Source organism: Ectothiorhodospira shaposhnikovii, from assembly GCF_016584105.1.
In the GTDB taxonomy this organism is placed as follows: domain Bacteria; phylum Pseudomonadota; class Gammaproteobacteria; order Ectothiorhodospirales; family Ectothiorhodospiraceae; genus Ectothiorhodospira; species Ectothiorhodospira shaposhnikovii.
The window spans coordinates 1-50,920 of record NZ_NRSM01000027.1 but is presented as its reverse complement, the minus strand read 5'-3'; the positions used below and the strand labels follow the sequence as shown (position 1 = coordinate 50,920).

Genomic DNA, 50,920 nt, shown 5'->3' with positions numbered 1-50,920 from the left:
CGGTGAGACCCGTAACTGGACGCCGGTGGGTCCGGTGTGGCTCAACCCTGAAATTCAAAATGATCCTCGTGCTTCATTAGAGGCTGCATGACCCGGGTTCCAACCACCTTGACAGCCGCCGCGGTCCAGGTAAGGAAAGCGGACCCCGAGAAAGGGAACGTGACCTGACGGCCACCGGGGAGTCGGATCACCTCATACTACTCCGAGACGGTAGAGCCGATCACATGGGGAAGGGGGTGACAGTCATACACAGTCCGCAAAGGCCACTCGCGCCGGACACTGTCGGGCCGGAGAACGACGAGCCAACCTTCCTGCGGGCGATATCCATCAAGGCGGGCACTGCGAAAGCCCACCGATTCCAAAACCTTTATGGCCTTCTGAATGAATCACTACTGCACCATGCATGGCGCACCCTGAATCAAAGGGGAGCCCCGGGCGTGGACAAGGTGACCATGGCCGAATATGGCAAGAACCTGAGTGAAAACATCAGACAACTGGTAGAACGCCTGAAACGTAACGAGTATCGAAGCCGGTTGATCCGGCGCCGGTACATTCCGAAGGGGAACGGCAAGGAACGACCGCTGGGAATTCCGGTGGTGGAAGACCGACTGCTTCAGGCGGCAGCACGCCTGTTGCTGGAGGCTATCTACGAAATGGATTTTCTCTCCACCAGCTATGGCTACCGGCCGAAGCGTGGTGCACAGCAGGCGGCCAAGGATCTCACCTATGAGCTGCAGTTTGGACGTCACGGTTATGTTGTCGAAGCCGACATTAAAGGCTTCTTCGACAACATTGACCATGACTGGCTGCTACGGATGCTGGCGGAGCGGATTGACGATAAACCGTTCGTTGGTCTCATTGCCAGCTGGCTGAAGGCCGGAATCCTGGAGCGAGATGGATCTGTACTCCATCCGCACACGGGAACCCCACAGGGCGGTGTGATCTCGCCGATACTGGCGAACATCTATTTGCACTATGTGCTGGATGTGTGGTTTGAGAAGCGGATCAAGCCGCGCTGTGCCGGACAGGCGTACATCATCCGCTTTGCGGATGATTGTGTGCCGCGAAGGCGCACTAGAGGACGACAGTCCTCCGTGCAGCTGTGCTGCACAAGAGATGAGGGAAGGCCCCTCGGAGTCGCTGTGCAGGCGGGGGCTCCAAACCACCCACTGCTGCTGCCTTTAAGAGAGGTGGTGGTGAGCGAGCTGGGAAAAGGCGGGGCAAGACCCTGTCAGGTATGGACCGTGGAGTCGAACGCGAGTGAACCGCTGATGAGGTGTCGAAAGCGTAGGGACGACGTCAAAACCGGGACCAGTCGTTATCCCGGGACAAGTCTGGGGGGCGACCTGCTAACTGCCCAGGCGGCGTCCGGCATGAAGGCGGCGAGAATGCGGTCCAGGCTCTTGTGCGGAACCCGGGAACCTGTCACCCCGATGTCAAGGGAGAAACGCAAGAGGAAGCCCCTCAAGCGTGAGAGTACCGATGCGGGGTACAGGGGCGGAGTCACCCGTAGTAGTGATGAACGTCCTGTAATGGGGCGGGAGCGAAGGGGTGGCCCTATCCAGCCTGGGACGTGGGAGCAACCAGCGATGGGAGGACTCTCATGAACCAGGCAAAGCCGTTTCCCATTACCAAACGTCAGGTGTGGGAAGCCTACAAACGAGTGAAGGCAAACCAGGGAGGGGCGGGTGTTGATGACCAGTCGCTGAAGGAGTTCGAAGAGTGTTTGCAAGACAACCTCTACAAGCTCTGGAACCGGCTGGCATCCGGGAGCTACATGCCCCCGCCGGTCAAGCGGGTGGAGATTCCTAAGTCAGACGGTGGAGTCAGGCCGCTGGGGATCCCTACTGTCGCGGACCGGATCGCCCAGACGGTGGTCAAGCAGGCACTGGAACCGGAATTAGAAACGCATTTCCATTCCGACTCCTACGGGTACCGACCGGGCAAATCAGCCCACCAGGCTATCGGGCAGGCGCGTAAGCGCTGCTGGCGCAATGACTGGGTCGTGGACCTGGATATCAAGGGTTTCTTCGACAACATCCCGCAGGATCTGTTGATGCGGGCCGTGCGTCACCATGCCCGGGAGAACTGGGTACGGCTGTATGTCCAGAGGTGGTTGCAGGCCCCGGTGCAGTTGCCGGACGGCAGCATACAGGAGCGAACGAAGGGCACCCCGCAAGGGGGTGTGGTCAGTCCGCTGCTGGCAAATCTGTTCCTGCACTACACCTTCGACGCGTGGATGCTACGGAATTTCCCCGGCATCCCGTTCGAGCGGTACGCGGATGATGGTGTCTGCCATTGTCGGTCGAAGGCACAGGCCGAGTATCTGCGGAACGCACTTGAACGCCGCTTCGCGGAATGCGGATTGGAACTTCACCCGCAGAAGACCCGCATTGTCTACTGTAAGGACGATGATCGGCGTCAGGAGTATCCCGTGACGTCCTTCGATTTTCTGGGGTACACCTTTCGCCCGAGGCGGTCGAAGAACCGATTCGGCAAGTACTTCGTGAACTTCAGTCCGGCGGTCAGCAACAAGGCCGCTAAGGCGATTCGCCAGGAAGTCCGGGGTTGGAAACTGCCGCTACGCAGTGACAAAGCTCTGGGCGATCTGGCGGCGATGTTCAATGCCAAGATCCGTGGCTGGCTGAACTACTACGGTGCTTTCTATAAGTCGGCGTTATACCCGACCCTTCAGCACATTGACCGGAAACTCGCTTTGTGGGGCACTCGCAAGTTCAAGCGTTTGAGACGCCATCGACGGCGAGCGGCCCATTGGTTGCTGCGCGTTGTGCGTCGACAGCCCCGGCTGTTCGCACACTGGCGTCTGTTGCATGGAACGGCTGAATAGGAGGAGCCGTATGAGCGGAGACGTTCACGTACGGTTCTGTGAGCGCCTCGGGGGGTGGTTCCCCGGGGCGACTCGACTCGTGTGTGCTTTCCAGTATCGGGCGGATGCACAGCGGTTCTATCGAGCCTTGCCGAGGCGACTGGAGGCCTTTGGTCTCCAGGCGGCCCCGGAGAAGACGTGCATTCACCGCTTCAGCCGTTTTCACCCAACACGGACCCGGCGATTCACCTTCCTTGGTTTTGAATTTTACTGGGAAGCGGATAGCAAGGGGACACCGCGGGTATGGCGGCGGACCAGTCGCAAGAAGCTGCGCAGTAGCATCCGGGCCTGCAAGGACTGGCTGAAGACACACCGGCATCTTCGTCTGCCGATACTGTTGGCGACGATGAAACGCAAGGTACGGGGGCACTACAATTACTTCCGTGCCATCGGTAACATCAGCTCGCTGTGGTGTTTTCACACCGCGGCAATCCGGTTGCTCTACAAGTGGCTGAACCGTCGCAGTGAAAGGCGAAGTTTGACCTGGGAAGGTCTCAGGCGGGTGCTGGAGGCCTACGCGTTTCCGACACCGGTTGAGGCGATGCAGGGGATACGGAATCGGGGGCTTGCGTGAGGGACCGTCCTTCTGCGCGAGTGAGTATGACTGAAGAGCCCGGTGCGGGAAAACCGCACGCCGGGATCTGTGCAGGGGGCGTCGGGTAACCGGCGTTCCTACTGCGACGGCACAGGGAGATCAAAATGAGCATAGGACACCGCGTCTTCATAGTGCATTCGGATGACAGTGTTGAGCACATTTCACAGAAAGCCTTTGAAGGTTTTTTTTCGCGAAATGAGCCAAGTCTAAAAAAATTCGCTGGCAGCAATATTCATATAGCAATGGCGTTTTACACGCTGAAGGAAAGAAAGCCCGACCAAATAATTCGAATAGATAATATGCGATTGACAGTTAATACAGATGGTTCGCTAGACGAAGATCGAAGCTCTGATGCCTTGCGACTTGCAATGAATCGAGTATACCCCGCAGAAGAGCGTGCAGAGTCAATGGCACCAGTCATTGATGCCACAGCCAAGTTCGATGAAAGACGCTGGGAGCAATATAATCCCAAGCTATCGGGTCCAGCACACAAAAAAATTCTCAAAAGGCTTTTTGGCGGCAATGTCTGAAAATAGAGATCTTGGCTCTTTTCTGTGGCCATTAAGTTAAATATGCCTAACCAGTGCAGGCACGGCGACACCCATTACATTGCGCCTTCGGCTCCATTCCATAGGTGCGCATGCTGCAAGCGTTAGCGAGTAGTTGGCTCAAAACTAAATTGCAGGAGATTGCGGGTAAAGCTATGAGAAAACCAAGAATATTTATCGCGTCCTCAGCAGAGAGCCTTGATGTAGCTGACGCGTTTAATGTCAACTTCGATCACCAGGCAGAAGTGACAGTTTGGAAGCACGGGTTTGCGCTATCTCAAACGACCATCGAATCCCTCGTGCAGATGGCGGACACGGTAGATTTTGCGATATTTATTTTTACGCCCGACGACGTTGCTCGGATTCGGGAGAAGGAAAAACAGGTTACTCGGGACAATGTCGTTTACGAACTCGGTCTGTTCACCGGAACACTGGGCAAAGATAGGTGTTTCATCGTTAAGCCCAGAGATATTGACCTTCATTTGCCCACCGACCTGCTTGGACTCACAGCGGCAGATTATGATGGGAATCGGTCAGATAACAATCTGGAAGCAGCAGTGAATCATCCGAGCGTCTTGATCAAAAAACGTGTTGCTGAGCTGGGCTTAGTCTCCCAAGATCTCGATATCCAGAAAAAGATCCGACGAAAAGTTGGATATAACTACAAGGTCGGGGATACGGAACACCTCATACTTACGAAAATATTGGAGTCATATGCTCGATCACCTGAAGGGGTTGCGGCACATTTGGTATTTAATGAGATCAAGGGAATAAGTGAAGGACATCTCAGCCTCGCACTCATTAAACTGGAAAGGCTCGGTTATTTAGATAAGAGTATTGTTGAGGACGGGCAGTACGAGTACTACGGCTTCTCAATAACGGCTGATGGCATTGATTACCTTTTAGAAAATGAGGAATCGTTGCCGAAAATGGAATCGATTTCGCCCCAACCCAAGACTCCGGTAGATGACTTTGACGGCGACATTCCATTTTAGTGTCGGCGCTAATCGGATAGCCGGAGGGTTTTCTCCCCCGGCCTCCACAACACCCCGCATGCGGGTCCGCACGGGGCGTTTCCTCCGGAGTTCAAAGGGCCATGCAAACATGGTGACCTTCAACGCTGGTTACCCAACGAATCGCCAAGGCCGTTTCCCCGAATAAGAACATGAACTTTCAGTGCACAACCGCCGCATTTACCCTATCCCCTGCACCTGATGGGCTTCGTCACCTTGTGCTGACTTGCCCGCGGCTTTCGGCCGCTCTCGGAAAGACGAACCGCCGTCTTGCGCTTCTCTTCCTGCGCCGCAGGGTTCTGGCATCATCTTTTTTACGGATCAAATCATAGCGCAACGTGAAGTCATTCAATTGCCGGTTTAGTAGTTGATTTCGACCTTTTTTTCAGGCATAACATGGCTTTGTGCGGGGGAATATATAATGAGCGCTGATGGCAATATTGATTCAAAAAATAAAATCCGCACAGACAAAATTAAAAACGTACTTTGGACTGGAGGGTGGGATTCTACATTTAGAGTTCTTGACTTGGTTTTAAGGCTTGAAAAGAGGGTTCAACCATTTTATTTGATCGATAATTTGCGTAATTCCGCCGATATAGAACAAGAAACGATGGAACGCATAAGGGGTGTTATTGGAACTCGCTCACCTAAGGCGCTGTCCCTAATTGATCCGCTGAATGTCATTACCCTTAAGGATATGGATAAGGCCGATGATTTCAAGGCGGCTCTTGTGCAGTTAAGACTTCAGGGATACCTTGGAAAGCAGTACCCATTGATCGCAAGGCTTGCTCAAGAATATGAGCTCAAAGGCCTGGAATTGAGTGTGCATAGAGATGATAAGGCATATGACTTTATCAGGCCTTATGTCGAACGCATACGTGACGGTGACGATGAGTATTTTGTTCTCATGTGCGACGCTCCCGACGATGTGCGCCGCTTGTTTGGTAATCTTGTTTTTCCCGTGCTCGAACTTTCGAAATTAGATATGGAGAAAATTGCGAAGGAGCAAGGGTATAGTGATATTCTTGAAGAAACTTGGTTTTGTCACAACCCCACCCGCAAAAAGACCCCATGTGGAGTTTGTAATCCCTGCGTTTATACCATTGAAGAGGGCTTGTCTCGCAGGATTCCACTCGCGGGGCGTGTCCGTTACCGAAGAAATCAACTGTTGGATGCGATAGATGATTTTCTTCCTAAGTCACTAAGTTGGAGGTTTCGTAGATTTTCACGTTTTTTACGGTAAATCAGTCATGAGGAAATACCTCGATTTTTCCGAGGGGCACTCCACAACATCCCGCGTGCGGGTCCGTACAGGCCGTTTCACCCGGTTTAGCTACTATGTCTTCTGACTTCTACGCCAAGCGCTACCGACTGGCACGCTGTCCGGGGCACGGTAGCGGTTATCCCTACCACGCCACGCCGGAGCAATAAGCAAGACATGCGCCAGCTGATACAGGTCACGGCATGCTCTGCGGTATCGCTGCTTCTCGTGGCGCTGGCAGTCGCTTTGTTGTTTGCAGGGCTTGAGTTGCACTCGCCGACCGAGTTCTGGAGCCCGTATGGCGCATTCGGGGTCGGACTCCATGCCACTCTTTTGTTGGGGGCTGTTCCCGCCATCCTGGCGGGTGCCCCGGCTTACTGGTGGTTGTGGCGGGCGGGTCGCGCCCGATGGCTGGCCGTCGTACCTCTCGGTGCCGCCCTGGGCGCGCTCGTCGCGGTGCTGGAGTCGGCGTTACTCGGCTGGGGTGCTGGGTGCGGCATGTTCGTCGCGGGGCTTACCCATATGACGGCACGTCGCTGGCTTCCTCAAAGAGGGAGGTCCGACTGATCGGCCTTGCTCTGGCATGCCTGGATGGCCTCCACCAGCGGGTCGGCGGCGGCGGGGGGCTGGCCCCAGCCGTTCATGTGGATCAGTTGTTCCAGCGGCAGTCTGGGGCGCCAGCCGGCGGTTTCCAGTTCCGGTTTGTCGTGGAAGTGACTGACGCGACCGATGCAGAGGTAGGCCACGGGCACGATGTCCTCGGGAAGGCTGAGGACCCGTTTGATGTCTTCGGGCCGGAAAATGCTGACCCAGCCCACGCCCAGCCCTTCACTGCGGGCGGCCAGCCACAGGTTCTGCACGGCGCAGACGACACTGTAGAGATCCATGCGATGGTCGTGGGTACGGCCGATCACGACGGGGCCGGCGCGATCCCGGTCGCAGGTGATGCACAGGTTGATGGGGGCATCCAGGATGCCTTCCAGTCGCAGGCTGCGGTAGATCTGCCGACGCTCACCCTCGAACATCTCCGCCGCTTCTTCGTTGGCGAGGCTGAAGGCTTCGTGAGCCCTACGCTTCACCTCCGGATCCTTGACCACCACGAAACTCCATGGCTGCATGAAACCCACCGAGGGGGCGAAGTGGGCGGCGGTGAGGATGCGGGCCAGCATGTCGTCGGGTATCGGGTCGGGGAGGAACTGTCCCCGTACGTCCCGTCGGCAGAGGATGTTGCGGTAGATGGCCGTGCGTTCCGCCTCGCTGAAGCGATGGGTGTCGGGTATCGGTTGATCTTTTTGCATGACAGCCGGTTTTTGATGGGCGGGATGGGCAGTATAGCCCGGATTGGTCGGGGTCCTGCTGGCGGGTGGCCCCGGTCATCGGGTGATCTGACGATGCGGATTCTGATCCTGCCGGGGGCCGTCACAGTCTTCCGGGTGTTTGCGCATCACGGGCATTCATCGGCGTTCGAGTCGTTTGCAGGAATAGGCGAGGTGGTTTTCATCCTGTACTCGATGGCGCCGAACCAGCCCATCCCTTCATAGGTTTCATAGCCGGGGGTCCGGGCAAAAGCCACCATGTGGTCTTCTGTGATATCGAAACCCTTGTCCCGGTTTCCCGGGTTGAATGGATACACTTCCTTGAGCGAGGGTTCGCCCCGTGAATCGGCGATGATCCGATGCTTTGCGTCCAGCAGCATGACGCGGCAGTGGCTTCGTTCAGCTTCATCCAGGGCGACGCCGGAAACGATGGTCTGGGCCTGGGGCGTCCAGTTGAAGAAGATGGCCAGGGCCCCGATGGCCGTGCCGTATGTTTCCCCCTTGCTGCGAATCGCCGTGGCATAAGTGGCGGTTGGGGCATCATCCAGCCAGGGATTGGTTTCGATGTCGGCCACGGCGAACTGATCGCCGTGGCGGGTGGCCATGGCATTGCGAAACCAGGATGTGGAAGACACGTCACTGCCCAGGGCGTTGGGATAGGTTTCCTGGCGTCCCTGGGCGATCACCTTGCCGTTTAGGTCGATGACCCACAGGTCCAGGTAGACGGTGTAAGAACGCAAGATGGTGGCAAGACGGCTGCAGGCCAATGATTGCAGGTCCTGATCCTCGGGGTTTTCCGCCAGCGCCACCAGCGCGCTTTCAGTGGCCCACCAGCGCACATCGCAGGAGCGTTCGTACAGATTGCGGTCGATGAGTTCCACAACGTTCAGGGAAAGATCGGTGAAACGCTTGCCGCGCAATTCACTGCTCATGCGGGTACTGGCTTCCTGGATATGGGAGGCGTAGCGGCCCACATCGACGCGGAAATCCGCGGCGATCTGGTTGATGCGGTTGGAAACATTACTGATTTCCTGGGCAACCACCCCGAAGCCCGCGCCGGATACCCCGGCCCGCGCGGCCTCGATGCGGGCGTTCAGTGCCAGGATCTGGGTCTGGCGCATGATTTTTTCGATCAGGTCTACTTTGTGGCGGCTGGTTTCAGAGAGCTCATAGGCCAATTTGAGGATACTGTTGTCCTGCATGGGGGGCTTGTTCCCTCGGTGTCGTCGTTCATGGTCAGGACAGGCTGCCCGCGGGCGCCTTTCCGTTGAGGGTGCAGGATGATACTGGATCGGAACCAGCATGTGCCGTATCAATTCTTATTTCTTGATCAAGAGCCGTGCCCATTGCCGTGTCGGCAAGAGAAGGACGGTCAGGTCAACGTAAAGATCACCGATGCCCGCTTCGCCGAAGTGCTGTCCTCGGTAAATCAAATTGTTCAACTCATTTGAACAGAGGTTGGCCATACCCGAGGAGCGATCGCTTTGAGCAGCCCCCCGTAACCGATGCGTTCCTGTTCCAGCCGGACGCACTCTCCCAGCCGATTCTCCCGCAGATCCTCGAACAGGGATTGCTCCGGTGGTGTCAGTCGGGTGAGGGTGCCGGTGAAACGCTGCTGCGGATGCTCCTGTCCCCACAGGTCGCGGTGGGCCTCAAGGGTCGCCCGATCCATGAGCAGGGAACGGGTGTGGGGCAGGCGGGCGCGAAGCCGGTCCAGGATGGCAAAGCCATGGGTGTCGATGTCGCCCCAGTAGTGGATCTCCACCTCTGTCAGCCATGGGATGTCCGCCAGTCTTTCCAGGCCATAGCCCAGGCCGAAGATCACCAGGCTACCGGGGGTGTCGGGAAAGGCCAGGCCGTTGATCTCGTTCTCGGTGATGAATACCCTCGCCACCACCTCCCGGCTGTCCAGGGGCCAGGCGTTCTGATAGCCGCGCATGGCGTCGATGATGCGGTCCCGCAGACCGGCGGCACTCCTGTCGGCGTTGTCGATGTTCCGGGTCAGCCATTCCCGCATCTCCCGCTCCCGGTTGTCGCAGGATTCCACGCTCAGGGTATGCTCGCCCAGGGCCTCGTCCCGCATCGTCTCCAGACGGGGGAAGTAGGCGTCCCGGGCCTCCCGGGGGGTGGCATCGAGCAGGGTGGCACACTCGTCCCGCTGAGCCTGGGCCTGCTCCTGCCTGAGTTGTGCCTGGCTGCACTCCCGCTGGGCCTCGCCCAGGGCCTTGTCGGTGTCCTCCATGACCTGTTCCAGTTCACGCAACTGGGTCTCCAGGGCGCGCAGCATGTCCGAGTCCCGGGCGAGCTGTGCATACTCCGCCTCCAGGGCCGCCATCTCCGTGGACAGGGGGCGCCAGTCGATGTCGTGGAAGTCCCGGAAATGGGACAGCTCGACGATCAGGTCCCGCCGGGCCTCGCAGGTCTTGCGGGCCTGTTCCCAGCCGCCGATCCGATCACCCAGAGCCTGCATTTGCCGGGCCAGGGTCTGGGCCTGTGCCGCCGCTGGTCGCGGATCTCGCGCTTTTGTTCCAGCTCGACCTTGATGCGCTCCAGCCGATCGCCCCCATTCTCGGCAATGGCCTGCTTGAGTTCATCGCGCCGGGCCCGCTGTTCCCGCTGCTGGCGATGGAGCTGCTCGATGCGATGCTCCAGATGGGCCAGATCCTTGTGCAGATGGTCCAGCCTCCGGTCCAGCAGTCCGGCCTTGAGCGAGGCAAACCAGGGCCTGAGTGCCTCCCGGCAGGCGCGCAGGGCTTCGGCCTCCCGGCAGCGTTCGGCATAGGTGTCGGCGCGGGCCACCAGTGGTTCCAGATGGGCGACCTGGGCCTTGGCCTTGAGTACCGCTTCATGGGCCCGGTTGAGGTCGTCGAAATGGGTGATCAGGGCCTGAATGCGATCCTCCACCGGGAAGGCTTCGAGCATTTGACACCCTCCCCACGGCTAAAGCCGGGGGCTTCTCGCGCATCACGGTGAGGCTGCTCCAGACTTTTCAGCCATTGGATGGCCTGTTCCGTGGCCGGCGTCAGGTCGTAATGGGGCTCGTCGCCGTGTTCCGGGTAATAGCGCCGCAGCCAGCCCCGTTCATCGGCGGACCAGTCGGACAGGTAGGCGCGGGCGGCCCGGGGATAGGCATCCTCGCCCAGTTGGCCGCGCAGGTGAAACAGGAAATCTTCCAGCCGGTTTTCCAGGTCGGTGGCCGCCAGCACCCGGACATTGGGGGCGACGAAGCTGCCGTGGAGGAAGCTGATGATCATGGGAGCGTTGTCCGCCACCAGCAGCCGCCAGGCTGGATGCATCCGACGCAGGTTTTGCAGGTCGTCGTGGTTCATGTGCTACTAGATGGTGTCGCCGGGGAGGCGGAAAGGAGGGGTTGAGACGGCCGGATGTCCAGGCGCAGCATCAGCGTTAAGGGATCGAGCGTGGAGGGCTGGAAGCCGTAGTGCTCGTAGAATTGCCGCGCGTGATCGTGAAGGGCATGGACGAGTAACGCTCGCCCGCCGACGTTTTGCGCAACCACCACCGCCCGCCGTAGGGCATCCTGAAGCATGGCGCCGCCGAGCTTGTGACCCTGGGCATGGGTGTCGACGGCCAGCCGGGCCAGCACCAGGACCGGGACGGGGTCTGGCATGTTACGGCGAACCGCGCCGGTCGCCAGACGATGTGCGACCGCCCCCGCGGCCATCGCGTAGTACCCCTGAATACGGTCGTCCTGATCCACGACGACGAAGGTGCGACTGGCACCGTTTTGCTGGTTGGCCATCGCCCGGCGTTTAAGCCACTCGTCAAGCACCGGCTCCCCGCAGGAAAAGTCGCCGACGCGGTGGACCGCGGTCAGCGGCTGGGGCGCGCTGAGCGGGGTATTCATCCTTCAGTCCAAGGGGCCTTCAGCGCCATCAGCCGCTCAAGCCCCGGGTTGGGCGAGAGCGGTGCATCGAGCAGGTCAATGAAGTGCTGGAATTGATCGGCGTCGAGGTTGAAGTAGACCTGATCAAGCAGCACGGCCTGGGCCTTGTCACAGGCGGCCTCAAGCATGAAGTCCGAACGGTTTTTACCCAAGAGATGAGCAGCGCGGTCAATCAGATCGCGCTGCTCCGGCAATGCCCTAAGGTTAATGGCGGCGTTTCGCATGATTTAGCCCTGCATACACGATAGATACGCAAAGACCCTAGGTCTGTGTGTGGCTGTTGTCAATACGTGTCTGCCTTGTTACACATAGCCGCCACCCGGGCCATCCGTCAGCTGTTCGTATCCTGTTTCGGGGTACCCAGTCCTTTTCTGGCGGATTTCACCCCTTCCTGATGAACTGCCGCGTCACCTCGGCGCCTGCCCGCCGCGCCTGTCGCCAGACCCGTTTCCAGTCGCCGCCCAGGGCGGCGCGGGCGATGCGCAGGGCTCTGGCCCGGTGGGAACGATCCAGTTGGCCGAGTAATACGCCCCAGATGCGGTCCACCTGCCAGGCGGTTTCCAGGCTGTCCAGCCGTGCCGGCACGATCAGCGCCGGAGGGATGTCCAGATCCCGGGCCACGGCTTCCATCGCCCCCCGCATGGCCGCGGCCTTGGGCCGGTCCGGGTGTTCCAGGTCATAGGGCGGCGCCCATTCCCGTGCCGGCGAGAGCCGGTCCACATGGCTCAGGACCACCATCACCGGGGGCAGGATGCGGCCCGGCATCCGCTCCAGGGTCCGGCGCAGGGTGGTCAGCGCCTCCAGATCCAGGGCACGATCCGCCCGGTGTGCCGGCACCACCCAGAGAATGCAGTCGCTATCCGCCAGGGTGTCAACCAGGGCACCGAGTTGCGTCCGGTTTTCCAGTCCGGGGGTGTCGATGAGCACCAGTTCTTCCGCCCCGTCCCGTTGCAGCACGTAGCTGCCCGGCGTCCGTGTCAGGGGCAGGGCGTCCACGCCGGAAGCCCGGGTGCCCAGCAGGGCATTGACCAGACTGGACTTGCCGGCATTGGTCTGCCCGGCCACGGCCACCCGTACCGGTCCCGGGGAGGGCGCCGGCGGTGCCCCCGGTCCCCGGGCCCGGGCTTCTGCACGGGCGTCCTCGGTCCGGTCATCCACCCGCAGGCGTCCCGAGTACAACTCGATGGCGGCCCGTCCCACTTCCTCCACCCAGATCCGCGCCCCGCGCCGACGCAGATAGTCGCCGGCCTCGCCCAGCATGGCCGAAATCATCTTTTCCCGGGCCGCGGCCAGGGCCGCGGTGGCCGGGTTGACCCAGCGCACGGTGCGATACACCCGGCTCAGGTGAGCGAGCCAGCGGGCGCCGGTAAGGGCTGCGGGTTGCAGTTCCCACAGGCGCATCACCTGGCTGGCCCGGATCATGTGTGCGCCGGGGACATGATCCAGCATCACCCGCCGGAGCCGGGCGCTGACCCGTTCCGTCAGCAGTAGGGCCTCGGGCACCGTGAAGCCCCAGACCGCATGTTTCTCGTCGGGGTGGTAGTGGTGGGCCACCTGTTCGATGGTTTGCCGCGCCGTGTCCAGCATCCGTTGCTGATCAGAGAGAATGCGCGGCTCCACTTCGGCGGCCAGGCGCTGGACCGCTTCCCAGGCGGCCAGATCCCGTCCGGACCAGTCCTCATCCGGTGCCGACACCGGGGTGTCGTCGGCGATGGCGGTATCCCGACCTTGCAGGCCACGCCGCTGCAGCCACCAGCCGACGCCGTAGATCACCCCCCCCAGCACGGCGGCAATCCCCAGCCAGTGCAGCAACCAACCCTGTTGCCAGAGCCACAGGGCGCCGAAGGGGATCAGGACCAGCAGGGGCACCACCGCCAGCCCGAGGGCGGATACCAGGGCGCCCCAGCGCTCCCAGGGGCCGTCTTCCTGTTTCATGGCCTGGACTCCGCGTGAGTGGCCGCATTCCCTTTACGGGGTTGTCTGAACATCACATAGGCTTCCTTGAGGGCGCCACGAAAGGTCTCGGCCACCCCTTGCGGGGTGTCGACTCCCTGTCGGCGTTGTTCCAGATAATGGCAGGCGGCCCGGCCCAGGGCATAGGTGACCGCGCCACTGGCCACGCCGGCCGCCGTCGCGCCGGCCACCTGCCCGTACACCGGGATCAGTTTGCCCAGCTGTCGGGCGGCAAACCCGGCGCCGATGCCCAGGGCCGTGCTCATGCCCAGGGACGCCAGAAAGGCCTTGAGGGTCCGGCGGTCCCAGGGCAGGGCGTAGATGCGGGCGATGCTGTGCAGCATCTTGCCCTGCAGGGTGGGGACCGTGACCGCGCCCATCACGGGCACCAGGTCGCAGACCCCGGCGGCGGTGGCATAGCCCAGGATATGGGGGTGGATCCGGGCACGGCAGGCATCCCGGCCATGGCGGGCCAGATCCCCGAGCAGCCCGGTACGGCCCTGGATGCAGGCCGCGTCCAGGGCATCCAGCAGTTCCGGCAGCCCGTAGTCCTGGTCGGAAAACCCGTCTTCCGGCAGGGTCAGGTCCACCGGCACGGCCTGAAACAGGCCGTCGCCGGGCAGTCCGGCAAAGGCCGCGGCCTGGGCCTTGAGGGCGCGATCCAGGTCCATCAGCGCCGGGTCGTGGTGCCAGTCTCCCCAGGGCGGGTGATCCCGGTCATCCGGATAGGCGTCGTGGAGCCGGGTCTGAACCAGGATCACGGCCCAGTCCGGGTGTCTGCGGCGGATCTGTCCCAGGGCGGTCAGCAGGGCGTCCTGTTGCGGGTCCATGGCGCGGACCACGGCAATGACGCCATGGGCATGGCCTTCCACCACCGCCAGGTCCGCCGCCGGATCGTAATCCGCTTCCTCCAGACCCCGGGTATCCAGGAACCGCACCACCGGTACATCGGGGGGAAACTCGTAGATCCGGGCACTGGGGGTGCAGGGCTGGAAGGCATTGCCGATCTCGGCGGCCGGATCGCCGGTGATGGCGCGCACGATGGAGGTCTTGCCGGACTGCACCTTGCCCAGCAGCCACAGCACCGGGGCCTGTGTCCGGGCGCCGGCGGCAATCTCCTGTTCCAGGTCCGGTGCCGGATCGGGTCTGAGCACCGCGTCCATGAGTCGGCGCCAGGGCGTCATGGGGGGGCTCCCGTCCCGTGGTCTGCGTGCCGGTCCAGAAAACCCTGCAGGATCTGGCCGAAGGGGCCGGGGGCCTGGACATGGAGCCAGTGCCCCGTGTCCTTCAGGGTCATCAGTCGGGCGCGGGGAAAGCGGGCCTCGATCAGCGGACGATACGCATCGCGGATGTAGTCGGAGCGTTCACCGCGAATGAACAGGGCAGGGCCTTCGTAGGGGGCGCCGGTCTCTGGGTAGCCCACCAGGGTGGGAAGGGCCTGCCGCAGGATATCCAGGGGAATACGCCAGCGAAATCCCTTCGGTCCCCGTTCCAGGTTCATGAGCAGGAACCTGCGCACCGGGGCTTCGGGGATGGCCCGGGCCAGGGCGATATCCGCATCTTCCCGACGTGACAGGTCGGCCACGGGCAGGTGCTGCAGGCTGTCGAGGATGTGGGTGTGTTCCCGGTCATCCAGGGCGTAATCGACGGGGGCGATGTCCGCCACCACCAGGGCCCGGACCCGCTCGGGGTGGTGCTGGGCCAGGGTCATGGCCACCTTGCCGCCCATGCTGTGCCCCGTCACCAGGACCTGTTCCAGGCCTTCCCGGTCCAGCAATGCCAAAAGGTCCGCCGCCATGGCCGGGTAGTCCATCTGCAGGGCGTGGGGCGACTGCCCGTGATTGCGCAGGTCCGGCAGCAGCACCCGGTAACGTTCCGCCAGGGTCCGGGCGTGGCCCTGCCAGTTGACGCCGGCCCCGTAGAGGCCGTGCAGCAGCAGCAGGGGCGGCCCGCTGCCGAGGATCTTGTGGTGGAGTCGCATTTTCTGGTCGGTCCTGTCTGATATCCGAACACATGAAGATTTGAAGCCATCCCGGGAGCGGTTAGACTGGACCCCGTCTGTTCTCCTGGAACGAAGGAGCCATCCATCATGGACCACAATCCCGGTAACCGCATTTTCCGGCGCCGCATGACCCGGCGCGACTTCCTCTGGCTGATGTCCGCCGGCACCGCCGGGGCCGTGGTGCTGCCCTCCCTCAAGGGCTGTGCCGTGGATCCGGTCACCGGCCAGCAGCGGCTCATGCTCATGTCCGAGCAGGAGGAGATCGCCGTGGACCGGCAGCATTCCCCTCACCAGTTTTCCAATGACTATGGACTGCTGCGGGACAATCGTGTCAACAACTATGTGACCCAGGTGGGGAATTCCGTCGCCGGGGTCTCCCACCGGCCCCACATGCCGTACTCCTTTAATGTGGTCAATGCCAACTATATCAATGCCTACACCTTCCCGGGCGGCACCATGGCCTGTACCCGGGGCATCATGGTGGAGATGGAGGACGAGGCCGCCCTGGCGGCCTTGCTGGGCCATGAGACCGGCCACGTCAATGCTCGTCACACCGCCCGGCGCCAGACCACGGGCATCATCGCCGCCGTGGTCCTGGGGGGCGTGGGCATTGCCGCGGCCCAGTCCGAACAGCTGTCCGGTTACAGCAACCTGATCTATGCGGTCAGCGCCGTGGGTGCCACCGCCCTGCTGGCCCATTACAGCCGCGAGAACGAGCGGGAAGCCGATGCCCTGGGTCTGGAGTACATGTCCAAGGCGGGCCAGAACCCCCAGGGGATGGTGGATCTGATGGATATGCTGCGGGGCATGTCGGACCGTCAGCCCAATGCCCTGGAAGCCATGTTCTCCACCCATCCCATGAGCCAGGAACGGTTCGACACCGCCCAGCGGGAGGCCCGCTCGCGCTATTCCGCGGATCTCAACCGCAATGTGGGGCGGGAGCGTTACATGGACAACACCGCTTCATTGCGGCGCATCAAGCCCGCCATCAAGGAACAGCAGGCCGGCGAGTCCCGCATGGCCAGGGACCAGTACGCCCAGGCGGAACGGCATTTTGCCACCGCCCTGCGTCAGGCCCCCGGTGACTATCCGGGGTTGTTGCTCATGTCCAAGGCCAAGACCGCCCAGGGGCAGCATCGGGAGGCGGAGCGCTATCTGCAGCAGGCCCGCAGTGCCTATCCCGATGAAGGGCAGGCCATTCACCTGAGCGGCATCAACCAGCTGGCCCAGAACCGGCCGGATGCCGCCCTGAGTCATTTCCAGCGTTATGAGCGGATACTGCCGGGCAATCCCAACACGGTGTTCCTGCAGGGCGTGGCCCACGAGAACATGCAGAACCGTCAGGCGGCGGCGCAGCAGTATCAGCGCTATGTGCAGATGGCGGGGACGCAGACGGAGCAGGGCCGCTATGCCGCCCAGCGTCTGCAGAGTTGGCGTTGAAAAGGAAATCCCGCCTCTGGCTGGCCCTGATACCGGTACTGTTGGGTCTGGTGCTGGCCATCTGGCAACCCGTCTCGCTGGATGCCCTGCTGGATTTCGGCCACCAGGCCAGCGCCCATCCCCTGGTGGCGGTGGGGCTGGTGCTGGTGCAGGCCCTGTTGCTTGCCCTGGCGCTGCCCGGCACCCTCATGCTCTGGGTGGTGGCGCCCATCTACTCCCCGCTGGTGGCTGCCGGTCTGCTCACGGCCGGCAGCGTTTTGGGTGCTTTCGGTGCTTACGAGATTTCCCGGCACCTGCGCGGCCGTCGGCCACCGGATGTGGATGCCGGGCGTGTGGTCAATCTGCTCAGGGAGCGGGGGGATTTCCTTACTCAGCTGGTATTGCGGGTGTTGCCGGGGTTTCCCCATTCAGTGATCAACTACGGTGCCGGCATGCTGGGTCTGCCCCTGCTGCCGTTCCTGGCGGCCGCCGCCTTGGGGCTGGCGGTGAAGTGGGTGGTCTATGCGGCGGCGGTTCACGCCCTGGTGGAAGTGGGTACCGGGGCGGAGGAGTTCGGTCTGGATTCGGTGGCGCCGCTGCTGGTCCTGGCCCTGTTCCTGGGGATGGGTGCCCTGGTGCGTCACGCCCTCCAGACCCGCCGCGCCCGGCTTGACGAGGCCCCGCGGCAGGATGGTTCGTGAAGGTTGTCTGTTGACTTGGGTCCAGGCCCTTGCCGCGACCGGATTGGGCGGCAGGCCGGGAGTCATGGCGGGTTCCATGCCTTTTTGCCGCCCCGCCTTGGTACACTACGCTCCCTCAAGAACCACATGTCAGGCAGAGAGGATCACCGGTGCCAAGCTATCTTGATGAATTTCATGCCGTCGACAACGGTCTGGTGCGGGTCACGCCCGAACAGGCCAGCCGCTTCGCCAAGGAAGTGGCCGGTGATTTCAATCCGATCCACGACCCCGATGCCAAGCGCTTCTGCGTCCCCGGCGATCTGCTGTTCTGCCTGGTGCTGGCCCGCTACGGGGTGAGCGCCCGCATGGCCTTCAGCTTCACCAACATGGTGGGTGCCGGCGTCGGCCTGCATTTCCCCGCCACCGACGACGCCACCCTGGAGATCACCGACGGCGGCGAGCGGGTCTATCTCAGGGTGGAGCGGGATGGTGAGGTGTCCCGGGACGGCGCCCTGCTGGAAGGGCTGACGAAACAGTACGCCGCCTTCTCCGGGCAGAACTTCCCCCACGTGATGGTGCCCCTGATGAAGGCCCAGGGCGTCATGGTCAATCCCCAGCGCCCGCTGGTGTTCTACGAGAGCATGACCCTGGAATTCACCCGTCTGCCCGCCGAGGCACCGAGCTTGAGCTTCACCAACGCCACCATGGCAGTCAACGGCAAGCGCGGCGACGTGGTGCTGGAGTTTGCCCTCACCGCCTCCGGCGAACAGGTGGGCACCGGCCGCAAGAAACTGGTCATCTCCGGCCTGCGTCCCTTCGAACAGGACGTGGTGGACGACCTGGTCAGCCAGTATGACGGCTGGAAGGCGGCCTACCGACGGTATCCCTGATTGTTTCGCGGCAAGTCCACGGCCGTTGTTGCGCAACTGTGACCGATGGGGTCGACAGGGGGCGTCCCTGACGCCAACATCAACTGTTATCCTTCCCCATTCTTGCTCCCTTCATTGGATCAACCCTTCCCATGACTGATATCTCCCACCGCATCGCCCAGGAGCTGGGCGTCCGTCCCGATCAGGTCAAGGCCACCGTGGAACTGCTGGACAGCGGCGCCACGGTGCCGTTCGTGGCCCGTTACCGCAAGGAGGCCACCGGCGGGCTGGATGATGCCCAGCTGCGCAGCCTGGAGGAACGCCTGGGGTATCTGCGGGAGCTGGATGCCCGAAGGGAGGTGGTGCTCAAGGCCATCGAGGAACAGGGCAAGCTCACCGACTCCCTGGCGGCGGCCATCTTCGAGGCGGATACCAAGACCCGCCTGGAGGATCTGTACCGCCCCTATGTGAAAAAGCGCCGCACCAAGGCCCAGATCGCCCGGGAAAACGGCCTGGAGCCGTTGCTGGATGCCCTGTTGGCGGACCCCGGTCAGGTGCCGGAGGCGATGGCCGCCGGTTACACCACCGAGGAGATCACCGTGGAGGCCGCTCTGGAAGGGGCGGGGCACATCTTCATGGAGCGCATCGCCGAGGAGGCGGACCTGATCGAAGAGCTGCGCAATTATGGCTGGGAGCGGGGTTTTCTGATCAGCAAGGTGGTGCCGGGCAAGGAGCAGGAGGGGGCCCGATTCCGTGACTATTTTGATCACATGGAGCCCTTGAGCAAGGTGCCTTCCCATCGGGCCCTGGCCATGTTCCGGGGGCAGGCGGAGGATTGCCTGCGGCTGGAGGTGGCCTGGACCGAGGCCCAGGCCCGGGGTGAGGAAGACACTGTCATCTCGCCCGGAGAGGCGGCCATCGCCCGGCGTTTCCAACTGTCGGACCGGGGCCGTCCGGCGGATGCCTGGCTGGCCCGGCATGCCCGCCTGGCCTGGCGGGCCAAGCTGTCCATCCACCTGGACGTGGCCCTCAAGCGACGGCTACGGGATCTGGCGGACGAGGAAGCCATCCGGGTCTTCGGCGCCAACCTGCAGGACGTGTTGCTGGCCGCCCCGGCCGGTTCCCGCTCCACCATGGGTCTGGACCCGGGGGTGCGTACCGGGGTGAAGGTGGCGGTGATCAACGGCCAGGGGGCGGTGGTGGAGACGGCCACGGTCTATCCCTTCCCGCCCCGGAATCAGGTGCGGGAAACCCTGGAAACCCTCTCCGCCCTGGCCCGCAAGCACCAGGTGGACCTGGTGGCCATCGGCAACGGGACCCATTCCCGGGAGACGGACGCCCTGGTGGGGGAGTTGATGCGCCTGAATCCCAAGCTGGGGCTGACCAAGGTGGTGATTTCCGAGGCGGGCGCCTCGGTCTATTCCGCCTCGGCCCTGGCCTCGGCGGAGCTTCCGGACCTGGATGTGTCCCTGCGCGGGGCGGTGTCCATTGCCCGCCGTCTGCAGGACCCGCTGGCGGAGTTGGTGAAGATCGAACCCAAGGCCATCGGCGTGGGCCAGTATCAGCATGACGTCAATCAGGCCCAGCTGGCCCGCAAGCTGGATGCGGTGGTGGAGGACTGCGTGAATGCGGTGGGGGTGGATGTGAATACCGCCTCCGCGCCCTTGCTGGCACGGGTGTCGGGCCTGGGCACCACACTGGCGGAGAACATCGTGATCTTTCGTACCGAACAGGGCCCCTTTGCCAGCCGTGCCGCCCTCAAGAATGTGCCCCGTCTGGGGGCCAAGGCCTTTGAACAGGCGGCGGGCTTTCTGCGCATCCCCCGGGGCAAGGACCCGCTGGATGCCTCGGCGGTGCACCCGGAAGCCTATCCGGTGGTGCGGCGGATCGTGGCCGAGACCGGCCGTGATGTGCGCGAGCTGATCGGTGACGAGGCCTTCCTCAAGCGGTTGGACCCGTCCCGGTTTACGGACGAAAACTTCGGCGAGCCCACTGTGCGGGACATCCTGGCCGAGCTGGCCAAGCCGGGCCGGGATCCGCGGCCGGAGTTTCGCACCGCAGCCTTCAAGGAGGGGGTGGAGCGTCTGCAGGACCTGCAGCCGGGCATGGTGCTGGAGGGCACGGTGACCAACGTGGCCAACTTCGGCGCCTTCGTGGATATCGGTGTGCATCAGGACGGGCTGGTGCACATCTCCGCCCTGTCGGACCGTTTCATCAAGGACCCGCGGGACGTGGTGCGGGCCGGTGACGTGGTCAAGGTGAAGGTGATGGAGGTGGATCTGGAGCGCAAGCGGATTGCCTTGAGCATGCGTCTGGACGATGAGCCGGGACGGGAGGCGAACGGCCGGCCAGCCCGGGAAGCCCGGGGTGGCCAGGGACGCAAGGTTGGCGCGGCGCGCAAGGACACGGCCCGCGCCGAGCCTCAGCCGGAAGGGGCACTGGCGGCAGCACTCAAGGCTGCGCGCGGAAAATAGAGTGTCGGCCCTGCTCCCCGTTGTACGGGGAGCAGGGCGGCATGGCGTCAGCCTGCTGCCGCCCGAAGCGCCTCGGCCCGATCGGTCCGCTCCCAGGTCACGTCCAGATCCTCGCGGCCGAAGTGACCGTAGGCCGCCGTGGGGCGATAAACCGGCCGTTCAAGATCCAGCATGGTGAGGATACCGTAGGGCCGAAGGTCGAAGTGTTCCCGCACCAGTTCCGTCAACCGCAGCTCATCAATCCTGCCGGTGCCGAAGGTCTCCACGGCGATGGAGGTGGGTTCGGCCACGCCGATGGCATAGGAAACCTGGACCTCGCAACGTTCCGCCAGCCCGGCGGCAACGATGTTCTTGGCCACGTAGCGGCAGGCATAGGCAGCGGAGCGATCCACCTTGGACGGGTCCTTGCCGGAGAAGGCGCCACCGCCGTGGCGGGCCATGCCGCCGTAGGTGTCGACGATGATCTTGCGGCCGGTGAGGCCGCAGTCTCCCAGCGGGCCGCCGGTGACGAAGCGGCCGGTGGGGTTGATGTGGAAACGAGTGGCCTTGTGCAGCCACCGAGATCCCAGCACCGGTTTGATGATCTCCTCCATCACCGCTTCCTGCAGGTCCTGTTGGGAAATGTCCGGGGCGTGCTGGGTGGAGAGCACCACCGCTTCGGCGGAGGCCGCCTGGCCGCCCTCATAGCGGAAGGTGACCTGGCTCTTGGCGTCGGGACGCAGCCAGGGCAGGGTGCCGTTTTTGCGCACTTCGGCCTGGCGGCGGACCAGCTGATGGGCGAAGTGGATAGGGGCGGGCATGAGGACATCGGTCTCGCTGCAGGCGTAGCCGAACATCAGGCCCTGGTCACCGGCCCCCTGGTCCTCGGGGCGGCTACGGTCCACGCCTTGGTTGATATCCATGGACTGGGCGCCCAAGGTGTTGAGGACGGCGCAGGTACGGCCGTCAAATCCCTTGTCGGAGTGATCATAGCCGATGTCCAGTACCACTTGGCGTACCAGCCTTTCCAGATCGATGGTGGCGGTGGACTTGACCTCGCCCCCCACCAGCACCATGCCGGTCTGGGCAAAGGTCTCGGCGGCGACGCGGGCCTTGGGGTCCTGGGCCAGATAGGCGTCCAGGATGGCGTCTGAAACCTGATCGCAGAGTTTGTCCGGATGGCCCTCGGAAACGGATTCGGATGTGAACAGATAAGTCTTGTTCATGGGGATACCTGTGGGTTGTCCTTGGAACGGATGGCTGGAAGGACTCAAGCCTTGCGGAAGCGGAAGATGCCCCAGCACAGGTGCCCGGCGTGGCCGCCGTCGATCCAGTGCTGCAGCCCCTTCTTCATGCGCGCCAGATAGTCCGGCGAGATGCTGCCGGCCAGGTCAGCCTCCCGGGTCTCCGTTTCCTGCAGGACCCGGGCATAGTGTCGCGGCAATTGGTGGCTGTGATCCTCAAGGCTGATCTCTTCAAGTCCATGTTGCCCGGCGGTCTCCCGGTAGAAACCTGGGCAGCCCAGGGTTTCCAGGTGGATGCGATCCAGGATGGGTTGCAGGACCCCGTCGGGGCAGTCGTCGGTGGCCATGGGGTCGGTGAAGATGAACACCCCGCCGGGTTTGAGGACCCGGGCGGCTTCCGCCAGTACACTGGCCCTCCGGCCGCTGTGCAGGATGGCATCCTGGGACCACACCACGTCGAATTGACCATCAGGGCAGGGGATGTCCTCGAAGCTGCCGTCCACCACCTCGATGCGATCGTCCAGCTTCTGGGCCTGGTTGATCTTGCGATTACGGGCGTTTTCCACCTCGCTCAGGTTCAGGGCGGTGACATGGCAGCCGAAGTTGCCGGCCAGGTAGCGGGCGGCTCCGCCGTAGCCGGCACCCAGGTCCAGGATCCGGTGCTCGGGGGTGAGTTCTCCCAGCATGTCGCCCATGTGGGCCACCGTGCGGCGGCTGGCATCACTGATGGGTTCGTCCTCGGTTTCGTAAAGGCCGATGTGGATGTCCTCGCCACCCCAGACCCGGTGGTAGAAGGTATCGGCGTCATTGCTGTTGTAGTAGTCGCGGGCGGTGGCGACGGCGCCTGCATAGTGATGGCTCATGCCGGATCTCCCGTGTAGCGCTTGTCGGCGACATGGATGAAAAAATCCGGCTCCTGCTCCTGATAGGTTTCCTTGAAGTCGCCGAAAGTCTCGATCTGCTGGAAACCCACCTCACGCATCAGGCGGCGCACATAGGCCCTGCGCAGGGGATACATGTTCAGGTGATAGACCGACTGGTCGGGAAAGGCATAGCGGAAGCGGGTCAGGCCCGGATCTACATGCTCGGGGTGGACCGAGACGTTGTCACCGCAGTAGTAGAAGGTGTGGGTGCTGGAGTAGCCGTGATCCAGAATGGCGTCGTAGTTGCGCTGGTCCAGGATCAACAGGCCGTCGTGGTTGAGTGCCGAATAGAACTCGGCCAGGGCCTTGCGGCGGTCGTTTTCGTTGAACAGATGGGTGAATGAGTTGCCCAGGCAGACTACGGCATCGTAGCGGCCGTAGATGTCCCGATTCAGTTCCCGCCAGTCCGCCTGGGTGGTGCGCAGGATGTGGCCCCGCTTGCGGCCGTTGTCGAAGGCCTTGGCCAGCATTTGGGCGCTGCCGTCGGCACTCACCACGTCAAATCCCGCCTCCAGCAGCAGGATGGAGTGAAAGCCGGTGCCGGTGGCCACGTCCAGGACCCGTTTTGCCCCCCGCTCCTTGAGTACCCGGATGAAGAAATCCCCTTCGCTGGCGGCCCGGCTGTCCCAGTCGATGAGCTCGTCCCATTTGTCCACGAAGGGTTCCACGTATTCACGGACGTAGTTGTCCGTTTCCCGGCGTTCCACCGGTCTGGTTCCGAAATCCTGCTTGGTCATGGTGATTGACATCGAGGTCTCCTCGCCACCTGGTTGGTGGACGTTAGAAACGCGGGGCGCTGGTGCACCCGCACGATGTGGATGACAGGCGCAGCCGAAAAACCCGAAGCGGGTGGTGGCGCCCTGTCCGGCCTGTGCTGGGCCGCTGATGGTGTCCGCGAGACCTTTGCAGTGCCTCGGGACCATGGGATGGTCGTCGTGATGACCATGTCTTGCCGGACGAGTGATCAGGCTCCGGCAGGCTGGGACGCAGTGGCGTCCGGTGGGCAGGAAGGGGGTGTTGCGGCGTTGACGGCTCCCGCGGACCGTCGTATGCACCGTTGGCCTGTTGTTTCGGTGCACCTTTTTACCTTGAGCAAGTCGGGCCTGAATTTCAAGTGGATATCCCGGATTGTCAATAAGGGTTCATGGATTCATGGCCGTCGCATGCACAAAAACAGGGTGGCTTGTCGTGTTTCTGCGTGAATTGTTGTAAAGCTGACAATGAAATCTGCTCTGGACGACATGGTCATGTATGCCTTGATCTCCAATATAAACAACAATTTGTGGGTATTTTTTGCAAGATGAACTAAATGGCACCGGATTTGCTGAGGATAAAGAAAGACTGTTCCCGGGGAGGTGTTCATTGAAGTGGAACAGCCGGTTCATTCATTCAATAAAGAGGGCATTTCCATGGCGCGCATTGGGATCTTTTTCGGCACCACCACCGGCAATACCCGCAAGGTTGCCAAGATGATCAAGAAGAAGTATGACGATGAGACCATGGCCAAGCCGCAGAATGTGAACAAGGCCAGCGCCGATGAGATTGCCGGCTATGACTATCTGATTTTCGGTACGCCCACCATGGGCTCCGGCCAGTTGCCCGGTCTGTCCGCCGACTGCGAGGAAGAGAGTTGGGAGGAGTTCCTGCCCAATCTGGAAGAGGTGGACTTCACCGGCAAGACCGTGGCTCTGTATGGACTGGGGGACCAGGTGGGTTATCCCAATGAATTCGTCGATGCCATGATCGAGTTGTATGATCTGGTCACCGGCCGTGGTGGTCGCGTGGTGGGGGCCTGGCCGACCGAGGGCTACGAATTCGAGTCTTCCCAAGCCGTGGTGGATGGCAAATTCGTCGGGCTGGTGCTGGACCAGGACAATCAGAGCCAGCTTACCGAGGAGCGTCTTGAGACCTGGCTGGCCCAGATTGCCCCGGAGTTTGGGTTGTCGGCCTGACGCAGACGCCGGGGCGGGCGCTCCGGCGTTTTTTTTGACCATGCGTTGATAATGATTAGCAATACTACTACCATGAGCGATCGCTGAAACCATCGCAGTTCTGACACGCATCAAGGAGTTGCTTTATGAATTCACCAGACGCTGCTGAAGCCGATATTGCTGCACCTGGTCTGGCGGATCCGGGCGCCGTGGAATCCTCCGGCCTTGTAGATACGGGCCTGGGGGAAACGATGATCTCACAGGCCGGTGTCGCGGATGTGGCGGAGGCCGGGATCGTTCACGCCCTGCAGGGAATGATCGACCTTGGTGGTCCGGTGGTGGCTATCCTGCTGGCCATGTCCGTGGTGGCCCTGACCATCATCCTGGTCAAGATCGGCCAGTTCCTGTGGTGGCGTCTGGGTGACGAGCGCAGTCTCAAGACCGCGCTGGAACACTGGCGCGACGGTCGCTCGGAACCGGCACTGGAGACCCTTTCCCGTACCCGCAGTCCCGCGGCCCGGGTGCTGGAGGTGGCCATCCTGGGGCGGCGGGACAATGCCTGCCCGGAGCCGCTGGTGCGCGAGGAGGCCACCCGGGTGGCGGTGAACTGGCTGGAGCGGTTGCGGGGGCAGTTCCGTTTGCTGGAGGTGATTGGCACCCTGGCGCCGCTGCTGGGGCTGCTGGGTACGGTGCTGGGCATGATTGCCGCCTTCCAGCAACTGGAGGCGGCCGGCAACCGTGTGGATCCCTCCATTCTTTCCGGTGGCATCTGGGTGGCACTTCTGACCACGGCAGTGGGTCTGGCGGTGGCCATTCCGGTGGTGGCGGTGCTCAACGGGCTGGAGCGCTGGGTGGAACGTTTCCGCCACCGGATGCAGGATGCCCTGACCCAGGTTTTTACCCTTCCGCTGCCGGCGGTGAGTGAACGGCAACAGGAACCGACGCCCATCAAGTCGGCGCAGAAAGCGCATATCAAGGTCTGGAAGGACCGGGCGGCGGGCGATGCTCATTGAGATACCCCAGCCCCGTCGGCGGGTGCTCATCAGCCTTACCCCCCTGATCGATGTGGTGTTCATCCTGCTGATCTTTTTCATGCTGGCCAGCAGCTTTCTGGACTGGAGCGCGGTGACCCTGAGTACTCCTTCCTCCCAGTCCAGCGCCACTGACGACCAGCCGCCTCTGGCTGTGCGCATCCTTCCGGGTGGCGAACTGCGGGTAGCGGGTGAAGCGGTGACGGGGGAACACCTGGTCAGCGTCCTGCGCGAGCATCTGGCCGTTGAGCCCTCCCGCACGGTGGTGGTCCAGCCGGCGGGGGAGGTTCCCCTGCAGACCGTGGTCAATGTCCTGGACCGGGTGCGGGAGGCAGAGCCCGTGTCCCTGCGTCTGTCACGGGAGTAAGGCTCCATGCAGTTACCCGAGTATTCCGGCAAGCCCCCGGAAGAGAATCTGATTCCGCTGATCAACATCGTCTTTCTGTTGTTGATCTTCTTTATGGTGGCCGGTGCACTGACTGCCCAGGATGTCTTTGAAGTGGAAGCTCCTGATTCCAGTCACGAGGCCGGCGTCGATGATGAAGGCTGGCTGGTGTTGCTGGGCCGGGATGGGCGGCTGGCCCTGGACGACGAGGAACTGGATGCCGATACCCTGAAACTGCGTCTGCAGGCAGGGATGGAGGCGCGAGGCGAATCCCCGGACAAGAAGGGGGAGCCGCTGGTGCGTATCAAGGCAGACCAGACGGCTTCCACCGATGAACTCATGGACCTGATGGAGCTGCTGCGCGCCGCGGGTGTGGATGAGGTGCGTCTGCTGACGGTCCTGGCGGGGGATCGTTGATGCACTTGAGAAGCATGGGCTGGTTGCTGGCCCTGACGATGGCGGTGGGGCTGCATTTGCTGGTGTTCTGGTGGCTGGCACGCAGTGACGACGTGAAGGCGGAGGCCGCCCAGGCACCCGGAGAAGCCGGTGTGGTGATCGGTTTGGGTCCGGCGGGACAGCCGGCGGGACAGCCCGAGCCGGTCGCGGAGCCGGTGTCGGAACCCGAGCCTGAGCCTGAGCCAAGACCACAACCCGAACCCGAACCCGAGCCAAAACCCGAGCCAAAACCCGAGCCAAAGCCGGAACCCAGGCCCAAACCTGAGCCCAAGCCCCGGCCGCCCGAACCAAAGCCCAGGCCCCAGCCCAAGCCGGAGCCGGTCGCCGAGGCTACGACTACGACCGCTCCCGTGGCCAAGCCCCAGGGACAGTCGAGCGAGGATGCCCGCGAAAGCGCATCCAACCAGCCTGGTCGACAGGCGGGTCAATCCGCCGGTGGTGATCCGGCAGCGACCCAGGATTATCTGCAGGTGGTGCGTGCCTGGCTGGAGCGACACAAGGAGTATCCCCGTCAGGCGCAGTTGCGTCGTCAGGAGGGGGTGGTTTATGTGCGTTTTGTAATGAACCGAAACGGGGAAGTACTGTCACATAGCATTGAACGCAGTTCAGGGCATTCGCTGCTGGATCGGGAAGTGACCAGCATGCTGCAGCGGGCACAGCCATTGCCCGTGATGCCGCCGGAACTGCCTCAGCACAGACTGGAAGTGGTCCTGCCGGTGGCCTTCAATCTGCGCTGAGGTCAGGTGGAACAATGGCCGGGACGGACCTTTACCGCTCCGGCCATTGTTCAGCTTGATCATCTCCTGCACTACAACAACTTCAGTTTAAAGACTCCGTTCAGACGCTCAGCATGGCCGTGATTGAGGGGGGATACCCCCCTCTGGTATCCTCTCCTCCCGTCCGGCGCCTTTGGCGCACTCATTCTCCAATCCCGACGAAAATCTCATGACGCGATACGTGTTCATTACAGGGGGCGTGGTGTCTTCCCTGGGTAAAGGCATTGCTGCTGCTTCCCTGGGGACGATCCTTGAGGCCCGTGGTCTCAAGGTCACCATGCTCAAGCTGGACCCCTACATCAACGTGGACCCCGGCACCATGAGCCCGTTCCAGCACGGCGAGGTCTTCGTCACCGAGGACGGCGCGGAAACCGACCTGGACCTGGGACACTATGAGCGGTTCGTGCGTATCAGGACCAGCCGGCGCAACAACTTCACCACCGGCCAGATCTACGAGAACGTCATCCGCAAGGAGCGTCGGGGTGACTACCTGGGCGGCACCGTGCAGGTCATTCCCCACATCACCGACGAGATCAAGCGCTCGGTGCGGGCCGGGGCCGAAGGGGCTGACATCGCCCTGGTGGAAATCGGCGGTACCGTGGGCGACATCGAATCCCTGCCGTTCCTGGAAGCCATCCGCCAGATGGGGGTGGAGCTGGGCAGCGAGAATGTCCTGTACATCCACCTGACCCTGGTGCCTTACATCGCCGCCGCCGGCGAGATCAAGACCAAGCCGACCCAGCACTCGGTGAAGGAACTGCGTTCCATCGGCATCCAGCCCCATATCCTGCTGTGCCGTTCCACCCATCCACTGCCGGAGGGGGAGCGTCGCAAGATTGCCCTGTTCACCAACGTGGAGGAAAAGGCGGTCATCTCCTCGGTGGACGTGGACAACATCTACAAGATTCCCCTGTGGCTGCACTCCCAGAAGCTGGACGAGATCGTCCTGCGCAAGCTGCACGTGGAGGCCCCGCCTGCGGATCTGTCCGACTGGAAGCACGTGGTCAACGCCATGGAGTTTCCCGAGGCCGAGGTCACCATCGGCATGGTGGGCAAGTATGTGGAACTCACCGAGTCCTACAAGTCCCTCAACGAGGCCCTGACCCACGCCGGCATCCATACCTCCACCAAGGTGAACATCCGCTATATCGACTCCGAACGCCTGGAGACCGCGGGCACCGACTGCCTGGCCGAGGTGGATGCCATCCTGGTGCCCGGTGGTTTCGGTGAGCGGGGCGTGGAAGGCAAGATCGCCGCGGTGCGCCATGCCCGCGAGCACAAGATACCTTACCTGGGCATCTGCCTGGGGATGCAGGTGGCGGTGATCGAATATGCCCGCAACGTGGCCGGCCTGGAACAGGCCCACAGCACTGAGTTTCGTCCCGGGACGCCCCATCCGGTGATCGCCCTGATCACTGAGTGGCAGGACCGGGAAGGCCGCGTGGAACAGCGCAGCGGCGATGACGACCTGGGCGGCACCATGCGTCTTGGGGGGCAGCAAGCCCGTCTGGCCCCGGATTCCCTGGCCCGGCGCGTCTATGGTGCCGAGGTGATCAGTGAGCGTCATCGTCACCGCTATGAATTCAACAACCAGTATCTGGAGACGTTGCAGGCGGCCGGACTGGTGATCTCCGGCAAGTCCATGGACGGGGCACTGGTGGAAATGGTGGAGCTGAACGACCATCCCTGGTTCCTGGCCTGTCAGTTCCACCCGGAATTCACCTCCACCCCCCGGGATGGCCATCCGCTGTTCGCCGGTTTCGTCAAGGCAGCCCGACTGCAGCATGAAAAGGTTTTCAACCAGGGTGAAGAATCCCGATGAAACTCTGTCATTTCCAGGCGGGTCTGGATCAGCCGGTATTCCTGATCTCCGGTCCCTGTGTCATCGAGAGTGAACAGCTGGCCCTGGACACGGCGGGTCTGCTCAAGGAAATGACCGATCGCCTGGGCATCCCCTTCATCTACAAGTCCTCTTTTGACAAGGCCAACCGGTCTTCCAGTCGAAGCTTTCGTGGTCCCGGCCTGGAGAAGGGGCTGCAGATCCTGGAGACGGTGAAGCACCGGATCGGCGTGCCGGTGCTGACCGACGTGCATGAAGACACCCCGCTGGCCGAGGTGGCCGCCGTGGTGGATGTGCTGCAGACCCCGGCCTTTCTCTGCCGCCAGACCAACTTCATCCGCAACGTGGCGGCCCAGGGCCTGCCGGTGAACATCAAGAAGGGCCAGTTCCTGGCCCCCTGGGACATGAAACACGTGGTGGACAAGGCCCGCGAGACCGGCAACACGCAGATCATGGTCTGCGAACGGGGCGTGTCCTTTGGTTACAACACCCTGATTTCCGACATGCGCGGCCTGGCCGTGATGCGGGAGACCGGGTGTCCGGTGGTATTCGATGCCACCCATTCCGTGCAACAACCCGGCGGCCGGGGCACCAGCTCCGGCGGCCAGCGGGAATTCGTGCCGGTCCTGGCACGGGCCGCCGTGGCCTCCGGGGTGGCGGGTCTTTTCATGGAGACCCACCCGGACCCGGACAAGGCCCTGTCCGACGGACCCAACGCCTGGCCCTTGCCCCATCTGGAGGCATTGCTGAACACCCTCAAGGCCCTTGACGACGTGGTCAAGGCCCAGGGGTTTATCGAACAACAGTTCTTGAATTGAGCAACAGGGGATCATGACCCATGACCGAGATCGTTGATATTCTGGCCCGCGAGGTGGTGGACTCCCGCGGCAATCCCACCGTCGAAGCCGATGTGAAACTGGGCTCCGGCGCGGTGGGACGTGCCGCGGTACCCTCCGGCGCCTCCACCGGCTCCCGCGAGGCACTGGAACTGCGGGACGGTGACGCGCGCTACCTGGGCAAGGGCGTGCGCAAGGCCGTGGCCAACGTGAACGGCGAGATCCGCGAAGCCCTGCTGGGCCTCAAGGCCTCCGATCAGGAGGCCATCGACCGGCGCATGATCGAGCTGGACGGTACCCCCAACAAGGGTCGCCTGGGCGCCAATGCCCTGCTGGCGGTGTCCATGGCCCTGGCCCATGCCAATGCCCGTGATACCGGCCTGCCCCTGTACCGTCACCTGGGCGGCGAGGGGGCCACCCTGCTGCCGGTGCCGATGATGAACATCATCAACGGCGGCGCCCATGCCGACAACAGCGTCGACATGCAGGAGTTCATGATTCTGCCGGTGGGCGCCGGCAGCGTCGCCGATGCCATCCGCTACGGCGCCGAGGTCTTCCACGCCCTGAAGAAGGTGCTGCACGGCCGTGGCCTGTCCACCGCCGTGGGTGACGAGGGTGGTTTCGCCCCGGACCTGCCCTCCAACGAGGCGGCCATCGAGGCCATCCTGGAGGCCATTCATCAGGCCGGCTTCACCCCGGGCAAGGACATCTTCCTGGGGCTGGACTGTGCCGCTTCCGAGTTCTACAAGGACGGCGCCTACGTGCTGGCCTCCGAAGGCAAGCGCCTGGATGCCGCCGGCATGGTGGAATTCCTGGCGAACTGGGTGAAGCAGTACCCCATCATCACCATCGAGGACGGCATGGACGAGGGCGACTGGGACGGCTGGAAGCTGCTCACCGAGCGCCTGGGTGATCAGGTGCAGCTGGTGGGTGACGACCTGTTCGTCACCAACACCGAGATCCTGCAAGAGGGCATCGACAAGGGGATCGGCAACTCCATCCTCATCAAGCTCAACCAGATCGGTACCCTCACCGAGACCCTGGAAGCCATCCGCATGGCCCATGACGCCGGCTATACCGCGGTGATTTCCCACCGCTCCGGCGAGACCGAGGACGTCACCATCGCCGATCTGTCGGTGGCCACGGGGGCCGGTCAGATCAAGACCGGGTCCCTGTCCCGCTCCGACCGGGTGGCCAAATACAACCAGCTGATTCGCATCGAGGAAATGCTGGGAGCCTCCGCCCGCTATGCCGGCAAGGCGGCATTCAAGCGTCTGGGCTGATCGACAGCGTCCGGCCTGGCCGCCTTCCTCCGGGCAGGGGGAGGCGGTCCAGGCCCGGGCATGGTGACTTCCCCCGACCCTACGCGCTGGACTCCCCCGGATGAAATGGCTCATCACCCTGTTGCTGGCACTGTTCCTGGGGCTCCAGTACAAACTCTGGCTTGGCGAAGGCAGCCTGATGGAAGTCTGGCAGTTGCGTCAGGAACTGGAGACCCAGCGGGCGCAGAATCAGGAACTGCGCGGCCGTAACGAGGCGCTGGAGGCGGAGGTGATCGATCTCAAGACCGGCCTGGAAGCCATTGAGGAACGGGCCAGGCGGGAACTGGGGATGATTGCCGAGGACGAGATCTTTTTCCAGGTGGTGGATCGCCACCGCTTTGGCGGACAACGATGACGAAGACTCCCGGATTCTGGGCGGTGATTCCCGCCGCCGGTGTCGGCAGCCGCATGCGCGCCGACCGTCCCAAGCAGTACCTGCCCCTGGCCGGGCGCACGGTGCTGGAACATACCCTGGACATCTTTTTCCGGCACTCGCGCATCAGCGGCGTGGTGTTGGTGATCAGTGCCGATGATGGCTGGTTCGGGGATCTGGATATCAGGACCGACAAGCCCCTGTGGGTGGTGGACGGGGGCGCCGAGCGTTGTCATTCCGTGCTCAACGGTCTCAAGGCCCTCATGGCCCACGCCGATCCCCGGGACTGGGTGCTGGTCCATGACGCGGCGCGGCCCTGTCTGAGCGATGGGGACCTGGATCGGCTGCTGGATACCCTGCGGGACGATCCGGTGGGCGGCATCCTGGCCACGCCGGTACGGGATACCAAAAAGCGGGCCGGACCTGGTGGCCGCATCGCCGCCACCGTGGATCGCGGTGCCATGTGGCGAGCCTTCACGCCGCAAATGTTTCGTCTGGCGGCCCTTGAGGCGGCCCTGGAGCAGGCCCTGGCCGATGGTTTTCTGGTGACCGACGAAGCCTCTGCCATGGAGCATGCCGGACAGGCGCCCCTGCTGGTGGAGGGCAGTGCCCGCAACATCAAGATCACCCAGCCGGAAGACCTGTCCCTGGCGGAGTTCTATCTGTCCCGGCAATGACTTGCCGGATGTGGGAGCGGGGGATCTTTCCCCTGAACTTTCTTTCCTGCCCACGGGTGTCTCACCTCGGGGGCTCTCTTCGGACCAGAAGGAGCGGCAATGAAGTTTCGTATCGGTCACGGGTATGACGTCCATGCCTTCATGGAGGGCGATCACCTCATCATTGGCGGCGTGCAGGTGCCTCATCACAAGGCCTTCAAGGCCCATTCCGATGGAGATGTGCTGATGCATGCCGTCTCCGACGCCATCCTGGGGGCCGCGGCCCTGGGGGACATCGGCCGTCATTTCCCGGACACGGACCCCGCCTACAAGGGGGCCGACAGCCGCGTGCTGTTGCGGGAGGTTCTGGCCAAGGTGCAGGCCCTGGGCTGGCAGGTCGGTAATCTGGATGCCACCCTGGTTGCCCAGGCCCCCAAGATGTCCCCCCACGTGGAACAGATGCGGGCCAACCTGGCGGCGGATCTGCAGATCGATCTTGCCCAGGTGAACGTGAAGGCGACAACCACCGAGCGACTGGGATTTGCCGGGCGGGAAGAGGGCATCGCCGCCCACGCGGTGGTCATGCTGGTGTCCGCATAACCCGGCGTAGCCTGCTACTTTTCCAGGTGCTTGAGCTTGTCCGGTTGCCCGTTCCAGGACTCGGCATCCGGCAGGGGATCCTTGCGCCGGGTGATCACCGGCCATTGCCGGGACAGTTCCGCGTTGAGCTCGATGAAGTGCTCCTGACCTTCGGGCACCTCGTCCTCCGGCACGATGGCCTGTGCCGGACACTCGGGTTCACACAGGGAACAGTCGATGCATTCATCCGGGTCAATTACCAGAAAGTTGGGACCCTCGTGGAAGCAATCCACGGGGCAGACCTCCACGCAGTCGGTGTATTTGCAGCGAATGCAGTTCTCAAGGACGACGAATGCCATGGGTGTCTCCCTATGGTTGGATCAGTGACGCTTCCCTGATGGCATCATACCCGGCATTCACATTCCGCCAAACGCCTTGAAAAACAGGGTTTCTGCCGGCGCTACTCCCGCAGCAGCGCCGCCAGTTCCTTGAGCCGGTACAGGGCCACCAGGGCCTCACGGGGTGTCATACCGTCCGGATCCAGTTCATCCACCGCCGTGCGCAGGGCCTGGCTGGTGGTGTCGGGGCCGTCCTTCGGGGGCTCTTCGGGTGCTTCCGCCTCGGGTAGCGGCGCGGCGAACAGGCTCATCTGCGGGCCCTGTCCCGGCCCAGCCAGACTCTGCTGCTCCAGGGCATTGAGGCGCTGACGGGCACGCCGGATCACCGCCTTGGGGACGCCCGCCAGGGCGGCCACATGCAGGCCGTAACTCTGATTTGCCGGCCCCTCCTTGACCGCGTGCAGGAACACGATCCGGTCCCCGTGTTCCACCGCGTCGATATGGACGTTGGCAATGGTGGGGTACTGGTCCGGCAGGGCGGTCAGTTCGAAATAATGGGTGGCAAACAGGCAGAAGGCCCGGTTGCGGGTGGCCAGGTGTTCAGCACAGGCAAAGGCCAGGGACAGGCCGTCGAACGTGCTGGTGCCCCGACCGATCTCGTCCATCAGCACCAGGCTGTGCTCGGTGGCGTGGTTGAGGATGTTGGCCGCCTCGGTCATCTCCACCATGAAGGTGGAACGACCGGAGGCCAGGTCGTCACTGGCGCCGATGCGGGTGAAGATCCGGTCCACCGGCCCGATCAGGGCCCGCCGCGCCGGCACGAAGCTGCCCACGTGGGCCATGAGCACGATCAGGGCTGCCTGACGCATGTAGGTGGACTTGCCTCCCATGTTGGGACCGGTGATCACCAGCATGCGGCGCTTGGGGTCCAGCGTCAGATCATTGGGAACGAAGGGTTCGTCCAGCACCCGCTCCACCACGGGATGGCGTCCGTCCTCGATGCGCACACCCGGCTGGTCGGTCAGCTCCGGCGCGGTGAGATCCAGGCTGTCCGCCCGTTCCGCCAGATTGGCCAGGACATCCAGTTCCGCCAGGGCCTCGGCGCTGCGGCGCAGGTCGGGCAGGGGGGCATGAAGCTCTGCCAGCAGGGCTTCGTAGAGCTGCTTTTCCCGCGCCAGGGCGCGTTCCCTGGCGGAGAGGACCTTGTCTTCGAAGCGCTTGAGCTCGGGGGTGATGAAGCGCTCCGCCCCCTTGAGGGTCTGGCGCCGGGTGTAATCGTCCGGGGCCCGATCCGACTGGCCGCGGCTGATCTCGATGTAATAGCCATGCACCCGGTTGTAGGCCACCTTGAGGTTATGGATGCCGGTGCGTTCCCGTTCCCGTTGCTCCAGATCCAGCAGGAACTGATCGGCGTTTTCCGACAGGGCGCGCAGCTCGTCCAGTTCGGCATCGTAACCCTGGGCGATCACCCCGCCGTCGCGGATGAGGACCGGTGGCTGATCGATCACCGCCCGGCGCAGCAGATCCACCACCCGCGGGTGCTCGCCGATGGCCTCTGCCAGTTCCCGCAGACGCACCGCTCGCAGCGGGTGCAGGGTCTGTTGCAGGGCGGGCAACTCGGCCAGGGAGTCCCTCAGGGTGGTCAGGTCCCGGGGGCGGGCGGAACCCAGGGCGATCCGGGTGAGGATCCGTTCCAGATCGCCGATGCACCGCAACTGGGGCTGGATCTGCTCGAAGGCCCGGATATCCAGCAGGGCACTGATGGCACCGTGGCGTCCCTTGAGGATCCGGCGATCCCTCAGGGGCTGGTGCAGCCAGCGGGCCAGCAGGCGGCTGCCCATGGCGGTGGCGGCCTGATCCAGGACGTGGGCCAGGGTATTGTCGCGTCCGCCGGACAGGTTGGTGGTCAGTTCCAGGTTCCGGCGGGTGGCCGCGTCCAGGATGATGCCATCGTCCCGCCGCTGTACGCTCAGGCCGTCGATGTGGGGCAGGGCGGTCTTCTGGGTCTCCTGGGCATATTGCAGCAGGGCACCGGCGGCGCCGATGGCCAGGGGCATGTGATCGCAGCCGAACCCGGCCAGGTCCCGGGTGCCGAACTGGCGGGTGAGCAGGGTGCGGGCGGCCTCGGTCTCGAAGTGCCAGGGGGCACGGCGCTTGACGCCGCTCCGTTCCGGACCCGGCAGGCGCATGTCCTCGGGGATCAGGATTTCGGCGGGCTGCAGCCGTTCCAGTTCCCCCAGCAGGGGTTCTTCTCCCTTGAGTTCCTGGACCTGGAAGCGACCCGATGCCAGATCCAGGATGGCCAGCCCGGTCTGTTCACCCCGGGCCTTGAGGCAGACCAGGAGATTTTCCCGACGCTCCTCCAGCAGGGCCTCGTCGGTGACGGTGCCGGGCGTGACGATCCGCACCACCTTGCGCTCCACCGGCCCCTTGGCGGCCGCGGGGTCTCCCACCTGCTCGCAGATGGCCACCGACTCGCCCTGTCTCAGCAGACGGGCCAGATAGGACTCCGCCGCGTGCACCGGAACGCCGGCCATGGGGATGGGCTCCCCGGCGGACTGGCCGCGGCGGGTGAGGGTGATGTCCAGCAGGCGGGCGGCCCGGGTGGCGTCCTGGAAGAACAGCTCATAGAAGTCGCCCATGCGGTAGAACAGCAGGATATCCGGGTGATCGGCCTTGATCTTGAGGTACTGCTGCATCATGGGGGTGTGGGAAGACAGGTCGCTGGTGGTCATTAATCGTCTATTGGATCCTGTGACAAGCGGTGAAGATTACCATGACCGGATCATGGGAACCTCCCGGTCTGAAATCGTCTAAGCTCTTAATGAATGCGTCAGGGAATTTTACAGACGGTGAGTCTTTCACCGCCGGAGTGGGTTCCGGCATTTCCTTGCAATGCAGATAGGAGGTTCGTCTATGACAACATGGGTCATTGTTGCGGATGCGAGTCGGGCCAGGGTGTTCAGTGCCGAGAAGTCCTTCAGTCCCCTGGTGGAGGTGGAAGATCTGACGCATCCGGAGGCCCGCTTGCATGAGCAGGACCTGCAGTCGGACCGCATGGGGAGGGCGTTCGACAGTACCGGCGATGGGCGCCACGCCATGGGCAAGGAAACGCCTCCGAAAAAGCACGAGGCACTGCGTTTTGCCCGCACCCTGTGCGATCGGCTGAACAATGCCCGGGCCACCGGCCAGTTCAGTAAGCTCTATATCATCGCCGCCCCGGCGTTCCTGGGTGCGCTGAGAAACTGCATGGATGCGGTCACCCAGAAGTCCGTCGCCGGTGAGATCGACAAGAACCTCACCACCCATGATCCCATGGATATCCGCCGGCAGCTGCCCCAGTTCCTCTGATGCAGCCTGAGGGAGGGCGGGGCTTCAACCCGCCCCTCCCCCTGTATCCACCAGCGGTACGAACCGTACCGCCAGCACTCTCCGCGTTTCCAGTTCGCCGTTCTCCTTTTTCTCGCCCACCACCAGCATCTGTGCGTCCCAGCCGGTATCCACCGGAATCACCATGTGCCCTCCGACGGCAAGTTGTTGCAGCAGGGGCGCCGGTATGCAGCTGGCGGCTGCCGTGACGATGATGCCGTCAAACGGTGCTGCCTCCGGCCACCCCGCATGGCCATCTCCGCTGCGGGTGTGGACCTGGTCGTAACCCAGGGTCTGGAGTCGTTCATGCGCCGTGTGGGCCAGCTCCGGTATGACTTCGATACTGTATACATCAACAGAAAGCTCTGCCAGAATGGCCGTCTGATAGCCGCAGCCGGTTCCGACCTCAAGCACCTTCGCCCCCGGCTGGAGCGCCAGCAGGTCTGTCATCAGGGCCACGATGAAGGGCTGTGAGATGGTCTGCCGATGGCCAATGGGGAGTGCGGTGTTATCCCAGGCATGGTCAAGACTGGACCGGGAAACGAACTGATCCCGGGGCACATTCGCAATTGCTCGCAGAATGGCTGGACTCGGTCTGTCAAGGCCGGTTGTGTTTGATGTGGACGCGTAATCTGCACAGATTTCCTCCGTGAGCCGCGCTATCTTGGTTTGCCTGTTCGGTAAGGGGTTCATCAGGATTCTCCTCTGGTAACCAGTAGGCTTGCGTATAAAGCCGATCCCTAGAATGATGCGGTAATTGCGCTATTGCCGCTGATGATGTCGCCGGATAGCGCTTGCGCGTGACACGCACCCGACGGGTTTGCAGCAGAATAGGGGTTGACGAAAATGCCTGAAAAGGTCATATCCCACGGTATGAAGCCTGTCATTAATCGATGACCGACCCAGCAGGGGGGATACATGAGTCTGGATTTTGAAGAAAAGAGAGTTTTTCAACGACTTCAGTTAAACCACCCTCTGAAAGTTACGGAGTCTGCTTCCGGTAAGGTCTATCAGGGACTTGGGCGCGACCTGAGTGCCATCGGTCTGTCGTTTTACATGGATACCCAGCTGCCGGTGGGGGCTGTGCTCGGCATCACCATTGATCCCGCCGGCCAGTCTTCCGTGATGCCCTTTCGGGCAGAAGTGGAAGTGAAGCGGGTGGAGGAAGAAGGTCAGGGTTATTTGGTGGCAACCAGCATACTGCGCATGCTGTGATGTCGCTTCCCTCCGATGACGAGCTTGTGAATATTGCCCGATTGCTGGGGGAACAGTTGTGCAGCCATGGTGAGAGGCTGGTTCTGGCCGAATCCTGCACGGGCGGCTGGATTGCAAAGGTCATCACCGACCTGCCCGGTTCGTCAGTGTGGTTTGACCGGGGATTCGTGACTTACAGCAATGAATCCAAGGTGCAGCAGCTGGGGGTCGATCCTGATCTCATTGATCGCTATGGCGCCGTGAGCCAGGAGACGGTAGCCGCCATGGCGGAAGGAGCCCTGGTTCGCAGTCAAGCCCACCTTTCAATTGCTGCAAGCGGTATTGCGGGCCCGGGAGGCGGCTCCACTGAAAAGCCTTCGGGGACGGTGTGGCTTGCCTGGGCCAGGCTGGATCAGGTCACTCAGACCCGTTGTTTTCATTTCCCGGGAGAGCGCGAAACGGTTCGCCGTCAGGCGGTTGCGCATGCCCTTCAGGGGGCGATCACTCCCTAGGATGGCCTGCTGGATTCCTGGGGTTGGCACGGAGGCCGGTATGTATGGGATAATCCGAAGTTTACCGTGAGGCGGAGACCTCTATCGCATTTTCAGGGACGATCAAAAGGGGTTTTTAGAGTGGACGAGAATCGCAAGAAGGCACTATCCGCGGCACTGGGTCAGATCGAGCGTCAGTTCGGCAAGGGTGCCGTCATGCGCATGGGGGATTCCACCGCCGTGCGCGACGTGGCAGTGATCTCCACCGGTTCCCTGGCGCTGGATATCGCGCTGGGCATCGGCGGCCTGCCCAAGGGGCGGGTGGTGGAAATCTTCGGTCCGGAGTCCTCGGGCAAGACGACCCTGACCCTGCAGGTGATCGCCGAATGCCAGAAACAGGGCGGTACCGCTGCCTTCGTGGATGCCGAGCATGCCCTGGATCCCAGCTATGCCGAAAAGCTGGGCGTGGACGTGGACAACCTGCTGGTGTCCCAGCCGGATACCGGTGAGCAGGCCCTGGAAATCGCCGACATGCTGGTGCGTTCCGGCGCCGTTGATGTGGTGGTGGTGGATTCCGTGGCCGCTCTGACCCCAAAGGCCGAGATCGAGGGTGAGATGGGGGATGCCCATGTGGGTCTGCAGGCCCGTCTCATGTCCCAGGCCCTGCGCAAGCTCACGGCCAACATCAAGCGTTCCAATACCCTGGTGATCTTCATCAACCAGATCCGCATGAAGATCGGCGTCATGTTCGGCAACCCGGAAACCACCACCGGCGGCAACGCCCTCAAGTTCTATTCCTCCGTGCGTCTGGACATCCGGCGCACCGGTGCCATCAAGAAGGGCGACGAGGTGATCGGCAACGAAACCCGGGTCAAGGTGGTCAAGAACAAGATGGCCCCGCCGTTCAGGGAAGCCAATTTCGAGATCCTCTACGGCGAAGGCATCTCCCGCCTGGGCGAGGTGATCGACATGGGCGTCAAGGACGGCATCGTGGACAAGGCGGGCGCCTGGTACAGTTACAAGGGCGAGCGCATCGGGCAGGGCAAGGACAATGCCCGCAACTTCCTCAAGGAACGCCCGGAGATTGCCGCCGATATCGAGGCCCAGATTCGGGAAAAGCATCTGCCCAAGCGTGGGGCGGTAGAGAGTGAGCCTGAAGTCCCGGCAGAAGACTGAAGCAGAGTCGGCGGATGATGCCGCTGTTCGTCTGTTGGCCCGTCGGGAGCACTCACGCCGGGAACTGTGGTCGAAATTGGCTGACCGCGGGCTGGAGCAAGCGTCCATCGAGGCGGCTCTGGACCGGCTGGAGTCCAGTGGTCTGCTCAGCGATGAGCGATTCACGGAAAGTTTTGTCAGACATCGTATCGGGCAGGGGCACGGTCCGATGCGTATCTGTGCCGACCTGCGGCAACGGGGCGTATCCGAGCCGCTGGTGCAGGCCGTCCTGGACGCATCCCAGGCCGATTGGGAAGCCTTGGCCCACGATGTCCGCATGCGCCGTTTTGGCCCGGTGCTCCCCGGTGATTATCGGGAACGCAGCAAGCAGATGCGGTTTTTGCAATATCGAGGATTCCCCACGGACATCATACGCCGTGTCATGACCGACGAAGACAAGACATGAAAAGCGCCGACATACGAAGCAGTTTCCTCGAGTACTTCCGCTCCAAGGGACATGAAATCGTCTCCTCCAGTTCCTTGGTGCCCGGTAACGATCCCACCCTGCTGTTTACCAACGCGGGGATGGTCCAGTTCAAGGATGTGTTCCTGGGGCGCGAGCATCGTCCCTATGGTCGCGCCACTACCTCCCAGCGCTGCGTGCGGGCCGGTGGCAAGCACAACGACCTGGAAAACGTCGGTTACACCGCCCGTCATCACACCTTCTTCGAGATGCTGGGCAACTTCAGCTTCGGCGACTACTTCAAGCGTGACGCCATCCACTATGCCTGGGAATACCTCACCGTCGTCCTGAAGATGCCGGCCGAGCGCCTGTGGGTCACGGTTTACCAGACCGATGACGAGGCCTACGACATCTGGACCCGGGAGATCGGCATTCCCCTCAATCGCATCACCCGCATCGGCGACAAGCCCGGTGGTGGTTCCGATAATTTCTGGCAGATGGGGGACACCGGTCCCTGCGGTCCCTGCACCGAAATCTTCTATGATCACGGTCCCCATGTCTGGGGCGGTCCGCCCGGTTCCCCCGAGGAGGACGGCGACCGCTACATCGAGATCTGGAACCTGGTCTTCATGCAGTATGACCGGGACAAGGACGGCAACCTCAACCCTCTGCCCAAGCCCTCGGTGGACACCGGCATGGGTCTGGAGCGCCTGGCGGCGGTGATGCAGGGGGTGCATTCCAACTACGAGATCGACCTGTTCCAGCACCTGCTGGCGGCGGTCGGGCGCCTGGTGGGGACCACCGATACCCATGCCCCGTCCTTCAAGGTCATTGCGGACCACATCCGCTCCTGCAGCTTCCTGATCACCGACGGTGTGATGCCCGCCAATGACGGCCGGGGCTATGTGCTGCGCCGGATCATTCGTCGCGCCGCCCGTCACGGCCACAAGCTGGGTCTGAGCGAACCCTTCTTCCACAGGCTTGTTGCCCCGCTGGTGCAGGTGATGGGGGATGCCTACCCGGAACTGGTGAAGGCTCAGGCCCAGGTGGAGCAGGTTCTGTTGCTGGAGGAGCAGCGTTTCCAGGAAACCCTGGAGCATGGTCTCAAGCATCTGGAGGAAGGTCTTGGTCGCATTGCCGACAAAACCATCCCCGGCGGCCTGGTATTCAAGCTCTACGACACCTACGGTTTCCCCGTGGACCTGACCGGAGATATCGCCCGGGAAAAGGGTCTGGAACTGGACATGGCCGGCTTCGAGCACGAGATGGAACAGCAGCGCGACCGCGCCCGGGCCGCCAGCACCTTCAAGATGGCCGATGCCGGCGCCATGGCCGTGGGCGTGGCGGATTCGGACTTCGTCGGTTACGAGGCCGTGGCCGGCGACGCCAGAGTGGTACGCCTGGCCGCCGGTCCTGATCGTCAGGGCTGTGAAACCCTCAATGAGTCGGAAGAGGGCAGTGTGGTGCTGGATACCACTCCCTTTTATGCCGAGTCCGGTGGCCAGGTAGGCGATACCGGCGTGATCGAAGGTCCCGAGGGCGAGTTCCAGGTCACCGACACCGTCAAGCAGGGTGGTGTCTTCATTCACCACGGCCTGATGTTGCGGGGGTGTCTGAAGACGGGTGATCCGGTCCATACCCGGGTCAACGAGGATCGCCGTCAGGCCGTGGTGCTGAACCATTCCGCCACCCACCTGCTTCATGCCGCCCTGCGGGAGGTCCTGGGGGAGCATGTGCAGCAGAAGGGATCCCTGGTGGCACCGGATCGGCTGCGTTTCGATTTCTCCCACTTCGAACCCGTCACCCAGGATCAGATCGAGCGTCTGGAAGCCATGGTCAACCGCGCCATTCGGGCCAACGTGGCGGCGGAGGCGCGCACCATGCCCATCAAGGAAGCCCTGGCCGCCGGCGCCATGGCCCTGTTCGGCGAAAAATACGGCGACGAGGTACGGGTGCTTTCCCTGGGCGGATTCTCCACCGAACTGTGCGGTGGCATCCATGTGCAGCGCACCGGTGACATCGGGGTATTCAAGATCGTTTCCGAAGGGGGCGTGGCTTCGGGTATCCGTCGGATCGAGGCGGTGACCGGGGAAAATGCGCTCCAGTACATCGGCGAAACCGAACAGCAGCTTGCGCGCGCGGCGGAATTGCTGCGGGCCGGTCGTGGTGACCTGGCGGACAAGGTGCATCAGGTGCTGGACCGGGCCCGCACCCTGGAAAAGGAATTGGAAGCCATCAAGGCCAGGCTGGCCTCCCAGGCCGGTTCCAGCCTGTCCGATCAGGCTGTGGAGATCAACGGCGTCAAGGTCCTGGCCGCACGCCTTGACGGCGCGGATCCCAAGTCCCTGCGGGATACCGTGGACCAGCTCAAGAACAAACTGGGCGAGGCAGTGATCGTGCTGGCCACCGTGCAGGACGACAAGGTCAGCCTGGTGGCGGGAGTCACCAAGGGGCATGTCGGTAGCATCAAGGCTGGTGAGCTGGTGAATCAGGTGGCTCAGCAGGTGGGTGGCCGCGGTGGCGGTCGTCCGGACATGGCCATGGCCGGGGGTACCCGACCCGAAGGGCTGGATGAGGCCCTGGCCTCGGTCACGGAATGGGTCCAGGCCCGTCTCTGAATGCATGGGGGGTACCCGGCATTCGATGAACGGTTCTTCCACATGGCAAGGCAGTATTGTCTAATGACAAGCCTATATCCAAGTAAAACAATATGTCTTTAATCGTCCAAAAATACGGCGGTACTTCGGTCGGCAGTGTTGAACGCATCCAGAACGTGGCCGACAAGGTCATGGCGGCGCGTCGGCAGGGGCATGAAGTGGTGGTGGTGGTCTCTGCCATGAGCGGTGAGACCGATCGATTGCTGGGGCTGGCCAGAAGCATCCGTTCCGGTGTCGATGGCCGTGAGCTGGATGTTCTGCTGTCCACCGGTGAACAGGTTACCATTGCCCTGCTGGCAATGGCCCTGGAGGCAAAGGGGTGTCCGGCCCGTTCCTATACCGGCGCCCAGGTCCAGATTCTTACCGATAGCGCCCATAACAAGGCCCGTATCCGCGAGATCGACGGTGCCCGGGTGCGTCGTGATCTGGCCGACGGAAAGGTGGTGGTCGTGGCCGGATTCCAGGGCGTGGACGAGATGGGCAACATCACCACACTGGGCCGCGGTGGTTCCGATACCACGGCCGTTGCACTGGCCGCGGCCCTGAAGGCCGATGAATGCCAGATTTTTACCGATGTGGATGGTGTGTACACCACCGATCCCCGCGTCGTACCCAAGGCCCGTCGGCTGGACCGCATCACCTTCGAGGAGATGCTGGAAATGGCCAGTCTTGGATCCAAGGTTCTGCAGATACGCGCCGTCGAATTCGCCGGCAAATACAATGTACCGTTGCGTGTTCTATCCTCCTTTCAGGAAGGGGAAGGCACGCTCATCACTTTTGAGGAAGAGAGCATGGAGCAGGCGCTCATTTCCGGGATCGCCTTTAACCAGAACGAAGCCCAGTTGACCGTCGCCGGTGTGCCTGATCAGCCGGGCGTGGCTTACCGGCTGCTCGGTGCGGTAGCTGATGCGAATATCGAAGTGGACATGATCGTCCAGAACGTGGGGGCCGATGGCACCACGGACTTCACTTTCACCGTTCATCGCAATGATTTCGAAAAGGCCCTGGGTATCGTCCGTTCCCGTGCCGAGGCGCTGGGTGCCCGTCAGGTGACCGGTGACGACAAGATCGTGAAGATCTCCATTGTGGGTGTCGGAATGCGGTCTCATGCCGGCATTGCCAGCAAGATGTTCGAGGCCCTGGCGGCCGAAGGCATCAACATCCGCATGATTTCCACCTCCGAAATCAAAATCTCCGTGGTGGTGGATGAAAAATATCTGGAACTGGGGGTGCGTGCTCTGCATGATGCCTTTGAGCTGGAGCATGCCCAGTCCAGTAAGTGATCAGGGCCCGCAAGTGAGTGCGGTGGCCTGACGGGCGGGCCTGGATCGGGCCCGCTCTTGAAAGCAGAAAGCCGGCATCAAGCCGGTCACATACCGGACCGCAGAGTCTGGACTATAAAACACATGGTGATTGAATCCAGTCTGGAGTAAGGAAAATGCTTATTTTAACTCGCAGGGTTGGTGAAACCCTCATGATCGGTGACGAGGTCACTGTTACTGTGCTTGGCGTCAAGGGCAACCAGGTGCGCGTAGGCATCAATGCCCCCAAGGATGTTGCCGTGCATCGCGAAGAGATCTACGAGCGCATCCAGCGTGAGCAGGAAAGCGAGGGCAACGCCTGATTTTTGCCTTTAAGTACTTTACGTAAGCCCATCATTTGGGTACTATGTTGGCTTGCCGTCGTTGTTAAGGACAGCTTGACGGCAAGCTTGACTAAATCAAAAGTCAGCATTTCGGAGAGATGGCCGAGTGGTCGAAGGCGCTCCCCTGCTAAGGGAGTATGGGTCAAAAGCCCATCGAGGGTTCGAATCCCTCTCTCTCCGCCATATATTGCATAAAAGCCCCTGATTTCAGGGGCTTTTTGCTTTCCAGGCATCCGATAACCCACTCTCTGACCCACGCTTGCGCACTGGCTTTTACGGGAACCAGTTGGGCGCTGCTGGATGCTACCCGGTGGGGAGGCCAATGGATACCGTTTCAATTGCCTCGGGAGTGCCGAGAGGCGGGATACCCCTGCGTTCGAGGTATCCCGCCCTGCTGGTTCTGTCGAATTAGAACCGGCTGCCCAGGCTCAGGTAGACGTTACGACCCTTGCCCACCCGGGATGTGGTTTCCACATCCCGGGCGTTGATGTAGGGTTTGTCGAACAGGTTGTTCACCCCGAACGCCACTTCCACATCCTTCATGAAGGACAGGTTTCCCTGGGTCCGGGGCGTCCACACGGCATTGATGCCGGTCTGGGTGAAGGATTCACGCACATACCAGTACTCCACGCCACCGCTGGTGATGGTCTTGGGGTTCTGGTCCGGCTTGAACCAGTGATTGACCGATGCGCCCAGCCGCAGGGTGGAAAGGGGACGGTAATAGGCGGTGAGGGTCGCCTTGTCGGCAAAGGCCTGGGGCGTTTTTTCACCGGTGGCCTCGTCTTCAAGATTCACCCGGGAGAAACCCAGGCTGCCACCGGCCATGGGGGCATCGTAGGCCAGCGAGGCCTCGAAACCATCCCGGGAGACCCGATCCACGTTGCGGTAGGTGGCAAAGGGCGTCCCTTCCTCGGAGACGGGGCCGTCATGGTCGGCCCGCAGGGCGATCATGTCCTTGATCGTGCCGTCGAAGTACATGAACTTGACGCGCAGATGGTCGTTGGCGGTCAGCCAGTGCCGACGGGTATAGGAAAAGCCCAGTTCGTATTCGGTCACCACCTCGGGCTTCAGGTCCGGGTTGGGCAGATACCAATAATGGCGGTTGAGGGGGCCTTCCGAGGAGGTTTCATGGGGTGTGGGGGCCCGGAATGACTCCGAGACGTTGCCCAGCAGGTGGAAGCCTTCGAACAGTCTCAGGCTGGCTCCCAGTCGGGGAGAGAAGTTGTCGTTGTCGTAACTGCCCGGGTTTGCATCCACGCTGCGGTCAAAGCGGTCATAACGCCCGCTGACCTGGACCACCAGGGCATCGTCCAGGAAGCGGGATTCCATGTGTGCGAACAGGCCGGTGTCCTCGTAGGTATTGGGCATGGAACCGAATTCGGTGACGGCCCCGTTGAGCACATAGCTGGCGTCCTCCTTGCGACGTTCGTAATCCAGACCCAGGAGCAGGCGATTGGCGGCCGAGAAGGCGTCGAACTGCATTTCGTTCTGCAGACGCAGACCCCAGCGGCGGTCTTCGTTCTCATAGTCCAGCTTGCGGGACTGCCCGCTGTTATCCACGTAGTCGTAGCCCCGGTCATAGCTGGCATGGGACTGGTAGAGGGAGGCGGACAGGTTGACGAGATTGGAACCGAACGGGTTGAGGGTATAACCCGCCACGATGTCACGCTGCATCAGGTTGCCGTATACCGGTCCGGTGACCGCGCTGTAACCGGGGTGATACAGGGTCTGCCAGGTGACTTCGGTATCCTTGACGTAGTCGTAATAGGACAGCGTCAGACGGGAGTGATCGTTCAGGTTGTAGGCGCCCTTGATGAAGGCGACTCGAAGATCCTCCTGGTTGTCCACCGTGTCCGACTTGGTATCTGTCGTGACGTCGTAGGCACGGGCCAGGGTAAGATCCCCATGCCGGCCGCGTTTGCCGTATGCCAGCAGCTCGAAATTGCCATCACTGGGGGCGGCGGCTCCCGCCACGTAGGTTTCCTTGTAATTATTGGTTTCGTAGCGAACCCTGGTTTCCAGGCCGGTTTCCTCGCCGGGGGACAGGAAGTCGTGTGCATCCTTGGTGGTCATGGCGATCACGCCACCGATGGCACCGCTGCCGTGGTTGACGGACGAGGCGCCCTTGACCACCTCGACCCGCTTGAGCAGGTCATTGTCGGAGCGGAAGGTGGATATCTGGTTGGAGTACAGGGATGCGGAGCGGCGCACACCGTCCTGCAGGATGATGACCCGGTCTTCCGATTGATATCCAAAGCCACGGACATTGAATTGCTGACCGATGCCGCGACCGGAATCCCCGCCGGTGGTGACCCCGGGCACGCCGGCCATCGCTTCGATCACCGTGCTGTGACTGCGCAGGTCAGCTTCCTCCAGCACGGTGACGGAGCCGGGATAGCGCTGGACATCCGTTGCCATGCGGGTGCCGGTGACGGTGATCTGCGACATGCCTTCCACACCGGGGGGAAGTCCCTCCAGTACATACCGCTTTCTCAGGACATACTCGTTGTCCGCCGTTCTGGCCGCTTCGAGGGCGGTGCCCGCCAGCAGACGGGAGAGTCCTTCCTCCACCCTATAGGTTCCCTGCAGGGATCTGGCCTGCAGGCCGGAAACCAGGGCCGGGTCAAACAGCAGGGTGATCCCCGCCTGTCTGGCAAAACTGTTGAGTGCCTCCTCCAGGGTGGCGGCGGTGACCTGGAAATCCCTGGGTTCCGGGGGCGGGGCCGACTGCGCCGTTGCCGTGCCGGTACACATTATGAAACCGGCCAGTACCGCGTGCACCAGAATGGACAGGGGCTTTCGTCTCAGCCCGTGGGTGCATGATGCGGGGGGGAGTGTGTCGGAGGATCCTTGGGCCTGGCCACTGAAGGCAGGTGAGTGAAGGGGCATGGTGTCTTTTGACCTCTCGTTGAAAGAAACTGACCCTTTAAAGGCCGAACGAGCGTCGCAAACCCCGTAAACTTTTTACTCTGCGAGCCGCACCCACAGCACTCCGCCGGAATCCCGCTCAATCCTCACCGGCAAGGTCCGTGTCATTAAATCAAGGCTGCGGGGGACGGCATCCGGCGCATGCAGCTGAAAGACGCCTGACACCTTCAGTGAGGCTGCCGCCGGATCGCAGGCCAGCAGGCCGTCATGGAAGGGACTCAGTTGTTTGAGTAGCCGTTCCATCGGGATGGATTGAGCCACCAGCACCCTGACAGCGCGAGAGGGGAACCGCATCGATTCGACTTCCAGTGATTGCCACTGGCCGTCGCCATCAATACGAACCCGATCCCCCGGGCCGGCAATGGTGATCTGCCTGCCCTGCAGGAGCATGGCCACGCGCCCCGCCTCCACCTCCAGCGTGGTGGCGTCGGCAGCGGCCCGCACGGAAAAGCGGGTGCCGATGGCCACCAGACGGGCCTGGGGCGCGTCCACCTGGAAGGGACGTCCACGCAGCCGGAATCCCGGGTCCATGCCCGTATCGACGCGGATTTCTCCCCGAATCAGCGTGAGCCTGCGATCACGAAGGGAATAATCCACCATGATGCGAGTCTCCGGATTCAGCTCCAGTTGAGTGCCGTCCGGCAGCAGGGTATGCAGGAATTCATGTTCATGGGTATGTAAGGAGAGCCGGGGCTGGTTGTTTTCACAATGCCAGAGCAGTCCGCTTCCCGCGCCCAGGATACTGCCGACCAGCACCAGCAGACCTCGGCGACGGGCAGGGTTTTGCGGTGTGCCGTCGATGGTGTTTTTCAGGGCGCTGGAAAGCAGTGGCCCGGTGCCCGGCGGCAAGGTACTGAACAAGGACTCCACCCGCTGGACTGCCTTCCAGGCGGCGGCATGCCGTGGGGATGCCTTGATCCACTGATCGAAGTCTCGCCGCTGGCTCCCGTCGTGGATGCCAGCCTGCATTCTGACGGCCCATCGCACGGCCATGTCCAGGATCTCGGGCGGGATCTCTCCGTCAGGGTGTGTGTCTTCAGCTTGCCGTTCCATAGCCATTGTCCGGGAGGAATGAATGCTCAATGATGTGCCTTGGTGACTGTGTTCAGTCCAGGGCCTTGAGGCAGTGCAGGAGGGCGCAGGCCATGTATTTTTCCACTGAACTCAGGCTGACGCCCAGTGCCCGGGCAATTTCCGGGTAGCTCATGCCATCCACCCGGGACATGAGAAAGGCGGTACGAACCCTGGGTTTCAGTCCATTGAGTAACCGATCGACACGGATCAGGGTTTCCATGACCATGCACTGGACTTCGGGATTGGGCACCTCGGATTCGGGCAGTTCCGAAATGGCCTGCATGAAGGCCTGTTCCAGTTTTTTGCGCCGCAGGTGATCCACGGACAACCCTCGGGCGATGGTGGCCAGGTAGGAGCGGGGTTCCTTGATCGATCCCGCCTGTCGATCCCTGACCAGTACCCGTAGAAACGTGTCGTGGGCCAGGTCTGCCGCGACTTCGGAGCACCCCAGCCGGCGGTATAGCCAGGTGTACAGCCAGCGATGATGACCTTCATACAGGGCGGAGAGGGCTTTGGAGGGGGACGACATACGCGCGGCAGTCTCTGTGACAGAAAGAAACATGGCTGGCTGGCCGTCAATGAATTTCACAGCTTGGCTGGCTTATGGGGCGGCAATGATAATATTCATACGCAGGTCATTGCCAATGATTCTTATTAAATTTTCTTTTAACAAGTTCCTTTTCGGCATTCCAGCGCCTTCCTTACGAGATGCCTGTTTTTCCTTAATTTTCCTGTTCCTTTTTTCCCGCGTCACTCCCGCGCAGGCGGGAGTCCAGGATTTTCAGTCTGTCACTGGATTCCCGCTTACGCGGGAATGACGATACCCGGAAGCGGGCCTGCAAGTGAATGTCACTGGATTCCCGGTGCGGGGAATGACCCGAATTATGTCTGCAACCAGGCGGTTGTCCTGGGTTGCAGGGTGCGCAGCAGACTGGCCCATTCGCCCCAGGGCCACGATTGCTGACCGTGGTCGTCGATGGCCAGGAGCAGGTGTCCGTGAACATCATGACATTCGATGCCCAGGGTATCTCCCTGGTAGGCCGGTTTGCGGACGACCCAGATGGTTTCCACTGCATCCAGCGTCAGACATAGCCGGGTGTCGGGGGTCTGATGGATCCAAAGCGTGTTGTCCCTGATATCCGCCTTCGACACCGTGCCTGTTGTGCGCTGGGAGGCGCAGTCGTTGGCCACCGACAGACGGAGCGTCAGATGTTGCTCCAGTGAGTTCAGGCACTCCGCAAGAAGATGTAATGCCTCTGGTCTGGCCCGAATGGCAAACTCGGTGCCGATGGTTTCCAGGCATCGGGTCCTGGACAGGCCCGACAGGCCCGGGACCTGATCCACTGGCAGGTCTCCCGGCATCTGCCACCAGAGGCGGATGCTGTCCCTATCCAGTCGTTCCATGTAACGGGGTTGTGAATAAGGATGGCTGTGAGGGGGCATGGGGACGCGGGTGTGTTCCCGGCCTTGATGTGGGTTCAGAAAGGCCCTGATCCGGGCAGGTTCAAACCCGTTAGGCGAGGCGGACTCCAGGGCAAAGACCCGCTCGCCGTAGGTATCAAAAAATCGCAACGACCGCGTCACGGAGCCGTTTGCCTTTTCGACATCAATGGCAAAGCCGCTTTGCCAGGCATCGGTGTTCAGGACCAGGGTCTGTTGCGTGCCGAACAGGTGGAGGGTGCCGTTCACAGTGCGGGACTGCTGGATGCATGGAGTTTGATCCAGAGCCACGCCCCGTGTTGTGGTCACGCAGCGAATATCGGGCTGTTCACATAATGTATGAATGATGCCGAACCAGTCACTGCGGAGCCGGTGAACGCGCCGACCGCAGGACAGGGCCAGTTGCTGGGATTCCGTCAGCCCAAGGTAGCTGGTGTCATGGGCTGGCACCGCCGGACCGGGAAAGGTGACGTGAGCGGCGGTGTTGTCCAGGGAGGGAGATATGTACATGGCAAGCGCCTCCTGACTCAGGTCGGATGATGACGATGACGACCGCAGCCCCGGCAAGCCGGGGCGCATTTCTGATGGCTTTCAGCGGGCAGGGGGGACTGCGGTGGCTCCGGCACGACCTGCGGAGATTCCTTGGTATCGGCCTGGGCCTGATCGGAGACAGGGGTGAGTGTGTGCATGGGCGAGTCCGGTATTTGCTGGCAATAAACTAAATAATAATCATTATTATTTAATATTGGTAGCTTTTTGCCATGACTTGCCCTCAGTTTATCCTGGAAAAAATGGGTAACCGGAATATCTGGTTGATCTCTACCTTGGCGTTCATTCACAAATTTCACTTTCTCAACGGAAAAGCTGGTTGTTTTGTTGCCTCCTAACCATATATCACATAATATCCACCTGTG

The 50,920-nt window shown here is 62.1% G+C and carries 50 protein-coding genes and 1 tRNA gene; 30 read left to right on the top strand and 21 right to left on the bottom strand.

Annotation, left to right across the window (positions count from 1 at the left end; all coding sequences use genetic code 11):
• The first annotated feature begins 437 nt into the window (after positions 1–437).
• The 6 genes from CKO35_RS18045 to CKO35_RS13795 all read left to right on the top strand — a co-directional run bounded on the left by CKO35_RS18045 (position 438) and on the right by CKO35_RS13795 (position 6,286).
• Positions 438–1,607, top strand: a complete 1,170-nt coding sequence (locus tag CKO35_RS18045; RefSeq protein WP_338031804.1) for a reverse transcriptase domain-containing protein — start codon at positions 438–440, stop codon at positions 1,605–1,607.
• Entirely contained in the window at positions 1,604–2,848 is a 1,245-nt protein-coding gene (ltrA, locus tag CKO35_RS13815) for a group II intron reverse transcriptase/maturase (RefSeq protein WP_200176723.1), read from the top strand. Before CKO35_RS18045 ends, ltrA begins: the two co-directional genes overlap by 4 nt.
• Positions 2,849–2,927: 79 nt before the next feature.
• A complete protein-coding gene (locus tag CKO35_RS13810) occupies positions 2,928–3,461 on the top strand; it encodes an RNA-dependent RNA polymerase family protein (RefSeq protein ID WP_200176722.1) in 534 nt (177 codons plus the stop codon).
• A gap of 125 nt (positions 3,462–3,586) precedes the next feature.
• Entirely contained in the window at positions 3,587–4,012 is a 426-nt protein-coding gene (locus CKO35_RS13805) for a hypothetical protein (protein WP_200176721.1), read from the top strand.
• Between the two features lie 110 nt (positions 4,013–4,122).
• A complete protein-coding gene (locus tag CKO35_RS13800) occupies positions 4,123–5,025 on the top strand; it encodes a TIR domain-containing protein (RefSeq protein WP_200176720.1) in 903 nt (300 codons plus the stop codon).
• A 439-nt stretch (positions 5,026–5,464) separates the two neighbouring features.
• Entirely contained in the window at positions 5,465–6,286 is an 822-nt protein-coding gene (locus tag CKO35_RS13795) for a 7-cyano-7-deazaguanine synthase (RefSeq protein WP_200176719.1), read from the top strand.
• A 563-nt stretch (positions 6,287–6,849) separates the two neighbouring features.
• On the opposite strand, the gene bluB is transcribed toward CKO35_RS13795, so the two are convergent.
• The 10 genes from bluB to CKO35_RS13745 all read right to left on the bottom strand — a co-directional run bounded on the left by bluB (position 6,850) and on the right by CKO35_RS13745 (position 15,458).
• Positions 6,850–7,602: a 5,6-dimethylbenzimidazole synthase gene (gene bluB / locus CKO35_RS13790; protein ID WP_200176718.1), complete on the bottom strand. Its 753-nt coding sequence runs from the start codon at positions 7,600–7,602 to the stop codon at positions 6,850–6,852.
• A gap of 146 nt (positions 7,603–7,748) precedes the next feature.
• Positions 7,749–8,822, bottom strand: coding sequence for a methyl-accepting chemotaxis protein (locus tag CKO35_RS13785; RefSeq protein WP_274600849.1), 1,074 nt, complete (start codon positions 8,820–8,822; stop codon positions 7,749–7,751).
• A gap of 236 nt (positions 8,823–9,058) precedes the next feature.
• On the bottom strand, positions 9,059–10,090 hold the full coding sequence (locus tag CKO35_RS18040) for a DUF2220 domain-containing protein (RefSeq protein ID WP_242467204.1): 1,032 nt from the start codon (positions 10,088–10,090) through the stop codon (positions 9,059–9,061).
• Complete coding sequence (locus CKO35_RS13775; protein WP_200176716.1) at positions 10,018–10,542, bottom strand: hypothetical protein; 525 nt, start codon at positions 10,540–10,542, stop codon at positions 10,018–10,020. The genes CKO35_RS18040 and CKO35_RS13775 overlap by 73 nt, the downstream gene beginning before the upstream one ends.
• Positions 10,500–10,949 (bottom strand): DUF3375 family protein, encoded by a 450-nt coding sequence (locus tag CKO35_RS13770; protein ID WP_242467203.1) that lies wholly within the window; start codon positions 10,947–10,949, stop codon positions 10,500–10,502. Before CKO35_RS13770 ends, CKO35_RS13775 begins: the two co-directional genes overlap by 43 nt.
• Complete coding sequence (locus tag CKO35_RS13765) at positions 10,946–11,485, bottom strand: GNAT family N-acetyltransferase (protein WP_200176715.1); 540 nt, start codon at positions 11,483–11,485, stop codon at positions 10,946–10,948. Before CKO35_RS13765 ends, CKO35_RS13770 begins: the two co-directional genes overlap by 4 nt.
• Entirely contained in the window at positions 11,482–11,748 is a 267-nt protein-coding gene (locus tag CKO35_RS13760; protein ID WP_200176714.1) for a type II toxin-antitoxin system TacA family antitoxin, read from the bottom strand. The genes CKO35_RS13765 and CKO35_RS13760 overlap by 4 nt, the downstream gene beginning before the upstream one ends.
• A gap of 157 nt (positions 11,749–11,905) precedes the next feature.
• A complete protein-coding gene (locus CKO35_RS13755) occupies positions 11,906–13,459 on the bottom strand; it encodes a GTPase family protein (RefSeq protein WP_200176713.1) in 1,554 nt (517 codons plus the stop codon).
• On the bottom strand, positions 13,456–14,661 hold the full coding sequence (locus CKO35_RS13750; protein ID WP_200176712.1) for a YcjF family protein: 1,206 nt from the start codon (positions 14,659–14,661) through the stop codon (positions 13,456–13,458). Before CKO35_RS13750 ends, CKO35_RS13755 begins: the two co-directional genes overlap by 4 nt.
• Positions 14,658–15,458, bottom strand: a complete 801-nt coding sequence (locus tag CKO35_RS13745) for an alpha/beta fold hydrolase (protein WP_200176711.1) — start codon at positions 15,456–15,458, stop codon at positions 14,658–14,660. Before CKO35_RS13745 ends, CKO35_RS13750 begins: the two co-directional genes overlap by 4 nt.
• A 108-nt stretch (positions 15,459–15,566) precedes the next feature.
• Here CKO35_RS13745 and CKO35_RS13740 point away from each other — a divergent pair, with 108 nt between their 5' ends.
• The 4 genes from CKO35_RS13740 (at position 15,567) to CKO35_RS13725 (ending at position 20,921) form a co-directional block, all read left to right on the top strand.
• Positions 15,567–16,919: a M48 family metalloprotease gene (locus CKO35_RS13740; protein WP_200176710.1), complete on the top strand. Its 1,353-nt coding sequence runs from the start codon at positions 15,567–15,569 to the stop codon at positions 16,917–16,919.
• Complete coding sequence (locus CKO35_RS13735) at positions 16,916–17,599, top strand: VTT domain-containing protein (protein ID WP_200176709.1); 684 nt, start codon at positions 16,916–16,918, stop codon at positions 17,597–17,599. The genes CKO35_RS13740 and CKO35_RS13735 overlap by 4 nt, the downstream gene beginning before the upstream one ends.
• A 149-nt stretch (positions 17,600–17,748) precedes the next feature.
• Positions 17,749–18,468 carry a DUF3581 family protein gene (locus CKO35_RS13730; protein WP_200176708.1) on the top strand — a complete coding sequence of 240 codons (720 nt, stop codon included), beginning with the start codon at positions 17,749–17,751 and terminating at the stop codon, positions 18,466–18,468.
• 131 nt (positions 18,469–18,599) lie between these two features.
• Positions 18,600–20,921 carry a Tex family protein gene (locus CKO35_RS13725; RefSeq protein WP_200176707.1) on the top strand — a complete coding sequence of 774 codons (2,322 nt, stop codon included), beginning with the start codon at positions 18,600–18,602 and terminating at the stop codon, positions 20,919–20,921.
• A 47-nt stretch (positions 20,922–20,968) separates the two neighbouring features.
• Here CKO35_RS13725 and metK read toward each other — a convergent pair whose 3' ends face one another.
• From metK to CKO35_RS13710, 3 genes are read right to left on the bottom strand one after another with little or no spacing between them, the layout of a single operon-like run.
• A complete protein-coding gene (gene metK / locus CKO35_RS13720) occupies positions 20,969–22,126 on the bottom strand; it encodes a methionine adenosyltransferase (RefSeq protein WP_200176706.1) in 1,158 nt (385 codons plus the stop codon).
• A gap of 44 nt (positions 22,127–22,170) precedes the next feature.
• Positions 22,171–23,007, bottom strand: a complete 837-nt coding sequence (locus tag CKO35_RS13715) for an SAM-dependent methyltransferase (RefSeq protein WP_200176705.1) — start codon at positions 23,005–23,007, stop codon at positions 22,171–22,173.
• A complete protein-coding gene (locus tag CKO35_RS13710) occupies positions 23,004–23,816 on the bottom strand; it encodes a glycine/sarcosine N-methyltransferase (RefSeq protein ID WP_200176704.1) in 813 nt (270 codons plus the stop codon). The genes CKO35_RS13715 and CKO35_RS13710 overlap by 4 nt, the downstream gene beginning before the upstream one ends.
• A 660-nt stretch (positions 23,817–24,476) precedes the next feature.
• On the opposite strand from CKO35_RS13710, the gene CKO35_RS13705 reads away from it, so the two are divergent.
• The 11 genes from CKO35_RS13705 to ispF all read left to right on the top strand — a co-directional run bounded on the left by CKO35_RS13705 (position 24,477) and on the right by ispF (position 33,273).
• The gene (locus tag CKO35_RS13705; protein WP_200176703.1) at positions 24,477–25,019 is read left to right on the top strand and encodes a flavodoxin; all 543 of its coding nucleotides are present in this window, start codon (positions 24,477–24,479) and stop codon (positions 25,017–25,019) included.
• A 125-nt stretch (positions 25,020–25,144) separates the two neighbouring features.
• Entirely contained in the window at positions 25,145–26,011 is an 867-nt protein-coding gene (locus CKO35_RS13700; RefSeq protein WP_242467202.1) for a MotA/TolQ/ExbB proton channel family protein, read from the top strand.
• Positions 26,001–26,396 carry an ExbD/TolR family protein gene (locus CKO35_RS13695; RefSeq protein WP_200176702.1) on the top strand — a complete coding sequence of 132 codons (396 nt, stop codon included), beginning with the start codon at positions 26,001–26,003 and terminating at the stop codon, positions 26,394–26,396. The genes CKO35_RS13700 and CKO35_RS13695 overlap by 11 nt, the downstream gene beginning before the upstream one ends.
• A gap of 6 nt (positions 26,397–26,402) precedes the next feature.
• Positions 26,403–26,831, top strand: coding sequence for an ExbD/TolR family protein (locus CKO35_RS13690; RefSeq protein WP_200176701.1), 429 nt, complete (start codon positions 26,403–26,405; stop codon positions 26,829–26,831).
• The gene (locus CKO35_RS13685) at positions 26,831–27,607 is read left to right on the top strand and encodes an energy transducer TonB (protein WP_200176700.1); all 777 of its coding nucleotides are present in this window, start codon (positions 26,831–26,833) and stop codon (positions 27,605–27,607) included. The genes CKO35_RS13690 and CKO35_RS13685 overlap by 1 nt, the downstream gene beginning before the upstream one ends.
• A 208-nt stretch (positions 27,608–27,815) precedes the next feature.
• Positions 27,816–29,468, top strand: a complete 1,653-nt coding sequence (locus tag CKO35_RS13680) for a CTP synthase (RefSeq protein ID WP_200176699.1) — start codon at positions 27,816–27,818, stop codon at positions 29,466–29,468.
• Complete coding sequence (kdsA, locus tag CKO35_RS13675) at positions 29,465–30,304, top strand: 3-deoxy-8-phosphooctulonate synthase (RefSeq protein ID WP_200176698.1); 840 nt, start codon at positions 29,465–29,467, stop codon at positions 30,302–30,304. Before CKO35_RS13680 ends, kdsA begins: the two co-directional genes overlap by 4 nt.
• A gap of 20 nt (positions 30,305–30,324) precedes the next feature.
• On the top strand, positions 30,325–31,605 hold the full coding sequence (eno, locus tag CKO35_RS13670) for a phosphopyruvate hydratase (RefSeq protein ID WP_200176697.1): 1,281 nt from the start codon (positions 30,325–30,327) through the stop codon (positions 31,603–31,605).
• A 100-nt stretch (positions 31,606–31,705) separates the two neighbouring features.
• Positions 31,706–31,999 (top strand): cell division protein FtsB, encoded by a 294-nt coding sequence (ftsB, locus tag CKO35_RS13665; protein ID WP_200176696.1) that lies wholly within the window; start codon positions 31,706–31,708, stop codon positions 31,997–31,999.
• Positions 31,996–32,694: a 2-C-methyl-D-erythritol 4-phosphate cytidylyltransferase gene (gene ispD, locus CKO35_RS13660; RefSeq protein WP_200176695.1), complete on the top strand. Its 699-nt coding sequence runs from the start codon at positions 31,996–31,998 to the stop codon at positions 32,692–32,694. Before ftsB ends, ispD begins: the two co-directional genes overlap by 4 nt.
• Before the next feature lie 99 nt (positions 32,695–32,793).
• Positions 32,794–33,273, top strand: coding sequence for a 2-C-methyl-D-erythritol 2,4-cyclodiphosphate synthase (ispF, locus tag CKO35_RS13655; protein ID WP_200176694.1), 480 nt, complete (start codon positions 32,794–32,796; stop codon positions 33,271–33,273).
• A gap of 14 nt (positions 33,274–33,287) precedes the next feature.
• Here ispF and fdxA read toward each other — a convergent pair whose 3' ends face one another.
• Together fdxA and mutS are read right to left on the bottom strand one after the other, a co-directional pair.
• Positions 33,288–33,611 carry a ferredoxin FdxA gene (gene fdxA / locus CKO35_RS13650; RefSeq protein ID WP_008933034.1) on the bottom strand — a complete coding sequence of 108 codons (324 nt, stop codon included), beginning with the start codon at positions 33,609–33,611 and terminating at the stop codon, positions 33,288–33,290.
• Between the two features lie 101 nt (positions 33,612–33,712).
• Positions 33,713–36,325, bottom strand: coding sequence for a DNA mismatch repair protein MutS (gene mutS, locus CKO35_RS13645; protein WP_200176693.1), 2,613 nt, complete (start codon positions 36,323–36,325; stop codon positions 33,713–33,715).
• A gap of 181 nt (positions 36,326–36,506) precedes the next feature.
• Between mutS and CKO35_RS13640 the strand changes: the two genes are divergently transcribed.
• A complete protein-coding gene (locus tag CKO35_RS13640; protein WP_200176692.1) occupies positions 36,507–36,941 on the top strand; it encodes a host attachment protein in 435 nt (144 codons plus the stop codon).
• 24 nt (positions 36,942–36,965) lie between these two features.
• Here the strand turns inward: CKO35_RS13640 and CKO35_RS13635 are convergent, their stop codons facing one another.
• Complete coding sequence (locus tag CKO35_RS13635) at positions 36,966–37,652, bottom strand: protein-L-isoaspartate(D-aspartate) O-methyltransferase (RefSeq protein WP_200176691.1); 687 nt, start codon at positions 37,650–37,652, stop codon at positions 36,966–36,968.
• A gap of 225 nt (positions 37,653–37,877) precedes the next feature.
• Here CKO35_RS13635 and CKO35_RS13630 point away from each other — a divergent pair, with 225 nt between their 5' ends.
• The 8 genes from CKO35_RS13630 (at position 37,878) to CKO35_RS13595 (ending at position 44,747) form a co-directional block, all read left to right on the top strand.
• On the top strand, positions 37,878–38,174 hold the full coding sequence (locus CKO35_RS13630; RefSeq protein ID WP_200176690.1) for a PilZ domain-containing protein: 297 nt from the start codon (positions 37,878–37,880) through the stop codon (positions 38,172–38,174).
• Complete coding sequence (locus CKO35_RS13625) at positions 38,174–38,665, top strand: CinA family protein (RefSeq protein ID WP_200176689.1); 492 nt, start codon at positions 38,174–38,176, stop codon at positions 38,663–38,665. The genes CKO35_RS13630 and CKO35_RS13625 overlap by 1 nt, the downstream gene beginning before the upstream one ends.
• Before the next feature lie 120 nt (positions 38,666–38,785).
• On the top strand, positions 38,786–39,820 hold the full coding sequence (gene recA, locus CKO35_RS13620) for a recombinase RecA (RefSeq protein ID WP_200176688.1): 1,035 nt from the start codon (positions 38,786–38,788) through the stop codon (positions 39,818–39,820).
• Complete coding sequence (locus CKO35_RS13615) at positions 39,792–40,265, top strand: RecX family transcriptional regulator (protein ID WP_200176687.1); 474 nt, start codon at positions 39,792–39,794, stop codon at positions 40,263–40,265. Before recA ends, CKO35_RS13615 begins: the two co-directional genes overlap by 29 nt.
• Complete coding sequence (alaS, locus tag CKO35_RS13610) at positions 40,262–42,880, top strand: alanine--tRNA ligase (RefSeq protein WP_200176686.1); 2,619 nt, start codon at positions 40,262–40,264, stop codon at positions 42,878–42,880. The genes CKO35_RS13615 and alaS overlap by 4 nt, the downstream gene beginning before the upstream one ends.
• 92 nt (positions 42,881–42,972) lie before the next feature.
• Positions 42,973–44,202: an aspartate kinase gene (locus tag CKO35_RS13605; protein WP_200176685.1), complete on the top strand. Its 1,230-nt coding sequence runs from the start codon at positions 42,973–42,975 to the stop codon at positions 44,200–44,202.
• 155 nt (positions 44,203–44,357) lie between these two features.
• Positions 44,358–44,543: a carbon storage regulator CsrA gene (csrA, locus tag CKO35_RS13600; protein WP_200176684.1), complete on the top strand. Its 186-nt coding sequence runs from the start codon at positions 44,358–44,360 to the stop codon at positions 44,541–44,543.
• A 113-nt stretch (positions 44,544–44,656) separates the two neighbouring features.
• A tRNA-Ser gene (locus CKO35_RS13595) sits at positions 44,657–44,747 on the top strand.
• 225 nt (positions 44,748–44,972) lie between these two features.
• Here the strand turns inward: CKO35_RS13595 and CKO35_RS13590 are convergent.
• The 5 genes from CKO35_RS13590 to CKO35_RS17810 form a co-directional block, all read right to left on the bottom strand.
• Positions 44,973–47,318 (bottom strand): TonB-dependent receptor, encoded by a 2,346-nt coding sequence (locus CKO35_RS13590; RefSeq protein ID WP_200176683.1) that lies wholly within the window; start codon positions 47,316–47,318, stop codon positions 44,973–44,975.
• A 210-nt stretch (positions 47,319–47,528) separates the two neighbouring features.
• Entirely contained in the window at positions 47,529–48,545 is a 1,017-nt protein-coding gene (locus CKO35_RS13585; RefSeq protein ID WP_200176682.1) for a FecR family protein, read from the bottom strand.
• Between the two features lie 52 nt (positions 48,546–48,597).
• Positions 48,598–49,095, bottom strand: a complete 498-nt coding sequence (locus tag CKO35_RS13580; RefSeq protein WP_200176681.1) for a sigma-70 family RNA polymerase sigma factor — start codon at positions 49,093–49,095, stop codon at positions 48,598–48,600.
• A gap of 353 nt (positions 49,096–49,448) precedes the next feature.
• On the bottom strand, positions 49,449–50,516 hold the full coding sequence (locus CKO35_RS13575) for a ChuX/HutX family heme-like substrate-binding protein (RefSeq protein ID WP_200176680.1): 1,068 nt from the start codon (positions 50,514–50,516) through the stop codon (positions 49,449–49,451).
• Between the two features lie 17 nt (positions 50,517–50,533).
• Positions 50,534–50,920: hypothetical protein (locus CKO35_RS17810; protein WP_207143771.1), on the bottom strand; the 387-nt coding region annotated here is incomplete at its 5' end.

What these genes read in the sequence shown, in the direction of transcription:
- ltrA (WP_200176723.1), top strand. Translation starts at nt 1,604, where the DNA reads ATGAACCAGGCAAAGCCGTTTCCCATTACCAAACGTCAGGTGTGGGAA.
- CKO35_RS13805 (WP_200176721.1), top strand. Translation starts at nt 3,587, where the DNA reads ATGAGCATAGGACACCGCGTCTTCATAGTGCATTCGGATGACAGTGTT.
- CKO35_RS13800 (WP_200176720.1), top strand. Translation starts at nt 4,123, where the DNA reads ATGCTGCAAGCGTTAGCGAGTAGTTGGCTCAAAACTAAATTGCAGGAG.
- CKO35_RS13795 (WP_200176719.1), top strand. Translation starts at nt 5,465, where the DNA reads ATGAGCGCTGATGGCAATATTGATTCAAAAAATAAAATCCGCACAGAC.
- bluB (WP_200176718.1), bottom strand. Translation starts at nt 7,602, where the DNA reads ATGCAAAAAGATCAACCGATACCCGACACCCATCGCTTCAGCGAGGCG.
- CKO35_RS13785 (WP_274600849.1), bottom strand. Translation starts at nt 8,822, where the DNA reads ATGCAGGACAACAGTATCCTCAAATTGGCCTATGAGCTCTCTGAAACC.
- CKO35_RS18040 (WP_242467204.1), bottom strand. Translation starts at nt 10,090, where the DNA reads ATGCAGGCTCTGGGTGATCGGATCGGCGGCTGGGAACAGGCCCGCAAG.
- CKO35_RS13775 (WP_200176716.1), bottom strand. Translation starts at nt 10,542, where the DNA reads ATGCTCGAAGCCTTCCCGGTGGAGGATCGCATTCAGGCCCTGATCACC.
- CKO35_RS13770 (WP_242467203.1), bottom strand. Translation starts at nt 10,949, where the DNA reads ATGAACCACGACGACCTGCAAAACCTGCGTCGGATGCATCCAGCCTGG.
- CKO35_RS13765 (WP_200176715.1), bottom strand. Translation starts at nt 11,485, where the DNA reads ATGAATACCCCGCTCAGCGCGCCCCAGCCGCTGACCGCGGTCCACCGC.
- CKO35_RS13760 (WP_200176714.1), bottom strand. Translation starts at nt 11,748, where the DNA reads ATGCGAAACGCCGCCATTAACCTTAGGGCATTGCCGGAGCAGCGCGAT.
- CKO35_RS13755 (WP_200176713.1), bottom strand. Translation starts at nt 13,459, where the DNA reads ATGAAACAGGAAGACGGCCCCTGGGAGCGCTGGGGCGCCCTGGTATCC.
- CKO35_RS13750 (WP_200176712.1), bottom strand. Translation starts at nt 14,661, where the DNA reads ATGACGCCCTGGCGCCGACTCATGGACGCGGTGCTCAGACCCGATCCG.
- CKO35_RS13745 (WP_200176711.1), bottom strand. Translation starts at nt 15,458, where the DNA reads ATGCGACTCCACCACAAGATCCTCGGCAGCGGGCCGCCCCTGCTGCTG.
- CKO35_RS13740 (WP_200176710.1), top strand. Translation starts at nt 15,567, where the DNA reads ATGGACCACAATCCCGGTAACCGCATTTTCCGGCGCCGCATGACCCGG.
- CKO35_RS13725 (WP_200176707.1), top strand. Translation starts at nt 18,600, where the DNA reads ATGACTGATATCTCCCACCGCATCGCCCAGGAGCTGGGCGTCCGTCCC.
- metK (WP_200176706.1), bottom strand. Translation starts at nt 22,126, where the DNA reads ATGAACAAGACTTATCTGTTCACATCCGAATCCGTTTCCGAGGGCCAT.
- CKO35_RS13715 (WP_200176705.1), bottom strand. Translation starts at nt 23,007, where the DNA reads ATGAGCCATCACTATGCAGGCGCCGTCGCCACCGCCCGCGACTACTAC.
- CKO35_RS13710 (WP_200176704.1), bottom strand. Translation starts at nt 23,816, where the DNA reads ATGTCAATCACCATGACCAAGCAGGATTTCGGAACCAGACCGGTGGAA.
- CKO35_RS13705 (WP_200176703.1), top strand. Translation starts at nt 24,477, where the DNA reads ATGGCGCGCATTGGGATCTTTTTCGGCACCACCACCGGCAATACCCGC.
- CKO35_RS13700 (WP_242467202.1), top strand. Translation starts at nt 25,145, where the DNA reads ATGAATTCACCAGACGCTGCTGAAGCCGATATTGCTGCACCTGGTCTG.
- CKO35_RS13695 (WP_200176702.1), top strand. Translation starts at nt 26,001, where the DNA reads ATGCTCATTGAGATACCCCAGCCCCGTCGGCGGGTGCTCATCAGCCTT.
- CKO35_RS13690 (WP_200176701.1), top strand. Translation starts at nt 26,403, where the DNA reads ATGCAGTTACCCGAGTATTCCGGCAAGCCCCCGGAAGAGAATCTGATT.
- CKO35_RS13685 (WP_200176700.1), top strand. Translation starts at nt 26,831, where the DNA reads ATGCACTTGAGAAGCATGGGCTGGTTGCTGGCCCTGACGATGGCGGTG.
- CKO35_RS13680 (WP_200176699.1), top strand. Translation starts at nt 27,816, where the DNA reads ATGACGCGATACGTGTTCATTACAGGGGGCGTGGTGTCTTCCCTGGGT.
- kdsA (WP_200176698.1), top strand. Translation starts at nt 29,465, where the DNA reads ATGAAACTCTGTCATTTCCAGGCGGGTCTGGATCAGCCGGTATTCCTG.
- eno (WP_200176697.1), top strand. Translation starts at nt 30,325, where the DNA reads ATGACCGAGATCGTTGATATTCTGGCCCGCGAGGTGGTGGACTCCCGC.
- ftsB (WP_200176696.1), top strand. Translation starts at nt 31,706, where the DNA reads ATGAAATGGCTCATCACCCTGTTGCTGGCACTGTTCCTGGGGCTCCAG.
- ispD (WP_200176695.1), top strand. Translation starts at nt 31,996, where the DNA reads ATGACGAAGACTCCCGGATTCTGGGCGGTGATTCCCGCCGCCGGTGTC.
- ispF (WP_200176694.1), top strand. Translation starts at nt 32,794, where the DNA reads ATGAAGTTTCGTATCGGTCACGGGTATGACGTCCATGCCTTCATGGAG.
- fdxA (WP_008933034.1), bottom strand. Translation starts at nt 33,611, where the DNA reads ATGGCATTCGTCGTCCTTGAGAACTGCATTCGCTGCAAATACACCGAC.
- mutS (WP_200176693.1), bottom strand. Translation starts at nt 36,325, where the DNA reads ATGACCACCAGCGACCTGTCTTCCCACACCCCCATGATGCAGCAGTAC.
- CKO35_RS13640 (WP_200176692.1), top strand. Translation starts at nt 36,507, where the DNA reads ATGACAACATGGGTCATTGTTGCGGATGCGAGTCGGGCCAGGGTGTTC.
- CKO35_RS13635 (WP_200176691.1), bottom strand. Translation starts at nt 37,652, where the DNA reads ATGAACCCCTTACCGAACAGGCAAACCAAGATAGCGCGGCTCACGGAG.
- CKO35_RS13630 (WP_200176690.1), top strand. Translation starts at nt 37,878, where the DNA reads ATGAGTCTGGATTTTGAAGAAAAGAGAGTTTTTCAACGACTTCAGTTA.
- CKO35_RS13625 (WP_200176689.1), top strand. Translation starts at nt 38,174, where the DNA reads ATGTCGCTTCCCTCCGATGACGAGCTTGTGAATATTGCCCGATTGCTG.
- alaS (WP_200176686.1), top strand. Translation starts at nt 40,262, where the DNA reads ATGAAAAGCGCCGACATACGAAGCAGTTTCCTCGAGTACTTCCGCTCC.
- CKO35_RS13605 (WP_200176685.1), top strand. Translation starts at nt 42,973, where the DNA reads ATGTCTTTAATCGTCCAAAAATACGGCGGTACTTCGGTCGGCAGTGTT.
- csrA (WP_200176684.1), top strand. Translation starts at nt 44,358, where the DNA reads ATGCTTATTTTAACTCGCAGGGTTGGTGAAACCCTCATGATCGGTGAC.
- CKO35_RS13590 (WP_200176683.1), bottom strand. Translation starts at nt 47,318, where the DNA reads ATGTGTACCGGCACGGCAACGGCGCAGTCGGCCCCGCCCCCGGAACCC.
- CKO35_RS13585 (WP_200176682.1), bottom strand. Translation starts at nt 48,545, where the DNA reads ATGGAACGGCAAGCTGAAGACACACACCCTGACGGAGAGATCCCGCCC.
- CKO35_RS13580 (WP_200176681.1), bottom strand. Translation starts at nt 49,095, where the DNA reads ATGTCGTCCCCCTCCAAAGCCCTCTCCGCCCTGTATGAAGGTCATCAT.
- CKO35_RS13575 (WP_200176680.1), bottom strand. Translation starts at nt 50,516, where the DNA reads ATGTACATATCTCCCTCCCTGGACAACACCGCCGCTCACGTCACCTTT.